This window comes from Actinoplanes sp. NPDC026670, from assembly GCF_040638175.1.
GTDB lineage: Bacteria > Actinomycetota > Actinomycetes > Mycobacteriales > Micromonosporaceae > Actinoplanes.
Genome location: NZ_JBEZXU010000036.1, coordinates 57,672 through 113,201 on the forward strand (window position 1 = coordinate 57,672; position 55,530 = coordinate 113,201).

Sequence of the window (55,530 nt, forward strand, 5' to 3'; positions counted from 1 at the left end):
GAAAACGATCGCGGACGACCCGCACGTCTGGCCGGCGGTCACCGCCGTCTTCGCCACCTATTTCCCCGGCATCCCGATCGACGGCTCCGCACCCGAGGCCGCCGCGATGTCGCTGGCCGATGTTCTGCAGTTCATCCCCGGTGTGCCCGAGGGCCTCGAAGACGCCCTGCGCGCCGCGATCACCCCCGAAAGAGCCGGCAGCCGATGAAGCGGGTCTTCCTGACCGGGGCGACCGGCAACTGGGGCCGCCACATCCTGCGCGAGTTCGCCGGCCGTGGTGACCGTTTCCAGGTGGTCGCACTGGTCCTGCCGGCCGAGCGGCACCATGCCGTCCTCGCGGAGTTCGCCGGCATGGCCAACCTCGAGGTCGTCCACGGCGACCTCACCGACTATCCGACCGTGGAGTCGTGCGTGCGTGGCGCCGACTACGTGCTGCACGTCGGCGCGATCGTGTCCCCTTTCGCCGACGACCACCCCACGCTGGCGCACAAGGTCAACGTCGGCAGCGCCCGCAACATCATCAACGCCGTCCGGGCCCAGCCCGATCCCGCGGCCGTCGGGGTGGTCATGGTCGGCTCGGTCGCCGAGACCGGCGACCGCAACCCGCCCGTACACTGGGGCCGCGTCGGCGACCCGCTGTGCGTCTCCCGCTACGACGAATACGGCCAGACCAAGGTCATCGCCGAGAAGCTACTCGTCGACGCGGGCCTGCCCCGGTGGGCGTGGGTGCGCCAGACCGGCATCTTCCACCCCGGCATGCTGGAGATCCGCGACGCGATCATGACGCACTCGCCGTTCGGCGGGGTGATGGAATGGGTGTCCGCCGAGGACGCCGCCCGTCTCATGGCCAACATCTGCGAGGACGACGTCCCCGAGCAGTTCTGGGGCGGTATCTACAACATCGGCGGGGGAGAGGGCTGGCGGCTGACGAACTGGCAGTTGCAGACCGCGATCAGCACCGCGCTCGGGGTCAAGGACGTGCGCACCTGGTACGACCGGAACTGGTTCGCCACCCGCAACTTCCACGGCCAGTGGTACACCGACTCCGACCGCCTCGAAGAATTGGTCCCGTTCCGGCAGGACACGTTCGAGCAGGCACTGGCCCGGGCGGTAGCCGCCAACCCGGCGCTGACCCGGGCCGGCCGGGTTCCCGGCTGGCTGGTCAAACACCTGGTGATGAAACCGCTCACCCGTCAACCGCGCGGCACCATGGCGTTCCTGCGCGCGGGTGACGAGGAGAAGATCGCCGCCTACTTCGGTTCCCGGCAGGAGTGGGAAGTCATCGGCGACTGGTCGACTTTCACCGCGCCCGAACCGGACCGCCATCCGGCCCTGCTCGATCACGGCTACGACGAGGCCAAGAACCCGGCCGAATGGACGGCCGAGGACATGCGCCAGGTGGCGGGCTTCCGGGGCGGACAGTTGCTGTCCGCGTCCATGGTCCGCGGCGCTGCCGGCACGCCATTGCAGTGGCGGTGCGCCGACGGCCATGTGTTCTCCGGGAGTCCGCGGCTCATCCTCACCGGCGGCCACTGGTGCCCCGAGTGCGTGCGTGACACCGCCGGATACAACCACCAGGCGAAGTCCAACCGATTCCTCGCCCAGGTGGTACACGCCGCCCGCACCCCGCCGGCAATCAAGCGATGAAGTCCGAGTCGCCGCGCCGAGGCCGGCATGGCGACGACCGAGACCTCCTGAGTAGCTGGGTGCCGCGGTCTCAGCCGGCCGGCGGAGCCGAGGACTCTCGCGCTACGAGATTGACCCGCACGTCGGCGACAGCCTGCGGGGCCGGGCGGCCCTCCGCCAGGTGCAGGGCCTGTTGCGCCACGAATCGGCCGAGCCCGGCACTGTTCATCCGCACGCTGGTCAGTGCCGGAACGAAGAGAGCGGCGAGTGGGCTGTCGTCGTGGCCCACGATCGAGATGTCGCCGGGAATCGCCAAGCCGGCGCGCAGGGCGGCGCCCGCCACTGCCGCCGCCACGTCATCGTTGTAGGCGACCACCCCCGTCACCCCGGCGTCATGCCAGGCCTCTACCGCCGCCACGGCACTACCGTCGCGATGATCGACGGTGCAGGCCCCGACCTCGCCGAGACCCAGCTGTTCGGCGGCCTGCCGGGCAGCCGTCAGCCGCTGCTCGTTGAGTGCCGCCAGCCGCGGATCGGGCACAGCGGCGAACGCCAGACGGCGATGACCGATCTCGAACAGGTGCTCCACCTGCAGCTTCGTGCCGGCCGTGATGCCCGGCAACGGTGCAGACCCGGACGGATCCGGGTAGATGTTGGTGACGCCGGCGGCACGCAGCGAGGCCACGGTGTCCGCGTCGAACGCGGGGAAGCCGACGGCGACATCCGCGTCCAACGACTCCCACAGCGGGCGGCTGCGGTCACCGGGATGCCGGGTGTAGGCGATCATCGAGTAGCCGGCCTCGTCGAGTACGTGCGCGGCCTCGTCGAGGTACCGGCGCATGTTGTGCTCCAAGGGCCAATCCGGCATGACGAACAGCACGATCCGGCTGTTGCCCCGCGCCAGTGTCTGCGCCGCACGATGCGGGCGATAACCCAGCCGGGCGGCCGCGGCCATGACACGTTCCCGCGTACCGTCGGAGATCTTCTGGCCCGGGGTGTTGTTGAGCACGAAGCCGACGGTCGCCCGGGAGACACCCACTGCTTGTGCGATGTCCGACGCCGTGACCCGCCGTTGTGTCGTGCCACTCATCGCCCCTGACCCCTCCTCGATCCGCCGTCACTATAGCTTTCGCGTGCTAGTAACTGTTGTCCCCGCGTACGGTGCCGACGGGAATGGGTGCAGCAGTGGACGCTGCGCCAGATGTCGCTGGCCGTCGCCGAGGGCTGACCCGCGGCCGGTCACTGGAGGTGGCGGCCGCCCTGGCCAAGGACCTTGGATCGCCGTGAGATGGGGCTGCGAGTACGCCGCACTCAGTCACCGCGTAGTCGAGGAAGAACTGCGCGAGGCCCGAGACCGTCAGAACCGCCGACGGGCCGAAGCAGCCCTGCGCACCAGCGAGGAACGATTCCGGCTCGTCGCCGAGAACCTCCAGGACGTTCTTCTCTTCCGATTCCGGCCCGGCCGGACACCAGCCCTCGAATACATCAGCCCCGCCATAGCCACAATGACCGGACTATCCCCGAACGAACTGTACGAACAGCAGCCCGTCGGTCTCCCCGCGCGGGCCACAGCCGACGAGAATCTGGGCGTAGGCGACGCCGATCCGCGTGCCCTGTCGTGGGCTGCGCATGCGAGCCCGGGTCCACTCCTGCCAGATACGGCTGGTGTCCCAGATCGCCTGACCGTAGCGTCCGCCGCGTTGGAGCCTGTTGGCCAGGCGCGGCCGCAGCCGGACCGTGAACGAGTTGTCGTCGTGCCCGGCGGCTTGCTGCTGATGCCAGATGCCAGCCAGCACGGCGTAGGCCAGCTCGAAGGCACCTTGGACAGGTGACGAACTCGTTCACGGTCAGCGCTGCTCACTGACAGTCCGCTTTCACCGGGCGGATCTCGTAGATGGCGGCGGTGCCCTCGCCGTTGTCGGCCGGGTCGAGCACGAGTTGGCTCGGCAAGGCCGGCCGCATCACCCCGGCACGGGAGCCGGTGTCGAACCACACTTCAACGGTCCCGGATTCCGGGAGCTGACGTGGTCCGACGACCTTCACCGGCCAGCTCACGACCGGGGCTGCCGGATAGTTCCCATCCCGGCCGGTGCAACCGCCGTGATCCGCTCAACGGCTGCCAGGTACGCAGCACGTTCGGCGTCGCGCCATCTGTGTGCCGCGTCAACCCTGCGGCGCCAGAGCAGGCTTCTTACGGCCTTGAACAGCATCTCCGCCTCCCGGACGAGTTCGGGGGCGGCGGGGTACATCACGGGCGCGCCCGCCGCCGATCTGGAGCGGCGACGGATGCGGGACTTTCTCGATGACCCGCCGCTGCTGCAGATGAAGCTAAAGGCGGGTGGCGGGCAGCGAGGGCACAGTTTGTGCCCCCTCGTTATGCGGCCAACAGGCCAATCTTCACAGCCAGAGCCGATGCACGCTGACGCCGGGCCGGCGCTTTGGAATCAGCCTCTTCGAGCACGATCCGCTTCGCGTAGCCGTTGTAGCGGATCGTCTCCGGTGCGGCCTCGTGCGCCTTTTCTAGGGTCGCCAGGGCAACATCGGGCTGCCCTGCGATCTGATATCCGCGCGCCTCCTCGATCCTGTGCCGGGCACGCCGAGGCCTCGACGGGATCGCCATAGCTTCGGCCGCCACCGCCTGCCGGACGGATTCGCCGCCGTGGCGTAGCTCGACAGCGATGGTCACCGCGTGGGCACTCATGATGGGCCGGGAAAACGAGGTAATGGGATCGTAGAAGCCGTCGGGCAAGCCATTGGCCATGGCGCCGGCGGTCTCCCAATGCCGCCAGGCCACGCCGGTCTCGCCGCGCCGGGCAGCGGTGTAACCGGCCTCGAACGTCAGCGCGCCTGCAATCGCCAGGACCTCGGGCGACGAGTCCTCCAGCAGAGGCTGCAGGTACTCCAGCGTCGCCAGGTTCACAGCGTCGGCGGCGTCGTAATGCGCCGGTCCGGTGTCGCGGTGGGCCTGGGTGGAAAGCCACGCGGCCACACCGATCGCGTAGGGGTCCTCGGATTCCTGTGCCGCGACCAGCCCGCGTTCTGCGACCCGCCACAGCAGGGCGGCGTCCGGCTGGTACGCCACAAAGAACTGCGTCAGCGAGTACACCTCGGCCAGCGAGGCCTGCGCCGCCCGGCGGTCCGCGCTGGTGTTGGCCTGCCGGACGGCGATCTGTGCGTCGCGGATCAGGTCGGGCAGGAGCGCTCCGATCGCCTCGCGGTGGTTGGGCGCCGAGTGCCGGGTTCGCCAGGCGCGCGTGAGCCGCGCTCGGATGTGAGTGGTCGACGGGACCTCCTGTGCAGTGGCGAGCGGCCAGGCGTCGACGGCCGCTTTCACGGCGGCGAGGCGGGGATGGCCGGGGCCGGCGAAAAGGTCGATGTGCAGGCCCTGGTCGCCGGTGAGTTCTGCGAGGTTACGGCCCCGAAGTACCTCGGCGAGAGCGAGAATGGTGTCCAACTTCGGCACCTTGAGGCGGCCGGTCTCCAGCCCTTTGACCCACGAACCGGACCGGCCGACCAGGCCGCCAAGCTGGTCCCGCGTTAGTCCTCGCCGTGTGCGGAGGATCTGCAGTCGCTGGCCGAATGCCAGCTGATCGGCTTGCGGGTCCATGGCGTTCTCCCCTGGTAGCGGTCAGGGTGCGGCGGCCGACCGCTACTCCGGCCGCCAATTTCGAAGGTACGTCATTGGCCGCAATCGGGAGGGCGCGGGTGAAGCCTATTCGGCCGGCCTTCGGTGTTGACCATCCGTCCACTCCGCCCTCATCAGCTGCGGCGATCCATGCTTTTGGACTGTTGCCTCACTCTGGCGGCACACCCGCCACGCCCGAGGACACCGTGTCCACCCTGCCCACCGACACCCGGCGTATCCGGCACAGGCCCGACCGCCTCCGCGACTGTGGATTGGAGCCACTGCCCTGACGCTCGGCGTTGGCGCGGGCCAGTCTGGCCGACCCGGTCACCCGCTTGGGATGACAGCCGGCGAAGCCGGGTTGTCCACCGGGCGGAAGGCCGGTTGCGCTGTGGTGGGGGCCCGCGGCATGGTGAGTGTGACGTCAGGCGAGGTCACTCCAACGTCAGATCGTCCTGGGAAACCGCCCACCGCAGCAGAAGGCCGACGTCTTTCTCGGAACCGGTCGGGCCACCATCTACCACACCGGCCGTGCAGCCGCCTGGACCGGATTCACGCCGTCCGGCAACCCTCGCTACCCGTGCGAGCATGGTCCTGTCGAGGACCACCCGGTCGGGACTGCTACTGCTATGGCGTTTCGGCCGGTCAGGCTGGAAGCACCGCTCCGAGGGAGGTGGTCCTGGCACCCACGCTCGCTCGACGAGGAGACACTGGCCGAGCTGGAAAGACGCTACCCCCGGCTTCTGCGCCCCGATTTCCCTGCGGTTACGCCCGGTCGGCCCACTGGTCCGTTGGTTTCTCCGGGCCACAGGTGGCGTTGCGCGACGAAGGCCGTCAGCGCCTGCGGAACCGGGCGGACACCGCCGAGGCGCTTGAGCCCGTGAAGCCGGCCCTCCCCGGAGACGGGTTTAGCTCACCGTAAGCGATCGGATCTCCGCTGTCACCCTGACCGTTCCCGTGTAAACCACACAGATGGACACCCCATGGCCATCCGGTGACGATCTCGGTGACCTCGACCATCCATTGATCGAACGGAGAAGCGTGTGGACTCTGCTATCGGCGGCACCCCACTTCCGCGGCCCGAGGCGAACAGGTACCTGAAACCTGTCACTGCCGCCCTGTTCGCCGGCGGGCTTCTAGTGGCCGCCCACGGGTTGTTCGCACCGGCGGCGCCCACCGCAGGGCCGGTGCGCCCGGCCACGGCGCGCAGCGTCATCCTCATCAACGGCGACGGCATGGGCCCGGCCCACCGGGAGGCAGCCCGGCTGTTCCTGGCCGGCTTCGACGGGCAGCTCGGCATGGACCGGCTCGCTGTTTCCGGGCAGCTGACCACCAGCCCGCGTGACCCGGCGACCGTGGTGAGCGACTCGGCGGCCGGGGCCAGCGCGTGGGCCACTGGGCAGCGTACTTACAACGGGGCGATCAGCGTCGATGTGGACGGGAGGCCACTGTCCACCCTGGGTGCCGAGGCCAAGGCGTCCGGGCGGGCCACGGGGCTGGTGACGACCGCGCAGGTGACCGATGCGACGCCGGCGGCGTTCTTCGCCAACGCCCGGGACCGCAGCGCCCAGAGCGCGCTCGCCCGGCAGTATCTGGACGTCACCCGGCCTGATGTCATCCTGGGCGGCGGCGAGGACTGGTGGCTGCCGGCCGGCGACCCGGGCGATCACCCGGACCATCCGCCGTCCGACCCGACGGAGGCGAGCGCCGGGACCGAGGGTGACCTGATCCGGCGCGCGGTCGACGCCGGCTACCAGTATGTCTCCACACCGGCCGGGCTGAGCCAGGCCCACGGCCGGAAGCTTCTCGGGCTCTTCGCCAACGAGGAGATGTTCGAGGCTCGGCCGGAGGGGGAGGGTGACCGGTACGAGCCGGCCGTGTCCCTGGCCACGATGACCCGGAAAGCCCTCGACGTGGTGGGCCGTGACCCCGACGGCTTCTTTCTTGTCGTCGAGGAGGAGGGCGTCGACGAGTTTGCGCACCGCAACAACGGGACCCGGATGCTGCAGTCCATGGCGGCGCTGGAGCAGGCGGTGGCGGTGGCCCGCGCCTACGTGGCGGAGCACCCGGACACACTGCTCATCGTGACCGGTGACCACGAGACCGGTGGCCTGGCCGTGGAGGACCCGTGGGACGACGACGAATCAGGTGACGGCATGTCCGCCGAGGACGGGCCGTTCCCGATCAAGGGCAGTGACCTGGTCTTCGCCGTCGACTGGACCACCTCGCACCACACCGGCGCGGACATCCCGGTGACCGCCGAGGGCCCGGGTGCCGGACGGTTCACCGGCAAACACCCGAACACCCATGTGTACGACGTGGTGAGCGGCATCTTCCGCCACCGGTGAGATCGGCATGACCGGCGTCGCGCAGGGCGCCGGTCATGCCGTGTCAGAGGCCGGTCACCAGGATCAGCGCCTGCTGTGGAGCGAGCCGTACCGTGCCGGTGCGCGGTTGTTGCGGGCTCACCCGCGGGTCGTCGGTGTCGTAAACCGCCGGTGCCGGCAGGTCGATGGGGTCCGTGGTGGTGTCGTCGAGGTTCGCCAGCACCCGGATCCGGCCGCGGCACAGCGCCCGGGCGCCGTCGTCGAGGACCACGACGTCGGTGTCGAACGGTGCGCCGGCGGCGATCCAGCGCCTGGTGTGCAGGAGACGGCGGATGGCGTTGAGATGCGAGCCCGGTTCGTCCAGCTGGACCGCGGCGGTGTCGGACGGATGCCGGCCGCCCTCAGACAGCCACGGCCGGCCGTCGGTGAACCCCCAGCCCTTTCCCGGGCTCCACGGCATGGGAGTTCGTGCCCGGTCCCGTCCCTGGTCGGGTTGCACGGCCGCGAGCGGATCGGCGGCCAGTTCGGCCGGCACGACCCCGTCACCGAGTCCCAGTTCCTCGCCCTGGTAAAGCCACATGACGCCGGGAAGCACGGACATGAGGGTGTGCAGTGCCAGTGATCGCCGTCGGCCCGCCAGCAGGTCGACTCCGCCAGGCGACCGGCCGTACCGAGTGGCGGCCCGGGACCTGTCGTGATTGCCCTGCGCCCAGGAGAAGCCGGGGCTGGCACCGGCGGCCGCGGTGAGGAGGGCGGCGATGTTCTTGGCATCCCACGGCACGTCCACCAGGCCGAACCAGAAGGTGGAGTGGAGTCGCTCCGCGCTCACGAACTCGGCGAGTGGCCCCGGATCGAGTTCGTATACCTCGCCGATGAGGAAGAGGTGATGCCGGTCGGCCACCTGCCGCCAGCGTTCGTGGATGGCGTGCACGTCGGGCTGGTGGATGTCGTAGCGGTGGTCCTGGCGGCGGAAGTCCAGCGTGGCGCCGCCGACCGGCAGGAGCGTGCCGTCCGGGAGTAGCGGGTTGTCCGGCAAGTCCGGATGTTTCAGCAGGTAGGCGGCGGTGTCGATCCGGAAGCCGTCGAGCCCTCGGCCGGCCCAGAATGCCAGCAGAGCGTCGACCTCGTCGGCCACCGCCGGGTTGCGCCAGTTGAGATCCGGCTGCTCCGGCCGGAACAGGTGAAGGTAGTACTGCCCGGTTCGCTCGTCGAACGCCCAGGCGGAGCCGCCGAACTGGGACACCCAGTTGTTGGGTGGGCCGCCGCTGGGCGCCGGATCGCGCCAGATGTAGTAGTCACGGTACGGGTCGTCACGTGAGGAGGCGGAGGCCCGGAACCATGGGTGTTGGTCGCTGGTGTGGTTGACCACCAGGTCACCGATCACCCGCAGCCCACGGGCGTGCGCCTGGGCGAGCAGTTCCTGTAGGGCCTCGTCGCCGCCGAACAGCGGATCGACAGTGCGGTAGTCGGCGACGTCGTATCCGTGGTCGACCATCGGGGACACGAAGAACGGCGTCAGCCAGAGCACGTCGACACCGAGATCGGTGAGGTGATCGAGCCGGGCGGTCACCCCGGCCAGATCACCCCAGCCGTCGCCGTCGGCGTCGGCGAACGAGGGCAGGTAGATCTGGTAGCCGACGGCGTCACGCCACCAGGGCGCCAGGACTCGCGCAGTCATCGGCGGCGTCGATCAGGAGGCCGTGGTGAACGCGTCCGGCCGGCCGTTCTGCAGCTGGTAGCGGTACTGCCAGTCGAGGATGGCGGCCTGCGCGTCGGTGGCCCAGCCGGCAGGCTGTTCCGCGGTGCTGACCCGCCGGAACCGGGGGCGCGGATCCGTCACGTCGATGTGACCGCTGCGGGTGGCGACGTGGGCAAGGAGTCGGGCGGCCTCGGTGCGCACGTCGTCGGTGACCTCGTGCCAGGCTCCCGAGGTGTGCATGATGACTCGGCGGTTGAGGTCCTCCAGGATGCCGGCCCGCCATTTGAAATGGTGCACGGGAATCGGTACCTCGTTGGCGGGTTTCTCGTCCTTGGCGAGGTGGCTGCCGAGGGTGAGCTGCACGTCCGAGGCCGCCAGCACGATCTTGCGGGGGTCGCCGAGCAGTACCGATCCGGTGAGGAATCCGCCGAGGGGAAAACTGGGGTCGAGGCCGGCCGATGGCGACCAGGAGGCGATCTCGCCAGTCTCGGAGACCCGGTCGAGCAACAGCCCGCGCACGGTACGGCTGCCTGCCGCCTCGGCTTCGGCGACGATCTGCGGTAGCGGAGCCGGGTATCCGTGGAACTCGTCGATGTCGGCAATTAGTTGCCAGCCCGGCGGAGCCATCGCCCGCAGGCGGTCGCGCAGCTCACCGTGCAGTGTCTCGTGCCAGGGGCCGTCGCTGACGATCCGGGGAGCGCCGACGAGTTCGTGACAGGCGGTCAACACCCGGTCCCGGTCGTCGGCGGTGGCGGCCTCGGGAAAGTGGAAGCCGAGCATCAGGTCGTCGATTCCCAGCCCACGGTAATGGGACACGAACGCCGACAACAGCTCCGGCTCGACCGGACCGATTACAGCTACCAGCGATGGCATCGTCATGCCGGCAAGTATTCGAGACGGTCCGTACTCCGATCAAGCGTGCAGTTCGGTGGGCGCGATATTGACGGCGGTCCGGGACGGCGTAAGGATTTGCCTGCCACATTTGCCGGAAAGTGGAGGACGGAAACGATGACGGGAAATCGGGAGATGAATCTCGCGGTGGTCACCGGTGGGGCCGGTTTCGTCGGTGGTCATCTGGTGTCGCACCTGCTGGCTCGCGGTGTCTCCGTGCGGAGTCTGGACCTTCGTCCGCACGACCTCGGTAAACTCGGTGACGGTGTGGACGCCCGAGCCGTCGATCTGTGCGACCCGGCCGCGCTGGCCGCGGCGCTGGACGGGGCGGACACCATATTCCATCTGGCCGGGAATCCGAGCGGTACGATCTCGGTGGAGAATCCGCGGCTGGATTTCAACGCCAATGCGCTGGCCGGTTTCAATGTGCTTGAAGTGGTGCGGTCCATGCCTGGGGTGCGCCTCGTCTACCTTTCCTCGGCAATGGTGTACGGCCGTCCTCCCGGCACCATTTGTAGAGAGCAGGATCCGTGCCGGCCGTTCTATCCGTACGGTGCCAGCAAGCTCGCCGTCGAGCATTGGCTGCGCGCCTATGTCGACGCGTACGGCATCGACGCCAGCCTGGGCCGGGCCTTCGTCGTCTACGGCGAGGGGGAGGACCCGGCCCGGGCGGGAGCCGAGATCGGCCAGTATCTGCGCTGGCACCTCAACGGGCTGCCGATTCGGGTGGTAGGTGACCCGCACGCGAAGATCCGTGACTTTGTGCACGTGTCCGATCTCGCCGACGGTCTCACCGCGATCGCCGGGCGCGGCGAGACGGGCGAGATCTACAACATCGGCAGCGGCACGGCGACCTCGCTGTACGAGCTCGTCCGGGCGATCGAGGAGGCGACCGCCGTACCGGCCCAGGTCGAGGTGGACAGTCGTGATCTTACGGACTCGTACCCTCTGGTGGCCGATATCGCACGGCTCGGTGAGCTGGGCTACCGGCCGGCGGTCGGCCTGAGCGACGGTCTTCGCCGGCTCGCCGCCGAGCTCGGACCGCATCCGGCGCTGCCGGCCCTGCCGACGGTGCTGTCGCGGGTGGAGAAGGACGTCGTCGGTGCCGTCGGCTGAACGCGCGCCGATCTCCTTGGTCACCGGAGGTGGCCGGGGAATCGGGTATGAGGTGGTGGCCCAGCTTGCCGGTGCCGGGCACCGGGTACTGCTCGGCGCCCGGGACCGGGATGCCGGGCGGAGGGCCGCCGCGAGGTTGCGCGCCGAAGGCGGTGACGTGGAGTGCGTGGAACTGGAGGTCACCGATGCCCGGTCGGTGGCCAGGGCCGCGAGGCACGTCGAGCAGCGTCACGGGGTGCTCGACGTGCTGGTCAACAATGCCGGGATCCTGTTGGAGAAAGACGAGCTGCCCAGCGAGACCCCGCTCGATCTGGTGCGCTCGACGTTCGAGACCAACGTGTTCGCGGTGATGTCGGTGACCAACGCGATGCTGCCGCTGCTGCGGCGCTCGCCAGCGGCCCGGGTGGTGAACCTGGCCAGCCAGCTCGGGTCGCTGACACTGACCGGTGACCCGTCGGGCATTTACTGCCGGGATCCGAAGCTCGGCTACTCGCCGTCCAAGAGCGCCCTGCATTCGCTGACCGTGATGTACGCCAACGAGTTCCGGCACACCACGATGAAATTCAACGGAGCCGATCCGGGGTGGTGCGCGACCGACATCAACGGCTATACCGGTTCGCGTACGCCGCGGCAGGGCGCGGCGGTGGTGGTCGCTCTCGCGACGCTCGGTGCGGACGGGCCGACCGGTGGCTGTTTCAGTGACGGCGGTGTGGTGCTGCCCTGGTGACCGTTTCAAGCACTCATCCCGCCGTCCACGGCGAGAACCTCCCCGGTGATGTGCCGGCCGTCGCGGCCGATCAGGAAGGCCACGCCGGCCGCGACCGCGCCGGCGTTCTGGAAGTCCCGCAGCGGGATCCGGCTCCGTGTCCGTTCTGCCACCTCGTCGATGCCGACCCCGTCCAGTCTGGCCTGTCGGGCGAAGTCCTCGGCGATCATGTCGGTCATCACGATGCCGGGTGCGACCGCGTTCACCCGGACCACCGGAGCCAGTTCGACGGCGAGTGCCCGAACCATGCCGTCGATCGCGGCTTTGGTGGCGGTATACGCGGCGATCAGTGACTGGCCGCGTCTGGCCGCCTGACTCGACAGGGCGACCGCGCAGCCGTGCCCCTGCTCGCGCCAGACCGGGAGCGCGGCACGCACCGCCAGCCCAAAGCCGCGGACGTTGACCTCGAAAGCCTCGGTCCACGCCGCGGCCGGGGTGTCGGCCAGCGGCCCGACGTGCGCCACGCCGGGGCAGTAGACGAGGGCGTCCAGGCCGCCGAGCCGGTCCACTGCCTCGCTCACCATCCGGTCGATGTCGGCGGCTTCGCGCACGTCGCCGGCCGACCAGGTGCAGTCCGGTTCGGCGGGGGCTGCGGTGGCTGCGGTGGCGGCCGGCCGGCGGGTGGCGTGGCACCGGCCGCCGTCGGCGACGATCCGGGCGGCGACCGCGGTGCCGATGCCGCGGCCCGCCCCGATGACCAGGCAGCGTACGTCGGTAAGGGGCGTGGTCACGCGGCCTCCAGTGGTTCGGCGGTTGTCTCCGTGCTGAGCAGGGCGTCGCAGACGTCGTCGGTGTCCCAGACGTCGAATTCCAGGCACACCTCGTTCCAGCCCGAGTCGCGGGTGCGTTCGGCGATTTCCGCGACCCGGCGGGGGTCGGGTGTGTCGACGGCTACCTTGAGGACGCCGTACAGGGGGCGGTTCATCTCGGCCCGCAGCGCGACCCAGCGTGTGCTCACCGCGGCCAGTTCGTCGTCGCGGTCGCCGCTGACCGCCAGCCAGCCGTCGCCGTGGTCGCGTACCCGTTGCAGGCTTTTCGGCGACATGCCACCGATCAGCACCGGCGGGGTGTGCCCGGGTCCGGGCCGGGGTTCGAAGATCGCATCGGGTGGCACCGGATAGTGGGGGCCGGCGGGCGGCTCGGCGCGCTGTCCCCAGGCGTACCGGATGACATCGATGCCCTCGTCCAGGCGTGCCCCGCGGGTGCGTGGATCCCAGCCCAGGGCGGTCATCTCCCGCTCCGACCAGCCAGCGCCGAGCCCGAGCCGGAACCGGCCACCGGAGAGGTCGTGCAGGGACGCGGTGGCTTTCGCCACCGCCAGGGGATGACGCTGAGGGAGTACGAGTACGGCGGTGCCGACCCGGGCTCGGTCGGAGACTGCGCTGACGAAGCCGCAGACGGTCAGCGCCTCGTACTGCGGAGCCCGGTCGCTCCAGTCGACAGCGCCGTCCGCGCTGTACGGGTACGTCTCACTGCCGGTGGGAAAGCCGGCAAGATGGTCGTTGACCCAGAACGACGTGCAGCCGGCCGCCTCCAGGGACAGGACGGTGTGCCGCAGGCCGGGGCCGGTCAGCGGGATCCGGTTGGTCGGCAGCGCCACGGACAGTTCGGGGCCATCGTGGACCGGTGTCCGGGCGCGGCCGTGTGACCACGGCCCAGGGTAGGGGCCGTAGCGCCGTTCGGGGGTGTGCTGCTCGTAAGGCAGGTGGGCGGGAAGCGAGATTATTTCGAGTTGCAGGCCCCACGGGGCGGTGAAGTACATCCACCTGTCGCCTTCCAGCGGGCCCTCGGTGATCAGCTTCGGCTCGCCGAGCATCGTCACTCCGGGCACGTCGCTGAGATAGCGGTGGGCGGCCTCGATGTCGTCGACGTAGACCGCGAGGTGGTGGCCACCGACGTCACTGTTCAGCGGTACCGCGCGGTTCTGGCCGGCCACCTCGTACTCGAAGAGTTCCAGGTTGGCGGTCGGCCCGAATCGGAGCATGGCGACCCGGCAGGACGCGTCGGCCGGTACGGCGAGGTTGGTGGTCATCCAGTCGCCACGGCGGATCGGTCCCTCGACGTAGAGCAGGGACGCGCCGAGGACCTCGACGAAGAACCGGACCGCCGCCCACAGGTCGGGCACCGTGATCGCCACGTGGTCCAGTCCGCGGGCGGTCGGAATCCCGGCGCCCCGCCGCCGGTTCACCTTTGCCGGATCCATCAGGCACCGCCCGGGTGGGCCGCGGCAGGGCGGGTGAGGGCGGGGTGGCGTGGCGGAAGCGCCGCGGTGGTGGCGGACGGCAGCAGACGTACCCGGATCACGGTGGCGCCGCTGGATCCGGCCGACAACTCCAGCGGCGGCTCGTTCGCGGCCTGCACGATGTACTGGCCTTCGAGGAGCCGGACGGCCGGCCCGTCGGTGTCCGGTTCGCTGATCTGCGCCGAGCCGGACGCGCAGAGGAAGACCTCGACATAGGCGGGGTCCGAGCTGGCCAGGTGGCCGTCCGGTTCGGCGGTGACCAGGTCGAACACCTGCACCTCGGACCAGAGCATGCCGCGCCGGGCGAGGGAGATCCAGCGTGGGTGGGACAGCGGTGTGCCGGCGGCCGCCGTGTTGGTGATGATCATGACGGGTGTTCCTCGACCCGTGACCGGACCCAGAACAGCCGGGCCGGTGCGGTCGCGGTGACGACTGTCCTCTCTCCGAGAGTCAGGGTGGCGCCGCAGCCGACGGTCAGGATGTGGTCCTGGCCCTCGGCCGTGGCGGTCGCCGACCCGGCGACGAGATAGCAGAAGATCTCGCTGTCGTCGGCCACCAGCTCGGCCTTTTCCCCGCTGTCCAGCCGGAGCAGCCCGACCGAGTCCAGCGGGGACACGCCGTGTCCGGCCAGGTCGAGCCGCGAGACGATGTTGAGGTCAACGGGTCCCAGGGTCGGCTTCATCGGTTCCTCCTTGGCTTCGCCCGCACCCGGGGGCTGCGTATCCGGCACTTCGACGACCAGCCAGGTCACCGGCCCGTCCACGGTTGCTCGGAGGCCGTGCCGGTCGCCGCGGGCGGTCACCGCGAGATGGCCGGCCGGCATCGAGAACTCGGTCTCGTTGATGACGAACCGGGCGTCACCCGACAGGACGAAGTAGAGCTCGTTGGTCCGGGTGTGGTGGTGGGTGCCGCTCACGCCGCCGGCGGGGATCCGGGCGAGTTCCACGGCCTCCCACGGGCCGTGTAGTGCGTGACCGTGCACGAGCTGCTTCCAGTTGCTGACGCCGGCCGCGCCGTGCACCCCGTGCACGTCGGACCAGGGGATGTGTTCGCTATGCGCCAGTCGCACACAGCACCTCCGGCTCGGTGACGGTACCCGCGCGGTGCAGTCCGGCGAGCCGGTACAGGGCACGGTCCAGTTCGTACGGTGCGACGTCGTCGACGAAGACGTGCCGGCCAGGGGCTACCGGGAGGGGCAGGAGCTGCCGTCCTCCGCGGTGCCGGACCGACTCGGCGAGCCCGGCGTGGACGAGCCGGGCCTCGCACGTCCGGTGCCAGATGGGCAGACCGAGGTCGGTCAGGGTACGCAGCACCCGGTGCAGGGCTGTCTCGGTGAGCAGGCCGCGGCCTTCGGCTATGCAGCAGCTCAGCGCGATGTCGACGGCGACCGCCTCGCCGTGCAGCAGGTCGGGCAGGCCGGCCATCTCGATCGCGGGCGAGAAGGTGTGGCCGAAGTCGACAGGCCGCTGGAGGTTCTTCTCCCAGAGGTTGGTGCGCAGTTCGCTGAGCATGCCGTCGATGGCCCGGCTCATCACTTCGGTGCCGATCTCGTGGACGGCGTGGTCCCGGCTGCCCAGGGCACTGTCCACCAGCTGCCCGGAATGTGCTTCGAGTAGCCGCCAGAGTCGCTCGTCGCGGATCAGCGCAAGCTTGGCGATCTCGGCGAGACCGTTGCTGACGTGCCGCCGCGGGAGGGTGGCTAGGAATTCGGTGTCCACCAGCGAGACCAGTGGCGGGTGGTAGGAGCCGAGCCGGTTCTTGTGGTTGTCGTGGTTCACCCCGGTCTTGATACCGACCGCGGCGTCGACCTGGGCGATCAGGGAGGTCGGGATCCGGATGTACGGGGTTCCCCGGCGGTAGATGCTGGCGACCCAGCCGACCACGTCCAGGATCACCCCACCACCGACGACGATCAGCGGTTCCTGTCGCCTGTCGATACCGAAGTCGTTGATCGCCCGGATCAGCCGCATGCTCAGATCGAGATCCTTGTCGGCCTCTTCGGCGTTCACGCACACCAGGTGGCCACGTAGGCGCCGGTGCCGCAGGTAGTCGAGCAGCCGGGCACCATACAGGTGATAGAGGCGTTGCTCAATGACGATCAGTCGGCGGTTGGACGGCCCGTTGAAGGCGTACCGCTCCAGTGCGTCGCTATCCGGGTTGAGTAGGTGAGGGGTCTGTCGTACCTGGTAGGAGATCGGAAGGGATGCCTCCACGGACCACGACTGGCCGGCATGGCCGGGTGGGCCGGCGCTCAGGGAGTCGGTCACGTCATGCCTCTCCGTTTCCGTGTTCGGGTGATGTCAGGTCCACAGCGGCTGCCGTGCCTCGATGGTCTGGCCCGTGACGAACCGGGCCGCGGGGGACAGCAGGAAGCGCGCGCAGGGCACGCTGTCGGCCACGTCCGGCAGAGCCGGATAGGGTTCGGTACGTCCGAGCACCCGCGCACGCAGTTCCAGGTGGCGGCGGGCCAGCTCGGTGTCGCCGGAGAAACCGATGGTGTTGATGCGGACGCCGCCGCTCTGGAGTTCCTCGGCGACACAGCGGACGTAGTGTTCGAGGGCGGCCTTGGCGGCGGCGTACCCGGCGAGGGTCGGTACCGGCACCCGTGCCGCCCGGGACCCGATCACCACGATGCTGCCGCCGCCGGCGGCGAGCATCCCGGGAGCCACCAGTCGGAGCACCCGGACGAACCCGATGAACGAGACGTCCACCACGTCGATCACCTCGGAGGCGTCGAGTTGCCAGGCGTGCCCGACGGCTGAGGTGTTCGACACGGAGTAGACCAGTCCGGTGATCGGGCCGAACCCGGCTGTCACACCGTCGGCCAGGGCGCGGATCGAGTCGTCGTCGCGGACGTCGGCGCGGCGGTAGGGAAACTCGCCTTTCGTCGGCCGGGCCGAGCGTGCCGCGCCCACCACGGGATGGCCGTTGGCGGCGAGGTCGTTGGCCAGCGCTAGACCGAATCCGCTGCTGGCGCCCAGGATCAGGGTCACGCCCGTCATGGCAGGCCCGCCGGTGTGGCCGGTCGTGTGGTGGCGGCCAGTTCGGCGTACAGGCGGTGGTGATCGCGGATCTCACGGTCGCTGGTGTAGTGGCGTACCGCGTGGGCCTGCCCGGCGGTGGCCAGTGCCGCCGCCTGCCGCGGCTGGTCGAGCAGGCGACCGATCAGGTCGGCGAAGCCCGGCAGATCGTCCGGGTCGTCGAGCAGCAGGCCGGTGCGGCCGTGCTCGATCTGCCGGGCGAGTCCGCCGACACGGCTGGCCACGACCGGGCGTCCCTTGGCCATGGCCTCGGTGACGGTCAGACCGAAACCCTCCTCCCGGGATTTCTGGACGACAACGGTCGCGCGCCGTTGCAGCGCGTTCACCGTTGAGGCGTTGCGTGCCTCGTCGCCGAGGTCGGGACAGGTCAGATGGACCCGGTTCCGGATTCCGGGTGGCAGCTGTTGGTGGAGCAGCCGCACCTCGGCGAACACGTCGGCGGCCTCGGGGTCGTCGACGATTCCGGCGGGCGACGGTCCGCACAGGACCAGCCGGGCCCGGCTGGGCAGCGCCGACTCCGCGTACGCGCGCAGCACGCCTGTCATGTCCTTGAGCGGGTCCCAGCGTGCGACCTGGAGGATCACCGGCTCGTCATCGGGTACGCCGGCGAGTCCCGCGTCGCGCAGGGCGTCGGCGGTGGCGGCGGGGCCGAGCGGTGTGTTCTTCGGTGCCGTGAGGTCGATCGATGGGGGGATGATCCGTACCGTCTCCGGCTGCGCCTCGGCGGGCACGAGCAACGGGTCGCTGAAGATCAGTACCGGGTGGCCGGTCCAGAACCGGCGCAGGTAGTGCCAGGTCTCCCGGCTCACCGTGTTCGGTGCGGCGGTGCCGATGTGGCACCGCCAGGCCACCGGTAGTCCTGCGGCGGCGAGCAGGGGCGCCATCGGCAGGGTCTGCGGGTCGTGCAGAACGACGATGCCAGGCTCCGGGGTGGCGGCGAAGAAGGCTTGGGCGCATCGATGTCCGTAGGCCGTGTAGGCCCGGTCCTCCGCGGCCGTCGGCAGCGGGCCGGCGTTACGTCCGTGCAGGCGGTGGTGCAGCCGTTTGGTGAGGTTGAACAGGCTCGGGTCGGACGGTGTGACGAACCGGTGATGCCGGATCTCGCCGGTGTCCGCCCTGCTCACGAGCATGGTGAGGATCTCTGCTACGCCGCCGCCGCGGGCCGTGCTGTTGACGTGCCAGATATCCACTTGTCCCCAATCTTGATCGATGGCTCAGGACCCGAGCGAAGTGAACCTTGGACCGTTCGAAGCTGTCCAGGCGTGCACGGTGGTCGATCGGCCCGGGGAGGGAGGGGGCACGACAAGATCGGCGGGTGCCGGTACGGTCGTTGGGGTTCGACCACGGCTATCCGTGCATAACGGGGCGAAGGGGTAGATGTGGCCATTCCTGTGCGGAGCTTTGCGCGGCCGGCCGGTGCGACAGCCGTACTGATGACGCTCACCGTGATGCAGTTCCTGCTGATCCTCGACTCGTCGATTCTGGGCGTTGCGCTGCCGGCGATTCAGGACGCGCTGGGGCTGCCTTCGGATCAGGCCGCCTGGGTCTACAACGCCTACATGCTGTCGTACGGGGGATGCCTGCTGATCGGTGGCAGGCTGGCCGATCTCACCGGTCCGGTGCGGATGCTGCGGATCGGCATGGTGCTGTTCGCCGCGGCTTCGCTGGCCGGTGGCGTGGCGCCGGGCAGTGGCACGCTGGTCTCCGCCCGCGCGGTGCAGGGCATCGCGGCCGCCCTGGTGGCACCGGCGGTGATCGCGGTGCTGACGGATCTCTTCCCGGACGGCGACGCCGAGGCCAAGAGCCGCCGCAACCGTGCGTTCGGCTCGATCGGTGCGGTCAGCGCCGTCGGCGGCTCGGCCGGGTTCTTCCTGGGCGGTGCCCTCACCGGGCTGTGGGGCTGGCGTTCGGTCTTCCTGTTCAACGTGCCGGTGGCGCTGGCCCTGGCGCTGGCGTGCTGGCGGATCCCCGCCACCGAGCGGCGGACCGGTGGCCTGCGCACGTTGCCGTGGTTCGAGGCCACCGCGCTGACCACCGCCGTCACCGTCGCGGTCTACGTGCTGCTGACCATCGGCACCGCACAGTTCTACTCATGGCACACCCTGGCTCTGGCCGGTCTGGCGATCGTGCTCGTCGTCGCGGCCCGCCGCTTCCGCTCCGGCGAGCCGCTCATCCCGCCCGGGCTGCTGAGCGACCGTGGCATCCGGAGCGCCGATCTGGTCTGTCTGCTGGTCAATGTCGTCAGCGGCCCCACCATCCTGGTGGTGAGCCTCTACATGCAGCGGGTGCTGGCCTATTCACCGATGGAGGCGGGGCTCGCCATCGTGGCGATCACCATGGCGATCACCGCCTCCTCGCTGCTGGCCAGCCGGCTCATCGGCCGGCTCGGCCTGCGCCGGATGACGATGACCGGACTGATCGTCTGGGCATGCGGGCTGCTCTGGCTGTCGAGGATCGACCTCGGCTCGTACGTCATGGAGATTCTCGGGCCGACGCTGGTGATCGGTTTCGGCAGTGGCCTGGTGTTCGTCGCCTTCACTGTCACCGCCACTGTTGGCGCGCCGGCGGGGGAGACCGGTGCTGCGGGCGGTCTGATGAACACCAGCCAGCAGATCGGCGCGTCGGTGGGTGCGGCGGTCGTGGTGGCCATCGCGGAGGCGGTCAGCCGCCGGGCCGACGGTTCCTGGGAAACCGTGCTGACAAGCGGATACTCCAATGCGCTGCTGGTGCTGCTCATCCCGCTGGCGGGCGCCGCGATGGCCGCCCGGGGGATGCCGGCCGGTCAGGGCGGCATCCGCTGATCCGTGGCCCAGTGTGTCGCCGCGCGCAGCACGTTGGCCATGATGGTGAGGGTGGGGTTCACGCCACCGCTGGTCGGTAGCAGCGACCCGTCGGCCACATGGACGTTGCGGGTGCCGTGCAGCAGGCCGAAGCGGTCGGTGGCGGAAAGTGCCGGATCATCACCCATTCGGGCGGTGCCCACCGAGTGTTCGGTGATCGGGGAGCCGGGTCCGGTCGGTGCGAAGATCGCGATGTTCTCCCGTACGTCCGTGCAACCGGCCTCGGACAGCCACGCCGACGCGGTCGAGGTGAGGTAGTCCTGGTTTGCCGCGGTCAGTGGATGGTCGGCCCGGTGCGACACGACAGCTGGGACACCGTTGCGGTCGGTGACCGACGGATGCAGTTCGATACGGGAGTGCGGGAGCGGCAGTTCCTGGCCCATCCCCATCACGCCGATCACGTACGCCGTTTCCGAGCGCATCCAGCGCTTGTGTTCCACTCCGAGCGGGGGGCCGCCGAGGGCGTGGGCCATCCGGGCGAATTGCAGCGGGTAGGGCGAGAACATGTCGTACATGACGCCGCCGCCGAGGGGCGCGAGGCCGTCATGTGCGGCCGCCAGGGTGGCGACGGAATGGCCGGGGCCACGGAACCGGGGAAGCGGCATCGGCGCCCGCGCGGTGACCAGGCTGAGCCGGTGTCCGTGCAGGTGGCGGCCGAGCTGGTCGTTGCCGAGGCCGCTGGCGAGCAACAGGCGGGGTGTTTCCACCGAACCGGCGGCGACGACCACCCGGCCGCACCGCACCGTGCGGCTTAGCCGGGTGCCGTTCTCCTCGACGACCAGGTCCACGGCGTCGGCCTCGCCACGGGAGTGCCGGATCCGGACCGCCTGCGCCGACCGGATCAGGTCACAGTTGCCGGTGGCGAGCGCGCGGGGGGTGTAGGTATTGTGCGTGCCGTTCTTGGCGCCGGACGGGCAGCTGTGGCCCAGGCACTGCGGGCAGCCCGTGCAGGCGGGACGTCCGTGCCGTTCGGTGCTGTTGACGGCGAAGGGGATCGGCCCGGCGGACCAGCCGAGACGGCCGGCGGCCGCGGCGAGCAGGCGGCGTACATCGTCGGTGGGCAGGGCGGGCATCGGGTATCCGGCGGACCGGGGCATCCGTTCCGAGAAGGACATCGCATCGCCCGCCACGCCTAGTTCGTGTTCGACCCGGAGGTACCACGGTTCGAGGTCGGCGTATCCGAACGGCCAGTCGGTGAGGCTGCTGGTGCCGGGTCGGCCGTACCGGCTCGCCATCCGGAAGTCGTCGGGCAGGAAACGCCAGGCCATCGCCTGCCAGACGCGTGTTCCGCCGCCCAGGCACATCGCGTTGAGGCCCCAGCTCTCGCCACTGCCGTCGGCGTCCGCGGACCAGAGGGTCCCGTCGGGTTCGCGGACGAGGCGCGGGTTGCCGGGGCCCGGCCCAGCCACCGGGTGGTAGAGCGCGAGTCGTTTGCCGTGCAGGTGGTCGCCGCTGAGTTCGGCGTCGGACATCGGCCGGGACCGTTCGACAAGCAGTACCCGGGCTCCGGCCGAGGCCAGCACGCTCGCAGCGACGGCGCCACCGGCGCCAGCGCCGAGCACCAGCACGTCGTAGGAGTCGCGTAGGGCCGATGCGGTGATGCCCGCGCTCTCGGCCGCGGTCATTTCCGGGCCGGTGGCCGGCGGGTCGAAGGCGAGCATCTTCCAGCCGGCGGGCGGGCGGTCCCGGGCCCCGCCGTAGTAGCCCTCCATACAGACCCGGACCAGGGTGGCGAAAGCGGCGGCCAGGGCCGGGTCGTTGCTCAACCTGGCCACGACGGGTTTCTGACCGGTCGGCGGCAGGGCACTGAAGTCGTTGCCGGGCGCGAGCCGGTCGGCCTCCCGGCACAGCCGGTTCAGCTGCGGCATCGCCCAGGCGAGGTCACGGTCGGCCTCGAAACCGACGTAGTCGGCGACGCCGCCGTCCCAGGCCGCCGGCCAGCCGTCGGCAGGTATGACGTGGTCGGCGAGTGCCGCGAGGGTGGGAACGGTGCGCATGATCGTCGCCTCTGTCACTTGTACTCGGCCAGTTGTTGTTCCAGCTCGTCGGCGAAGGATGCCCAGGCCCGGGCGCAGGCTTGAGCGATTTTGCTGACCATCGGGACGCAGTGGGGTGGCACCCTCGTCGCGGCCTCGTCGAGCTCGTGTACGACGGCCGCCCGGGAGCCGAGCCAGCGCAGCAGTTCGCGGCCGGATTCGGTGTAACGCAGGGCGGGATCCTTGCGCATGACCTCCAGGACGGTTCGCGATGCCGCCACCGGATCGGGCCGATTGGCTGCCGGGTCGGGGGAGGTGTCGCCGCGGTCGCTGACGGCGACGGGCTGGCAGCCGTTCGGTACCGGGTCCTGTCCCGCGCTCATCCGGCGGCGGACGTCGCGGGCGGTGCCGACTGAGATCCCGGCTTCCCGGGCGATCTCGCGCAGGGACGCCTCCGGCCGGGCGGCCACGATGAGCCCGGCCGCCCGGCGGCCGTCGGCGTAGTTCGTGGGTCGTATCCGGCCGTCGCGGCCGACCCGGGTGCTCGACTGGGCCGCCGCACCGAGGGTGCGCCGGATCGCCGACACGGTTTTCGGGGTGAGTCCGGCGATGGTGGCGATCGACCGGTCGGACATGGCGGGGAAGCCGCGGATGATCTGTTCGACGGCAGCGCGCCGGTCGGCGCGGGTCAGCGGCAGCCCGTGCGCCACGTTGAGTTCCACGGACAGCAGGAACGACTCGTCGTCGCCGGCGCTGTCGACGAGTACCGCGCTGATCGCCTCCTGCCCGTTGCGCAGGGCCGCGGTGAGCCGGTGCATGCCGTCGATGACGCGCATGGTGGTTCTGTCGACGATGATTGGCGGCAGCGGTGCCCCGGTGTCGGACAGGGCCAGGACGTGGTCCTGGTCAAGGCCTCTGGTGCGCGGGGAGTTGGCCATGCGGAGTGCCGCGATGGGGATGCGCCTGACCGGTCCGGTCAGCCGCCCGGCGAGCTTTCCGGGCTCGGCGTGCCGCGCGCTCTCGATCGGCGGCAGTCGGGGAATATCGGTGACTACGCTGGAATTCGGCATGCTTTCCTTCGTCGTCGTGGGTGGCCGCACCGATGTGACGTGCTTGCCAGGTGTGGTCGAACCACTCGGCCGACGATAGGAAGACCGGCAATCTGAGTAAATAGAAATCCAGCTCTTTGGTGTGAACTCCGATCTTTTGGCGTGATGTCATAGTCTTTGCCGGACAGGGCGGCAACCGGCGGTCCGGGCGGGGTGTTCAACCGGGGAAATCGGGTCCTTTGCCGGACGACGGGATCGGCTTAGGCCGACTCGCGGATGACCAGCTCGACCGGCATCGTGACGCTCGACGGGCCGTCGCCGTACATGCGCCGCAGGAGTTGCTGCACCAGTTCGTAGGGGTAGCGCCGCCACGGGATCCGGACCGTGGTCAGGCGTGGATGGGTGTGGGTCGCCGCGGGGGAGTCGTCGAAGCCGGCGACCGCGACGTCGTCAGGCACCCTCCGGCCGGCTTGTTGGAGGGCGGCTAGTGCACCCCTGGCCATTAGGTCGGAGGCCACGAAGATCGCGTCCAGGTCCGGTGCGCGGCGAAGTAGTTCGGCGGTGGCCAGCAGCCCGCCGTCGTAGGAGAAGTCGCCGTGGACGACGAGTGCCGGATCTTGGACGCCGATCACATCCTGATAGCCGGCCAGCCGCTGGATGCCCCCGGGCAGGTCGGCCGGTCCGGCGATCATCGCGATGCGCCGCCGGCGCCGACGCAGGTAGGCCACCATCTCGCGGGCGCCCAGCCGGTCGTCGGTGGTCACGTAGGAGACGTCGTGCTCGTGCCCGATGGGGGTCCCGCAGGCGACTAGCGGCAGACGGCGTTTGATCAGGTCGGCGACCGCTTGGGAGTCCGACGGCGCGCAGAAGAGGACGGCCGGGTCCACGATCCTCGAAGCGAGGTGGCGGGTCGCCGCACGCGCGGGACCGTTGGAGGTCACCGGGATGACGGTCATGATCCCGTGGTCGCTGAAGACCCGATTGCAGTCCAGCATGAGGTGGTTGATGTTGGGGTCGGTGAAGAATTTCGAGTTGTCGACGCAGTGGAACAGGGCGACGACCTTCGACCGGCCTCCGGCGAGGCGGCGGGCGTGGTGGTTGGGTACGAACCCGGTCTCGGTGATGGCCCTCTCGATTGCCGTGCGCGCGGCCGGGCTGACGTCCTTGCCGCCGTTGAGGTGCCGGGAGACCGTCGCGTGGGACAGCCCGGCCGCGTGAGCCACGTCGTAGATGGTGACCCGCGACTTCCCTTTCGGCTCGTTGGCGCTCGGTTTGTCGGGGAACATCGCGTGATCCTATCCCGGTGACGCGACCGGGGCCACGCGCTCTACCTGCGGCGAATTCGGATCGCAGGGCCTTCTGCGCCGGTTACATGTTCATGCCGGAGGACCGGCCTTGTCGAGGTGGGCGAGGGCTGTCCGGGGTGCTCTTCCGTGTGGTGGCCGCCGGCCGTATGGCGGCTGACGTCAGGTTTAACGTACCGGAAACTTCTGTTCGCTTCGGGGAGCCCTGTGGAATGGCCTCCGGGATGTCTGAATGGTTTCCGCGAAGCTGTGTATTAGCTGTGACCGGTCGGCCGGAAACCGTCAATGGCCGAACCTGTGAGTAATGGCCCCGTCGTGTCACGGTGTGTGTCCGCCCTGGTCTGGATGACGGGAATCTGCTCTGAGATTCGATGGTCTGAGCGCGCTCGAACCTGCTCCCCACCTCGGTATTCTCCCGCCGGCTCTGGTTCAGGATGTCGCCGATGTCCACACTCGATGCCCGATGTGCCATCGATTGTGGTAACTTGGCTTCGCTGTTAGCGCTACCGGTCGGTCAGCGAAACTCTTCGTGCAGTCAGCCTTGTAAACCACATTTAATGGGCTGGTGAATGGGTTATTGCAGGTCGGCCGCGCGATCATGTGGGCGGATTGACGGGGGTTGGCAGAGGATGAAGGTGAGCCGTAGGAAATCGACGCCGATGCTATTCTTCATAGTCGGCCGTGTTGGTTGTGGGGCCGTTCTCGCGCCCTCGAAGGCGGCCGTATAGATGATGTCTGATGATGAAGTGATCGCGGCTATCATCGACATCCTCGTGCGAAACGAGCCAGACATCATATCGGCGGCCTTGCGGGGTGGCCTGAGTGGTGAGCGGCTTGGGCGGGTTGCTCCGAATGCCTTCGGCTACATCGTTGAAACCTTACAAAGCGATCTCGACGCGTCTTCCGGCACGGGCGAAATCCACCTTCCGGACGAGGCCTACGCCAATGGCGACATCGCCACTGCCGTCCCGGTGCTGGGGGCCGGTGCCTGGCGCTTCCTGGTCGCCCATGTCAAGGGCGAGCAGCGGATCGCGATGTCGCGGGTGGCGGACCGGTTCTTCGCGGCCGTCTATCGTCTCGAGCGCGCCATCGTCGCGGGACTCATGGACGAGTCGAGGCAGTCGTCTCCCGGCCTCGACCGGCGCGGTGCCATCGCCGAGGCGCTCATCGCCGGCCGGCCCCTCCCCGAGGCCGGACTCGTGGACGGCTCCGCGACCGACGGGTATGTGACCATCTGCATCGGCTTCTCGTCCGGGGTGGACCGGCGGGCCTGTCTGCACCGCCTTGCCGTCGCCCCACGCTGGCAGCACGTGCTGCCAGCGTTCCAGGAGCAGGATCTCGTGCTCATCGTCCCGCTGGACGTTCCCACCGCCGCCCAGGAGATCACCGCCATCGCCAGGGAGACGCTCGCCGAAATGAAAATCGGCCCGATGCCGGCGGGAGTCGCCTACGCCCTCACCGACGACGGTGTTTCGGAAGCGGTCGAGGAGGCCCGGATGATCATGCAGGTGGCGCGGTCCCTCGACTATCCCCATCCGTATGTGCTGGAGGACGTGTGCGTCGAGGCTCTGCTCGTGCGATCACCCGACCTGGCGGCCCGGCTCGGTCAGCGACTGGAGCCGCTTGCCGCCCGCGGCGGCTATCTGCTCGACACCCTGCGCGCCTACATCGCCAGCGGCCGGCGCCGGGTCGAGACGGCGACCCGGCTGCACATCCATCCGAACACGCTCGACTACCGGCTGCGGAAGGTGAAGACGCTGACCGGGCTCTCCATCACCTCGGTCCGCGACGTGCAGACCTTGAGTGTCGGTCTGGTGGCGTGGCAGCTGTACGACCAGTCCGGTGACGACTGAGTGCACGCCATTGGGCTGCATCGGCATCATTCAACTACTTCGCCTCAACGATGTCCAAGCGTGAAGACAGCCAGCAATTGACGACGTTAAAGCAGAGTTGCATCGTGGTTGTGCACTGGGAGCACTCTCGATAGGTTGATCGTTGTACGCGGGAGCCATGCTTGCAGGAATCAGAGAATTCGCACCCGAACGCAGCGAAACTGCTGACGCTCATCTGTGATGCCAATTCATCAGGGTGCAGACCTCGTGGCGGAGAAGGCCTCCTCGTGGCCCTTTTCGCGCCGTATTCCGTGAGGTGAACTCCGCCGTTCCCCGCCGGAAAGTTCCTCGAAGGCGTCCTCGACCTTTGTCGCACCCGACACCCTGGTAAGGAGTCGTACATGCCGAACGCGCATCCTCGGACTGTCCTTGTGCTCGGCGGAGACGGATTCTGCGGCTGGCCCACCGCTCTGGATCAGTCCGACCGTGGCCGCAAGGTGGTCATCGTGGACAACCTCAGCCGCCGTAAGATCGACGCCGAACTCGGAACCGCCTCGCTGACCCCGATCCAGAGCCCGGAGCGGCGCCTGGAAGCCTGGCGGGAGACCTCGGGCCGGAGCATCGACTTCGTCGATCTGGACGTCTCGTCCGACGTCGAGGCCCTGAGTGCGGTCCTGGAGGAGCACCGGCCGGACGCGGTCGTGCACTTCGCGGAGCAGCGCTCGGCGCCCTACTCGATGCTGTCGACCACGCACCGGAACTACACGGTACGCAACAACCTGATGGCCACCCAGAACCTGCTCGAAGCGATCCGCCTGACCAGGCTGCCCACGCATATCGTGCACCTCGGCTCGGTGGGCGTCTACGGCTACTCCTCTAAGGACTGGACGATGCCGGAGGGCTATCTCGCGGTCACCGTTCCGTCGTCGGAGCATCCGGACCGTCAGGTGGAGATTCTGCATCCGTTCGAACCGGTCTCCATCTACCACCTCAGCAAATGCATGGACGCGCAATTGTTCGAGTTCTACGCGCGATATGACCGTCTGCGGATCACCGACCTGCACCAGGGTGTCGTCTGGGGCACACAGACCCGGCTGACGAAACAGAACGACCTTCTGATAAACCGTTTCGACTACGACTCCATCTGGGGCACCGTGGTGAATCGTTTCCTAATGCAGGCGGCACTTGGTCATCCCTTGACCGTTTATGGCGAAGGCGAACAGACTCGCGCTTTCATCCACCTCGAAGACGCTGTGACCTGTGTCAATCTCGCCTTGGAGAATCCGCCGGCCGCGCGGGAGCGGGTACGGATCAGAAACCAGGTTGCGGAGTGCCTGAGGGTGGTGGACGTAGCCGGCGTGATCTCCGATTCGACCGGAGCGGCGATCACCTATGTGGACAATCCGCGAATCGAGGAGGCACAGAACACCCTCCAGGTGACCAACGACAGCTTCTCGGAACTCGGCTTCATCCCGACCTTTCTTCGGGACGGGATCTGGCGTGAGTCGGTGGATATCGCGCAACGGTTCCGCGACTGCGCCGACCTCGATCGGATCATGCCGCACCGCTCCGGCGAGCACGTGCGGGCGGTCGGCGCGTGAGCCTGGAGGTTGTGGCGGAGCTGCCCGCGATCGACGCGGACTTCCTCGAACGTGCCCGGCTGGCTGCCGGTGACCTGGCCGAACATGAACGGCTGTGCGGCGAGGCCGGGATCTTCAAGCAGGTCGAGGTACGCCAGCCGGCCGGTGCCGTCGCGCACCACCACGGGCCGGTGCGGATCGGCACCTGGAACGCGGAGCGGTGCAAGTACGTTGGGGCGAGTGTGCGGCTCATCAGGGATTCGGGCTGTGACGTCGTCCTTCTGTCGGAGATGGACGTGGGCATGTCCCGCTCCGCCAACCTGCACACCCTGCGTGCCCTGGCCGGGGAGCTCGGCTTCGGCTACGCCTACTGCGTGGAGTTCCTCGAACTGGGCTCCGGCAATCAGTCCGAGCAGGTGGAGTACGCGGACGAGCCCAATCTGGCCGGGCTGCACGGCAACGGGATCCTGTCCCGGTTTCCACTATCCGACCCCCTGATCGTAACGTCTCCCGCGCAGGGCTCGTGGTATTCGCTGGATTGGCATCACCGTCGGCTCGGTGGCCGGCGGGCGCTGTTCGCCACCGTCGACACCGGTCCGGCGCGGATCCGGGTGGGCAGCGTCCATCTGGAGAGCCTGTCGGATTCCGGGACCAGAGCCAAGGAGCTTTCGGCGCTCATCGAGCCGGCGGATTCGATGCTCCCGACGGTCATCGGCGGCGACTTCAACACGACTGACGTACCGGACGAGCATGCACCGGACGCCTGGTTCGCCGACCCCGGCCGTCACGAGCCGCTGTTCGACGTCTTCGCGTCGGCCGGTTTCGACTGGCTGGACTGCAACTCGCCGGTCCCGACCCGGCGCACCCTGGGCAACGGCCTGCCGCGTCCCCCGCACCGCAGGATGGACTGGCTCTTCCGGCGTGGTCTGGTAGCCAGGGACCCCCGGTGCTGGCCAGCGGTGAATTCGGCTGGCCATCCCATCTCCGACCACGACCTTGTCAGCGCCGACATGCTGCCCGCCTGAGAGCAAGCCGGACGAGAGGGACCCCGTGCACCGATATCAAGTGCATCGATATCCGTGGGCGGGGCCCCTCGTGACTCGGCTCAGGACCCGCCGAGGCCGGCCTCCAGCGACTTCCGGTGGCAGGTCACCCAGGCGTGTGCGGCCCGGATCTCCTCCGGGATACCGGCGTCCCGCAAACCGATCATGGCGGGATCGCCGCCGGCGGCGCCTCTCTCGATGCCCCGCCAGCAGCGGTCCTGCCACCAGGCCACGGTGGCGACCAGCTCCGCGCGGTCGACCGGGGCCAGACCGTAGGCGTCGGCGGCCTCGCGCATGCGGCCCGCCGCCCACGACGGTTGCGTGTCCGGGCCCAGATACAGGTACTGCCAGCACAGATGGGCCACGTCATGGACACGGCGCCCCGGAGCCGCCAGGTCCCAGTCGATGAGAGCGATCGGCGTCAACGACTCGTCGGCGGCGCGGTACACCGTGTTCTTCGGCGACAGGTCGTTGTGGCAGACCACCTCCTGCTCGCCCGCCAGTGGATGGCCCGCGGTGAGGTCGTGGGCTGCCCGGACGAGGCGGGCGACCGCTGCCAGCGCCTCGGAGGAGGCGACCGCGAGGTTGCGGCCCTCCCACGGCACATACCCCTCCACGTAGCTGAGGGTGTCGCGGCCGTGTGCGTCCCTCCCGAGGTAGCGGGGGGCGCCGTTCCAGGATTTCGCCTCAAAATGCCGCAGCAGACGGTTGACGAAATCAGAGTTCGCGGTCGGGCTGCGTCGGACCGTGCCGTCCTCCAGAACCGTGCCGCTGACGAAACCGCCGGGAAGGTGCTCGGACTTCGTACTCAATTCTCGATTCCATTCATCTGCGGCCCGGTCATGGTCCGGAGGGCCCGGCGGCTTACGCCTCCGGTGTGTCGGGCAGGCTTCGCAGCCTGTCGGAGAGCATGTGGGTGGGCACCAGCACCTGTGACGCCGATTCGAGGCTGAACGGAACGGCGGGCACCTGCCGGGGGTCCCTGGTCCGGGTCACCTCGGCGTGCGTGGCGCTGCTCACGATCATCTTCGCCCGTTCGGGATGCACCAGGTACTCGAAATCGATGTAGCGCTGCGCGTAGGTGTAGCGGCACGGCGCGAACCGGTCGGGTATCTCGCCGTGCAGGTGGGCGCGCCGCAACGACTGCCATGCCTCGCCGTTCCAGATCTCCTCGAAGGTGTTTTCCCGCAGGGAGCCGAGCGTGAACTCGTCGTCGCCGATCAGGTGGTCGCAGAACCCCACTCCGCCATTGTGCCGGATGTAGGCGTAGCTCCACGGGTGCATGCAGGCCGGCTTGCGGATCATCTCCGGCAGCGCCAGCGAGGGATCGGGGGCGGCACCGAGCTGCACCACGACACCGATCTCCCGGCCGGCCTCGGCCGCCTCGGCGTACGCCTCACGCGTCCGGCCGAGGTCCTGGCGCAGGTGGGAGGGGTCGTTGACGTTGGCGACTAGCGGGTGGATGACCACCAGCGGGATGTCCAGCTGTCCGGCGAGCCGCACGATGCCGGCAAGCTCGTCCAGGTTGTCGATGCTGGAGACCACGTTGAAGTTGACATGATCGCGGGGGACCTGATGGCGGTCGCGTGCCTCCACCAGGTTCCGGCAGGTGACTTCCAGCCGTTCCAGGGTGCCGCCGGTCCGCAGCTTCTCGAAAAGCTCCGGCGAGGCTGCGTCACAGGAGACGGTGACGATGCCCTGCCCTCTCATGATCGCGTCCCAGATGGCCGGCCGGTTGATCTGGCCGTTGGTCACCACCCGGACTCGGACCCGGTGATCGAGGGCGCGCAGCACCATCTTGCCGAAGCCCTTCAGCATGGTCGATTCGCCCCAGCCGCGGACGTCCACCAGATGCGCGTACGGGAACAGTTCGTCGGCGAGGCGGTCGAACATCTCCTCGTCCATGTTCAGGGCCGGATCGTACTTCTCGCCGAAGCGGCACATCGGGCAGCTCAGATTGCAGTTCTGGGTGAGCTCGATGAACAGCGACAGCGGACGGCTGCGCAGTTCGACGCTGCCGTTCTCGTACTCCTCGATGTTCAGGGCCTGGTTCTCGCGGCGTTGCTGCGTGAGTTCGAATGGATGCACCGGTGCGCTCAAGAGCCAGTCGTCGTGCAGCATGACAATCTCCTCACTGGGCTTGGGAAGGCGGTTCGTCGCGTCAGCGATGGGGCGGTGCGGTGAGTAGCGTCAGCGCCTGCTGCACGTCCACGGATTCGTCGAGAGTGATGTGGGGTTCGCCGCGCCCGGACACCGCGTGAGCGAACCGGTCGACCATCCGCTCGTACATGTCGACGCCGGGGAAGGTGGTCGTCTCCCGCTGCCCGTCCACCGTCAGCAGGGTCAGACGGCCGTCGCTGGTACCCGGGTTGAAGCAGTGGTCGATGGTGAGGCTGCCCTTGTCGCCGCGGACCACCAGCTGTGAGTCGTGCCAGGGGAGCAGGAAACTGGCCGAGAGCTGGGCGGTCCGGCCCTGGCCGTAGTCGAGGACACCGCAGGTGTGCAGGTCCACGCCGGTCTCACCGCGGTGCCTGATGCTCGTGCCGGCGACCGGCGGGCCGCCGTACACGAGGTTGGCCGCGTCGGCGATATAGCACCCGAGGTCGAGCAGCGCACCACCGCCCAGGTCGCCCGACATGCGGATGTCGGCGGGATCGTCCAGCACGAAGGACAGCGCCGCCTCCACACTGTGGACCTCACCGATGGCGCCGTCCCTGATCTGCCGGACGAGTGTCGCGAGCTGGGGGTGGGTGCGGTACATGAACGCCTCCGCGGCCACGCGTCCCGCCTCCCGGGCTGCGGAGCGGATGGCCTCGGCGTCGTGCAGCGTGGTGGTGAGCGGTTTCTCGCACAGCACGTGCTTGCCCGCTGCCAGCGCGGCGAGCGTCCATTCCGTGTGCATCGCGTTGGGCAGCGCGATGTAGACCGCGTCGACGTCCGGATCGGCCAGCAGAGCCCGGTAGTCCGGGTAGGTTTGCGGTGCGCCCACCGCGCCGGCGATCCGCTGCGCAGCCTCGTGACGGCGGGAGGCGACGGCATGCACGTTGCAGTGGGGTGAACGGGACAGGGCCGGGCCGACGAAGTTCTCCGCGATGCGGGCGGCGCCGAGGATGCCCCAGCGCAGGACGTCATCGGGGGCAGGGGCGTTCACGGCTACGATCGGTTCCTCTCGGTAGGCGGATCGGTTCAGGGCGCGGTCGTCCGGGAGGGGACGCCGGCGAGGGATCCGTACGCCCATGCGAGGATGTCCCCGAGCTCGTGGAGCCCGCTGGTGTTGCTGACCCGGAAGTTGCCGAGATACGTGGCGAGCAGGCGTGCCGCGTGGTCGTCGCCACGCAGGGCGTGGTAGCCGAGTGCCTCCACGTTTCCGCGTACGTAGCATCGTTGTTTGTGGTCGGCCGTGGCCGTCTCCAGCCAGGAGTTGTGCAGCGCCCTGGCGCTCGGGAGGTAGGCGACGGTGCGGCCTTCGCGCATCAGTGCGTAGCCGAGTTCGGTGTCCTCACCCGAAGCGGGACCGGTTCCGGGGCCTAGATGGGGCAGGAACACCGGGCGCCCGGGCAGCATCTTGCTCCTGCGCAGGGCCATGTTGTTGGAGGAACCGACGACGGACACCGGGATGGTCGGCTCCCCGGTGTACGGGCCCGGCTGCCAGTTGGACGCCGACACCGCCGGGCACCACAGCTCACCGTCGGGTGTCTCGGCCGTCGCCCAGGCGTTCTCCCCGAGCAGGGGTACGACCTCGGATTCCAGCCGCCAGTTGGGCAGGGGTACCGGTTCGACCCGGCCGAACGCCGCCGCGACCTCGGGCTCGGCGGACATGTAGGTGGCCATCTCCTTGACCCAGCCGGGTTCGGGCAGGCAGTCGTCGTCGAAGAAGAGCACCACGTCGGTCCGGGCGCTGGCCAGGGCCAGGTTGCGCCCGTCGGAGGCGGTGCCGGAGCCGTCGAGCACCCGTACCGGGACGTTCGCGGAGGCGTCGGCGACGGCTGTACGGTCCAGGGAACCGCCGGTGTTGTCGACGACGATCACCTCGGCGATGGAGCTGACGTCGTCCGCGGCGATCAGCCGGAGGGACTGGAACAGGTCGGCGCGGCCGATGCTGCAGACGGCCACGGTCAGGGCAGTGTCGAGGGGCACTGAGTTCGACATACGGCAACCGGCTCCTATGCGGGTCGGGGCAGGGGAGTGGGAGGGGGCGCACCGGGGGAGGTGGCAATGGCTGTTTCGACCGGGACGGTCCGGCCCTGGCGTGCGGACTGTGTGGCGGCCCGCAGCACGGTGAGCACGCCGACGCAGGCGTCGGCGGGTGCAGCGAAGGGCTGCCCGGCGCGGACCGCGGCGAACACCTCCCGGAACATCGCGGCGTACGAGGGTTCGACCGGCTCCGACCGGGCTGGGCCGGGGTCCGGGTAGACCTGGCAGGCCCCGCAGTCGCCTTCGAGGCGCAGTGATCCGTGTTGGGCGTGTACTTCCAGCACGGGCTGGGCGCGAGGAGCGCACCAGGCCGTTTGGACGCTGGTGAGGGTGCCGCTCTCATGGTCCAGCAGAACCATGGCGACGTCCTCGGCGGAGGTGACGTCGGGCCGGGAGAGCCGCGCGGTGACCCGTACGACGGGGGAGTTTGCGAGTTCCGCGGCGACGTACATCCAGTGGTAGGCGTTGTCGGTCAGGCAGCCGCCACCGGCGTGCCGGCGCCGCCAGTACGGGCTCACACCGGCACCGGGGAAGTGCCCGGGGTCGGGCTGTTCCAGGCGCAGGAAGCGGATGCGGCCGAGTGTTCCGGCGCGCACCTGTCGTATCGCCTGGCGTACGTCGCTGCGGTAGAGGTAGTTGTGCACGATGCCGAGCCGGTCGGGCGGGGCGAGCCCGGCCAGCCGGGCGGCCACGCCGACGTCGACGGACATCGGTTTCTCGCACAGGACCCGGATGTCGGCGGCGAGGAGCCGTTCCACGACGGGTGGAGTGCGGTCCGGTGGTAGCACGACCACCGCGAGATCGATCGGTTCGGGGTCGTCGAGCAGGGTGTCGACGTTGTCGTAGCGGCGGCCCGGGTGAACCGACAGCATGTCGCCGAGCAGTTGGCGCCGGGCCGGGGCGAGGTCCACGACGGCGGTGACGGTGGCGTCGCCGCCCAGCGTCAGGAACGCGGGGGCGTGGCCGAGTTCGGCGATCGCCCCGCAGCCGATGAGTGCGATCCGTAGCGGTGGACGGCTCACCGGGTGGCCCCCTGCCCCAGGGCGCCGACGTGCCAGAGCCGCCTGGTGAACTCGGCGTCGTGCCGGAGCGCGGCGGGCAGGTCGGGAGCCGGCATCGCCCGTTCCACGGTAGCGACTGTGATCGTCCCGGTGCTGCGTGCAGTGGACCAGCCGCGCACCAGGTCGACCTCTCCGGTGCCTAGGTCGAACGAGTGGGGTGCCTGTGGGTCGTCGATCAGGCCGTCCTTGATGTGCAGGTAGTCGCATCGCCCCGCGGTGGCCTCGAGGGTGCGGTCGAGTGCCCCTGCCACCGCGGCCCAGTGCAGGTCGACTACGAATCCGAGCTCGTCGGGGGTGGTCTCGGCGCAGAGGATCTCCAGCGGTGTGCGGCCGTTGGGCAGGGGCCTGGCCTCTTCCTCGTGGTTGTGCACGGCCACTCGCGCTCCCGCGTCCGCGGCGCGTGCGGTGAGCTCACGCAGTGCGGGCAGGCTGCCGGAGATGCTGTCGGCCGACTCGACGGGCAGTCCGGACAGGATCAGCCGGTCGCAGGCGAGCGCCTTGAGCGTCGCCCAGTGCAGGTCGTCGAGTTCGTGCCAGAACAGGTGCAGGGCCACGATGTCGAGGTCACGTTCGGCGCAGGCGTCGCGGAGCCTGGCCGGATCGTCCAGGAGCGGGGACATGATCTCCAGGCCGTCGTATTCGGCGGCGCGGATGGCGTCGAGGGTCCCTTCCAGGTCGGTCTCGGCTCGCCGCCCGAGTATTCCGTAGCCGTAGATGCCGGTCTGCAGCACGAGTCGTGGATTCATGTCGGCTCCTCGTCTTGTCCTTGCGGCGGTGTCCCGGGACCCGCCGGCGTGAAGCGTTCCGCCCGGAAGTAGTCGAAGCGCTTCATGGCCAATGCCGGCCTGCCGCGCCGCAGGGCCTCGAGGGTGATCCCGAGGTGGTAGCTCCAGTCGACGGAGGTGGTCGCGGCGGCCGAGACGGCGGAGACACCGGTCCGGCGGGCGATCCGCCGTGTGTCGTTGCCGAACCACAGGGCGGTGCCGGCCGCGGCGGTCAGCAGCAGTGGCAGGCGGTGCCGTGGCAGGAGTGCCGCGACCGCGCCGGCGGCCAGGGCGATGGTGGTGGGATTCGGCCGCCAGCGGGTGTATTCGGGTTGCCGGGCGCAGTTATAGACGCAGGCTCGGCCGTACAGGAACAGCTTGCGCCGGAACTGGTGCAGCCGCGTTATGCCGTCGGTGGCGTGGACCACCACGGGGGCGGGGTGCCCGGCTGTGCCGTAACCCGCGGCGTCCAGGCGTACGCCGAGGTCTACGTCCTCACCGCCGACCACGGTGTAGGTGTTCTCGTCGAAGCCGCCGATCGCCTGGAAGGCGGTCTTACGTACCGAGAGGTTGGAGGTGGCCGCCCACCACAGCTGATCGAACTGCAGGGGCCAGTTCCACGGCGCGTTGGCGACGAGCGAGTGCCGGACGGTGCGCCACGGGCCGGTGGTTGCGTCGCCTTCGACCACGGTGGGCCCGGCCACGGCACCGATGTCCGGTCTGCCGCGCAACGCGTTGTGGATCTTCAGGTGTTCGCAGACCAGATTCGGTGTGGCGATGCAGTCGGAGTCGATGAACAGCACGAGCGGGTGGTGGGAACGGGCGACACCGAGGTTGCGTTTGGCCCCGACCCGGCGGGGTCCGCGGAGGTAGCGCACGCCGGAGTCCGCGCAGCTGCTGCGGATGCGCTCGGCGTCGCCGTCATCCGAGTCGTCCACGACGATGATCTCGGCGTGGACGCCGGTGGGCAGCTGCGTGACGGCGACCCGCAGGGATGCGATGAGGCGTTCGACCGAGGCGGGGTTTCCCCTGGTCGGGATGACGACGGAGATGCCGCTGAACTCCTGCGGCGTGGTGCCGCCCGCGGTGGCTGATGATCGGGTCGAAGCGGTCATCGGACCGGCTCCGAGGCTGCGGCGCGGGATTCGGCGAACCAGCGGATCGTTCGCCGCAGGCCCTCGTCGAGTGTGATCCGGGGCTGCCAGCCGAGGCGCTGCGCGGCGAGTGTGGTGTCCGGGCAGCGCAGCGAGGGATCGTCCTCGGGGCGGGGCACGAAGACGATGCCGGACGACGATCCGGCGGCCCCGATCACCAGGCGGGCCGTCTGCAGGACGCTGAGTTCCGCGCCGCCGCCGATGTTCACCGGTCCTTCAACGTCGAAGCTGGTCAGCAGGGCGAGCAGGCCGTCGACGGTGTCGTCGACGTAGCACAGTGAGCGGGTCTGCCCTCCGTCGCCGGCGACGGTGAGAGGCGCGTCGGCGAGAGCCTGGGTGATGAAGGTGGGGATCATCCGGCCGTCGTCGCCGCGCATCCGCGGGCCGTACGTGTTGAAGATCCGTGCGATCCGGGTGTCGAGGCCGTGCTGCTGGCGATAGGTGACGGTGAGTGCCTCGCTGAATCGTTTGGCCTCGTCGTACACCGAGCGGGGACCGACCGGATTGACGTTGCCCCAGTAGGACTCCGGCTGTGGGTGGACCAGTGGGTCGCCGTAAACCTCACTGGTCGACGTGAGCAGGAACCGGGCCCGGTGCCGGGCGGCCAGGTCCAGGGCGTGCTGGGTGCCGATCGAGGCGACTCGCAGGGTTTCCAGAGGAAGCCGCAGATAGTCACGTGGTGAGGCTGGGCAGGCCAGATGCAGGACCTCGGTCACCGGGCCGGTGACGTCCAGGCCCGCGCACACGTCGGCCTGGATGAACTCGAAAGCCGGGAATCGCGACAGTGCGCGGATGTTGTCCGGGGCTCCGGTGCTCAGATCGTCGACGCAGACGACCGAGTAGCCGAGCGCCAGCAGCCGTTCGCACATGTGCGAACCGAGGAAGCCGGCGCCGCCGGTCACCACTGCCCGGTGGTCGGCCCGGGTCATCGTCCCTCCCCGCTGCTGCAGTGCGGTGCTTCGGTTGCCGGGATCGGGAAAGGTCGTGCCGGGAACGCCATTATCTCAATGCCTTCCTGGAAATGAGATCGACCATTTTGCCGGCAGAGGGATGCGTGCTGGGCCGGCGATGGCTATTGTGCCGGCCTGGCGGTCCGGTGGGTGCGGATGACGAGCGCCGGTCGAGCCACTCGGCCGACGATAGGAAAACCGGCAAGCTGAGTAAATAGGAATTCGAGTCTTTGGTGGGAGCCACGATGTTTTGGCGGAGGGTCACAGTGGTCTTCGTGAGACTCGAGCTTTCCGGTATCTGATATCAGGACATAGGTGCATATAAACCTGGTCTCTTGGTGTTCAACTGGGGAGAGTGAACCCTTGCGCCGGGCCCGCCGAAGCGTTTATCAACCCAATTTCAATCGAGGTTGACAAATCTTTGTGAGTCGAGGACGGTGCTCATTGCACCGAGATCCGTTCCCATGAGGCACGTGAGCGAGGAGATCAGGTTGCACTCGGCGCCCCGTTTTCCCCATACGGACACGATGATCTTCGGGGCTGACTATTACCCGGAGCAATGGCCACCCGGGACATGGCACGAGGACGTCGTCCTGATGCGGCAGGCCGGCGTCAACCTGGTGAATGTCAATACATTCTCATGGGCCTCGTTGGAGCCCGAGCCGGGCAGGTTCGAGTTCGCCGAACTCGACAAGGTGATGGACCTGCTGTCCGGCGCCGGCATCGGCGCCAGCCTGGCGACACCCACCGCCGCGCCTCCGGCATGGTTTCTCCGGCGCCACCCGCGGGTGCTGCCCGTCACCTCCGACGGTGTCACCCTCGGGACCGGGGCACGCGAGTCCTTCTGCCCGAGCGCCCCGGAGTACCGGCGGGCGGCCGCCGGGATCACCCGGGCACTCGCCGAACGCTATCGGGAACACCCGGCGCTGCGGACCTGGCACGTCAACAACGAGTACGGCGCACATGCCCCGTTGTGCTACTGCGATCGTAGCGCGGCAGCCTTCCGCAGCTGGCTCGCCCGCGCCTACGGATCGGTCACCGCACTGAACGATGCCTGGGGGACGGTCTTCTGGGGCCAGACCTACACCCAGTGGGAGGAGATCAACCCGCCCCGCCGGGCGCCGATGCCGGTCAACACCACCCAGCGTCTCGACTTCCTGCGCTTCTCCAACGACGAGTACATCGCCTGCTTCCGCACCGAGGCCGACATCCTGCGGGCCGTCACACCGGGCATCCCGGTGTCCACGAACTTCATGGTCGGTGAGGCGAGGTGCGAGGACTACTGGACATGGGCCGGGCACGTCGACTACGTCGGCACCAGCAGCTATCTCCAGACGGCCGAATCCGACAGTCATGTTCTGCTCGCCATGTACGCTGACCTGGCCCGCGGGGTGGCCGGCGGGCACCCGTGGCTGCTCATGGAACACGCCACGGGCGCCGTCAACTGGCGGCCCCGCAACCCGGCCAAGATGCCGGGCCAGATGCGCCGCAACACCCTCGCCCACATCGCGCGCGGCTCGGACGGGGCGATGTTCTTTCAATGGCGCGCGTCGCGCTTCGGTACCGAAAAGTTCCACTCCGCGATGCTGCCTCAGGCCCACACCGATACGGCTGTGTGGCGTGACGTGGTCGCTCTCGGCGCCGACGTGCGTGCCCTGTCGGAGATCCGCAGTTCACGCGTGCTCGCCGAGGTGGCCATCGCGTGGGACTGGCAGTCGTGGTGGGCGATGGAGTTCGAGGACAAACCGAGCTGCGACCTGCGCTACGTGGAACGCATGCGGGCCTACTACCGGGCGCTGTGGGGCCGCAAGGTCACCATCGACATCGTGCATCCGGGTGCTGCGCTTGACGCGTACCGGCTGCTGGTGCTGCCGAGTCTCTACCTGCTCGACGAGGCCTGCTCCGCCAACCTGCGCGACTACGTCGCCGCGGGCGGCTGTGTTCTCGTCTCCTACTTCAGCGGCATCGTTGACCGGAACGATCACGTGTACCCGGGCCCGTATCCCGGTGCTTTGCGCGAGGTTCTCGGTCTGTACACCGAGGAATTCCACCCCCTGGGCCTGGGCGAACAGGTGCTGCTGTCGGACGGAACGACGGCCGGGGTCTGGTCGGAGCGGGTCGTCACGGCCGGTGCCGAACCGGAACTCACCTTCGCGAGCGGGCCGGACGCAGGCGAGCCGGCCGTCACCCGCCACACCTTCGGTGCGGGCAGCGCCTGGTACGTCGCCGCACGCCTCGAAGCCGATGCGCTGTCCGCCTTGCTCGCGAAGGTCCTCACCGACGCCGGCGTGCGGGTCGCCGACTGGCCCGAGCCGGTCGAGGCGGTGGTCCGCCGGGGCGAGCACGCGGAGTACCTGTTCCTGATCAACCATGACCGGACCGGGGCGCACCGGGTCACCGCGTCGGGGACCGATCTGCTGAGCGGCACCGTCCACGACGGGAGCATCGAACTGCAGCCGTCGCAGGTCGCCGTACTGCGCCGCCGGCGCGGAGACCGCCGATGAGCGACAGCCCGCGGCAGATGATCGTCGCCCGCGGGCTGCGGCGCACGTTCAAGGTCCCGCGCCGCGAACCGGGTCTGGCCGGTGGCCTGCGCTACCTCGTTCGTCCGTCGTACGAGACGAAGGTCGCCGTCGAGGAGGCCAGCCTCACCGTCATGGAGGGCGAGCTGGTGGCGCTGCTCGGTCCCAACGGCGCCGGCAAGTCGACGCTGATCAAGATGCTCACCGGCATTCTCGAGCCCACCGCCGGCAGTCTCACCGTGGCCGGGCTGGTGCCCCACCGCGACCGGCTGGCCAACGCCATGGCCATCGGTGCTGTCTTCGGCCAGCGCAGCCAGCTGTGGTGGGACCTGCCGGCGAGGGACAGTTTCCAGATCCTGCGTGAGGTCTTCGGCATAGACGAGCATGACTATCAGGTGCGGCTCCGCGAATTCGACAGACTTTTGGAGCTGTCCGCCTTCTGGCAGACCCGGGTACGCCACCTGTCGATGGGCCAGCGGGTGCGCTGCGACCTCGCCGCGGCACTGCTGCACGATCCACCCGTCGTGTTCCTGGACGAACCGACGATCGGCCTGGACGCGCTCGCGAAGGAAGGCGTCCGGGAGTTCCTCCGCCACCAGGTCGAGTCACGCGGCCGGACGGTAGTGCTGACGACACACGACATGACGGAGGTGGACCGGCTCGCCCGTCGGGTGGTCCTGGTCAACCGCGGCCGGACGGTCTTCGACGGCGAAATCGAGGACCTCCGTTCCCGGTACGGAGCTGGCTCCCACGATCTGGAGGACGTGATGAACGTTGCCTACCGCGAAACTCGATGACCGGCGGGTACGGCTGAGCCCGGCCCGGGGACGGCCGGCGCGCCGCTGGGCCACCATCGCTGGCGTCTCCTGGCGTGCCGAACTCGGACAGCGGTCCCGGCCGGTCAACACCGCCATCCGCCTGACCATGCAGCTGTTCGTCGTGGCGTGCTTCTGGCGGGGCTTCTACCAGGCGTCCGGGGGTGCGCAAAGCGCGGCTGCCACTCAGACGGTCAGTTACGCGGTCCTCGCGGTCCTGGTGACGCAGACTGGCGGCATCGACCGGATGTTCTCCCGCGACAGCATCGTCCAGCACCTGCAGCGGGGAACCATCCTCTACTGGCTGGTGCGGCCGATCCCTCCGCGGCGGTACTACCTCATGCGTGCCATCGGAGACCGGGCCTACGGTCTGGCCTGGGGAACCCTCGGCTATGTCGTCTGCCTGCAGATCGGTGTCGTCGCCGTGCCTGCGGGCCCGGCCGCCGCGGTCGTCGGGTTCGGGTCGTTCGTGCTCGGCTGCGTCACACTCGTCTACCTCAATCAGGTACTGGACCTCGTCTGCTTCTGGACGATGCTGAACACCAACGCGCTGAACATCTACCAGTTCGTCATGAACCTGATGTCCGGCGCCATCGCGCCGCTCTGGTTCTTCCCGGACTGGTTCCGTGCGATCAGTGCGGTGCTGCCGTTTCAGAACATCCTCAACACCCCGCTGTCGGTGTATGTGGGCCGGATCCCGGTGCGCGCGGCGGTGCCGCTCATCGGCATACAACTGTTGTGGATCCTGCTGCTGGTCCTGCTGACCCGGTTGATGTGGCGCCGGGCAGCGTCGAGCACAGCGATCGAGGGCGGATGAATATACCCGGAGACCTGGCACGGACATCCCCGGACGAGGACCGGCACGCCGGGCGCCCACCGGGGACCGTGGCGCTGGCGCGGCTGCGCAGGCGCAGATTCCACGCCCTGCGGCTCACCTGGTGTGTGACCAAAGTGAACTTCCGGGCCAGCCTGGAGTACCGCGGCGACTTCCTGCTCGCGATCGTCTCCGGCATCATCTGGCAGGCCTCGGTCCTGGTGCTGGCCACGGTGCTGGTCAACCGTTTCCCGAATCTGGCGGGCTGGACAAAGGGCGAGATCCTCCTGGTCGCCGCACTGCGGCTGCTCAGCCACGGCCTGTACGTCGCCGGATTCGCCTCGCTCGCGGCACTGCCCCGCATCGTGCAGGAAGGCAAGGTCGAGACCTTCATGCTGCGCCCGCTCTCCGTCTACCGGCAGGTTCTGTTCGACAAGCTGTTCCTCAACGCCATCGGTGACCTGGCCGTCGCGGTCACTCTGTTCACGATCGCCGTGCCGGAGATGGACGTGGACTGGACCGCCCAGCACGTCGGCTACCTGATCCTGGCCGTCGCCGGCGGGGTTTTCCTGGAGGCGTCGCTGCACACCGTCATAGCCTGCTTCGCACTGCGCTCCATCTCGACTATCCCGTGGTCACAGTGGATCGACGAGCTGCTGGCGACGTTCGGGAGCTATCCACTCAAGATCTTCCCGCTCAACGTGCAGGTGCTGTTCACCTTCGTCATCCCGATCGCCTTCATCGGCTACGTCCCGGCCGCGCAGATCGCCGGCAAGACGGCGGACCTGCCGTTCCCGCCCTGGCTGGCGCTGGCCGCACCGTTCGTCGGGATCCTGGCCTTCACGGCGGCCAGACTCCTGTTCGCCGCGGGCCTGCGCAAATACACCGGAGTCGGAGGTGTCTGAGGCCTGCTGAACTCACCGGTGTGAACGCCTCGGTCGCGGGCCGAAACGCCGTCCGGACCAAGCTTCCAGACTCGGAGGAACATAATCGATGACCAGTCCTCGATCGCCTTTGCCGCTGATCGCCGTGGTGGGGCCAGTACCGCCGAAGATGTTCGCCGCGTTCGTGGACCACTACCGGTCCCACGGCGTCGACGACGTCCTGGTCGCCTTCCACTTCACCGAACACGCGTCACCGGACCGGCGGGCGGAACTGCTCGAATGCTGCGAGCAACTGGTCGGCCGGCCGGTCCTGGTCAGTACCGGACCATGGCACGAACACATCCACGGCGACCTTCGGGACCACCTGCGCCGGCGGGCCGGCACCGGCTGGCACGTCCTGGCCGACGTGGACGAGTTCCACGGGTATCCACGCCCGCCCGAGGAACTCGTCGCCGAGGCGGAGGCGCGAGGGAGCCGGCAGGTCGGGGGAGTCCTATTCGACCGGGTCTCCGCGGACGGTGCGCTTGCCGACTGGGCCCCAGAGAAGGGCCTGGACGCCAGTTACCCGCTCGGTGGCTTCCTCACCTCACGCCTGCTCGGCGGCAACCCGCGCAAGGTGGTCCTCGCGCACAGTTCCCTGCCGTTGGTGCTGGGCAGCCACTACAGCCCGGACGGGCTGCCCGACGACGACCTGCTGGTGCCGGTGCATCATTTCAAGTGGACCGAGCGGGTCCTGCCCGACCTGCGCCGGCGCGTCGCCGAGCACAGCAGCGGCGCCTGGTGGGAGGTGACCCCGGCGATCCGGACCGAGGCCGCCGCACTGCTGGAACACATCGAGAACCACGACGGGCGGATCGATGTGACGGACCCCGGCATGTCCTTCCAGCCGGCCTCGGTCGAGCACCTGCCGGACCGATGGGCGGAAGAGTCCAGGGATGTGGCGGAGCGCTACCGCGAATACCGGCGCTGGAGCGCCACGTGAAACTGTCCGTCGTCATACCGCTGTTCGACCTGGCGGCGGAACTCGACCGCACCCTGGCCGGGCTGGCCGCCCAACCGGACGTCATGGACGACTTCGAAGTCATCGTCGTCGACCTCAACTCTCGCATCGACTCCCTCGAACCCGTGCACCGCCGGTATCGTGATCGGCTCCCCGTCTTCCTGGTGCACCTGCCCCGGCTGCGGACCCGGTATTCGCTGAGCCTGGGACGAAATACCGGGATCCGGTTCTCGCGCAACGAGTGGGTGTTGTGCCTCGACGCTGACTGCATCCCCGGTCCGTCGTACTTTCCCTGCCTGCGCAAGCACCTGGAGGCGTACCCCGAATCGCCGGTGATCCTCTCCGCGGAGCGGATATTCGTCGACGCCCGGGAGGTGCCCGCCGACACGATAGCCGCCGACGCCCACTCGCTCAGCCAGGCACCACTGACAGCCAGCGCCTCCAACCACGGCCTCGTCGAGGACCGGCGGATGACGCGGCTACGGCAGCTCGGCGACAGAATCCCGATCAGTCATCCCTGGGACGTCATGCACGGGTGCAATGTCATCTTCCGCCGCGAGGACGCACTCACGATCGGCGGCTACGACGAGTCCTTCGACGGCTACTGGGGTTACGAGGACATCGATTTCGCCCATCGGATGATCACCGATCGTGGCTGCGTCCCCGTGTACGCCGAGGGGTGTCACGTCTACCACCAGGAACGCTCCGGTCCGGACATGTGGCGCGACGTCCGCAGCCAGCGGGACGGAAACCCCAACTGGGGCCGAATCCGCGACCGCATCGACGGCTACGCGGATCACAAGGCCTCGCTGCACCGCCCCGACCACCCCGCCAGCACATGGCCTCCGCCGAAGGGACCCCACCGTTCATGAAAATCACTGTCATCGGCTGCGGATACCTCGGCGCCACCCATGCCGCCTGCATGGCCGAACTCGGTCACGAGGTCCTCGGCATGGACTCCGACGTGGGCAAGGTCCACGTCCTGAACACGGGACAGGCGCCCTTCCACGAACGTGGCCTCGACGACCTGCTGGCCAGGCACACCGCCGACGGCCGCCTGCGGTTCACGGCCTCCTACGCGGAGGCCGCCGCCTTCGCCGACCTGCACTTCATCGGGGTCGGTACGCCACAACGGCCGGACTCCCACGCGTACGACCTCGGCCACCTGTTCACCGCGGTCGGTCAACTCGCGTCCCATCTGTCCCGCCCGGCCGTCGTCGCGGGAAAGTCCACAGTCCCTGCCGGCACCGCCGCCCGCCTCCGTGACCTGCTGCACCAGCACGCGCCAGCCGGGGAAGCCGTCGAGGTGGCCTGGAACCCGGAGTTCCTGCGCGAGTCCTTCGCCGTCGACGACACGCTGCGGCCCGACCGGCTCGTCATCGGCGTACAAACCCCGAAGTCGTGGGCCGAAACCCTGCTCAAGCAGTGCTTCCACAAGATCATCAAGTCGGGTACGCCGACCATCGTCACCGACTGGGCCACCGCCGAGCTGGCCAAGGTGTCGGCGAACGCCTTCCTCGCCACGAAGATCTCCTTCATCAACGCCATGGCCGAGGTCTGTGAAGCCACCGGCGCCGACGTCGGCCTGCTCGCCGACATCCTCGGCCACGACACCCGCATCGGGCACCGGGGCATGCGGCCCGGCCTCGGCTTCGGCGGCGGCTGCCTGCCCAAGGACCTCCGCGGATTCATGGCCTGCGCCGAAGAACACGGCGCCGGCCCCGCCCTGGCCATCCTGGGCGAGGTCGACGCGATCAACAACAGGCGGCGCGAACGCGTGATCGACCTCGCCTGCGAACTCCTCGACGGCAGCGTCCGGGGCAGATGTGTCACCGTCTGGGGTGCCGCCTTCAAACCGGACACCGACGACATCCGTGACTCGCCCGCGCTGGCCGTCGCCCAGCGACTCCACGAGCTCGGCGCGACGGTCGTCGTCACCGACCCCAAGGGGCTCGACAACGCCCGCAAGGCGCACTCCGACCTCGACTACGCCGAGGATCCGGAGGCCGCCGTCGAGAACGCCGACCTGCTCCTGCACCTGACCGAGTGGTCCCAGTACTCCCGGATCGACCCGCGCCTGCTCGCCTGCCGCATGACGGCTCCGAAGGTCGTCGACGGGCGCGGCACCCTCGACGCGCGCAGTTGGCGCGAGGCAGGGTGGACCTTCCGCGCTCTCGGCCGTCCCTGACCGTGCCTGCCGTACGAAGATCGGATCACTCGCATGTCCGCACCTGAGATCCTTGAACGATTCGGCCGCAGGCTTCGTGTCGGGTTTGTCGGCGGAGGCGCCGGCTCGGTCATCGGGCGCACGCATCTGCTCGCTCTGCGGGCGGACGGCCTGGCCGAGCTCGTCGCCGGCTGCCTGAGCAGCGACCCCGACCGGGCTGACGCGTCGGCACGAGCTCTGCTCCTGCCACCCGAACGCAGCTACCCGGACTGGCGCACCATGATCGAGCGAGAGAGAGACCGGGCCGACGGGATCGACGTCGCCGTCATCATCACGCCACCGCTGTACCACGCGGAGATCGCCGAAGGCTTTCTGGCCGCGGGCATGAGCGTGCTCTGTGAGAAGCCGATGACCGCGACGCTCGCCGAGGCGGAAGCCCTCACCAAGGCGGTGGAGTCGAGTACCGGCCTGTTCGCGGTCACCCACTGCTATACCGGTTACCCGATGGTGCGTGAGGCCAGGCACTTGGTCCGCTCCGGTGCGCTGGGTGAGATCCGCCTGGTCGAGGGCCAGTTCGCCGGGGGCGAGCCCAGCCTGCTGCGGGAACCCGGGGACCCGTCCACCCGGCACTGGAGGTTCCGGGCGTCCGCGATGGGCCGGGCGAGTCTGCTCGGCGAGATCGGCAGTCATGTGCACAACATCGTCGAGTATGTGACCGGGCACCGGGTCACCGAGGTGTCCGCGCATCTGAGTACCGTCGCCGCCCGCCGCGAGGTCTACGACAACGCGTACCTCACCGTCGGCTTCGGCAACGGAGCGGCAGGGCGCCTCTGGTCGAGCTTCGTGGCCGCTGGCGCCGAACACGGCCTGGAGTTCCGCATCTTCGGCGACGACGGCTCACTGCACTGGCGCCAGGATGATCCGGAATACCTGTGGCTGCTGCGCCCGGGCCGCGGCATGACCCGGGTGTCCCGCGGCATGGCCACCACCAGTGGGTTCTCCCAGGCGGCCACCCGCATCCGACCCGGGCACCCGGAGGGTTACCTGATGGCGTTCGCCAACATCTACCGGGACTGCGCGCATGCTGTCATGCGGACCCGGCTCGGCGAGGACGCCTCGAGGGAGCTCGCGGCACTGCCCGACGTCCGGGACGGCCTGAGTACTATGCGCCTGCTTGAAGCGGCGGTCGCCGCCCACGAATCCGGCCGGACGGTACCTGTCGGCGGGTGACGCCGCGCCGACGGTGGACCGGCGGCGACCGGTGATCGGTTGGCTTTCTGTTCGCCGCCGGACGAAAGCAATGGGAAAGTGCGGCATGCTCCTGCTGGCCCTTACCTATTGAGTGCCTCGAACGACCCGCCGTAGCCGCGGGATGCCTGCCCACTACCTGACCTCTGTAGGTCTCCAAAGATCGGCAGTTTGGGCTAGGCAGAGCCGTTCGTGTGGTGGTCCGGCTTGCCAAGGACAGGCCCGCACATCTCTGGACCGTGGCAGCCTTGTGCAAGACCGGCGAACTGATTGGCCATTGACCGGTTCCGGACCACCTTGTGACCTTGGGCTAAATATTGATCGTGGTTGCAGCCCGCCCGCACGGCGAACACCTCGCATACCGGGAGCCGACAACCTCTGACCGCGAAGACAGGGGCCGCGAGCCGCTGGGGTTACTGTGAAGTCAAGAAGTGCCTGGACGACAGTTGGAGCTGGAAGAGGGTCAGTGCCGCCAGCGATGGCGCATCCACAACCTGCCCCGAGCAAATCATCCCGGCGATTTCCTGATCGGTAAACGCTCGATGGATCATATCCTGCTCACCTGCCTCCCGATCAGGCTCGCCTTCAGCGAGCCCTTCCGCGAGATAGACGTCGAAGCCCTGGGTCGAGAAGCCATAAGCCTCGAACAGATGGCCCAGATGAGTGAGGGACGCAGCCCGCAGGCCGGTTTCCTCGACGAGCTCTTGGCGGGCGAGTGCCGCTTGGTCCCCGCTAGCGCCACCCTCCCCCCAACTGCCCTGGGGGAACTCCCACCCACGCCGCCCAACCGGGTATCGGAACTGTTCAACCAGCCAGAAGCCATCCCGCCAGCGGGGCATCACCAACGCGAAGTCAGGCTTCTCTACCACGCCGAAGATGCCAGGACTTCCGTCCGGGCGACGAATCTCATCCTCCCGGACGACCATCCAGGGGTTTCGATACACAACGCGACTACTGACCCGTTCCATCACGCGATCATCTCAGCATGTGCAATAACCCGAACCACGCCGCCGATTGCACCTGACGAGGACCACCCGGTCGGGACTGCTACTGCTATGGCGTTTCGGCCGGTCAGGCGGGAAGCACCGCTCCCGACACCATGATCGGTACGCCTGCCGGGGGTCGCATCGGCCGTCGGGGCCCGCCTGGGACCAGAGCCCGATCATGCCGGGACGGGTGGCGAGCCAGAGAAAACCCTTCGAGCGCAGTACGCCGTACTCAGTCACCGCGTAGTCGAGGAAGTCCCACAGCCGTTGCGGGTGGAACGGCCCAGCGGTGAGGTCGGCGACCTCGCCGAGCAGGTCGTCGCGCAGCGTGTAGCAGATGCAGCCGGATCGGCGGCCGCCGTGCCGCTCGTCGTCAGCCTTCGCCGGTTCCGGCGGTCGTGAACTCGGCCAGCAGTGGGGCCTTGCCGGTGAGCGCCTGACGTCCGAGTGACAGGATTTGCTCAACGGCGGGCGTGGCCAGGGCATACATAACGACGCCCTTGTCTCGGTAGGTTTTCACCAGACAAGCGCGGCGTAGCACCGCCAGTTGTTGGGAGAGGTGTGCCGGCTCCACGTCCACCTCAGCCAGGAGCTCACGGACTGCTCGGGGATCGTTCTGAAGGAGCTCCAGAATGTGAACCCGTATCGGATTGCCGAGCGTGCGATAGAGCTCGGCTTGCGCCTGGTAGAGAGGAGCCGACATGAGTGCTCCTGTCGAACGTACCGAGAACTTGATCTTTCATCAGGTTCTACACGGCTCCACGTCTTGACGAGCCTGGTTCTCCCGATCTCATCGTCCCGGGTTTCGGCGCGAACGCCAGCCGTACCGTCGGTCAAGCTCCTGGCTCGGGTGGGTGCGGCGCCGTGCCGATGCCTTGCTGCTGATCGTCGGTGGGCGGGCTCGCTGTCCTCCGATCGGGTGCCTTCTCAGCCGGAGCGCCCCGGGTTTCGCGTTGGTGGCGCAGCTCCCAATAGATGGCGAGTAGAGCGTTGGCCTTGGCCAGTTCCGCGGCGTGGGCGGTGTCGATGACGTCCAAGCTGGCCTCGGTCAGCAGCGACTCGGCGACGATCGCGAGTTCGGCTCCGCGGCTGGCCGCATCGGCGACAGCGTCGTTGTCGGTAGAGATGGTTGTGGCCTCTCTCGTCGGCGGGGATCTCAGCCTCCACCGGCTGCCGGGGGTTGGGTACCGTGACACTACGGAGAGGGATACGTAGACACGGTCTGCTAGGTATGCGGCGTGGTGAGCCGCTGGGGCCCGGGTGAAGGTGAGGTCGAGGGCGAGCCGATGAGGTCCGGGACCTATGGGCGACATGCGGGCCGTGCCTTGCCGGTGGACGCCACGAGCTTCGTCGGCCGACGCCACGAACTCGCCCAGCTGAGGGACCGCCTGACAGCCGCACGGGCAGTGACGGTCACCGGTCTCGGCGGTCTCGGTAAGACCCGGCTCGCGGTGCAGACCGCCCGGGAGAACGCCCGCCGGTTTGCTGACGGAGTCGTTCTGGTGGCATTGACCGGTACGGACGTGTCGATGCCGGTGGCCGATCTCGTCGCGCAGGCGCTGGGGATCCGGGAAATGTCGGCGCGAGCGAGCCGGGACGCGTTGACCGAGTTTCTGTGTTCCAAGCGCATGCTGGTGATTCTCGACGCCTGTGAGACCCAGCTCGAACGGTGCGCGGACCTGGTCGAGCACCTGTTGTCCGCCGCGCCCGACGTCAGGATCATCGCGACCAGCCGGCTGCCCTTGCAGGTCGCCGGTGAAGAGGTGTTCCCGCTACGGCCGTTGACAGTCGAGCAGCCGCGGGCCGGGTCGTCGGACGCCTACGAACTGCTCAAAGCCCGTGCTGCGGTGATCCCCGGTGCCGCTCTCACCGAGCAGGATGTGGCCAGCGGCGTCGCGCTCTGCCGACGGCTGGACGGGATTCCGCTGGCCATCGAGTTGGCAGCGGCCTGCCTGCTGACACTGTCGGTGACACAGGTCATCGACCGCCTCGACCAGCGCTTCAGGCTGCTCGCGACCCGTCGCCCCGGACGAGGGCAACAGCAGGTGCTACGCGCCGCGCTCGACGGCAGTTTCGAGTTGTGTCATCCGAGCGTGCGCCTGCTCTGGCAGCGTCTGAGCGTGTTCGCCGGAGAGTTCGACCTCGCCGCGGTGGAGGAGGTGTGCTGCGGCGACGACTTACCGGCCCCCGACCTGCCGCACCATCTCGGCGCTCTGCTGGAACAATCTGTGGTGATGCGCCTGCCGGGCGTCACCCCGCGTTTCCTGCTTCTCGACACCATCCGCGAGTACGGGGCGCTGAGACTCGGCGAGTCGCTGGAAACGGCGACATACAGAGATCGGCATCGCCGGTTCTACGCGAAGCAGGCCGCTCACGCCGAGCAGGCCTGGAACGGCGCCGATCAACGTAGCTGGCTCGACGAGATCCGTCACAGCCAGGCCGACATCTGGGCCGCGCTCGACTCGTACCTCGACGACGAGGACCCCGAGGCGGTGTGCGCCGGCGTGATCATGGCTTCGCAACTGTGGTTCTTCTGGATAGCCGGCGGACGGTTACGAGAGGGCCGCCGCTACCTGCAACGCGCGTTGAGCCGAAATACCCCACCCGGCCAGGCGCGCCGCCGTGCCCTGTGGGCCTGCGCTTTCGTCGCGGGCACTCAAGGCGACCTGTCATCGGCGACAGCGATGGCGCAGGAATGTCTCGCCGACGCCACCGACGCCGGCGACGACGACCTGAAGGCGTGCGCCCAGGAGACCCTCGGCATGATCGCGGCGATCAGTGGCGATCTCGGCGCTGCCATCAGGCTGTTGACACTGGCCCTGGACCAGCACGGCGCGCCCGGGCGTTCGCCCGCCGGTCTGCTGCGGACACTGCCGTGCCTGGGAATCACTCACATCATGAACGGCGACCTAGACGATGCGATCACCATCGCCGGACGAGCCGAGGACCTGTGCCGTCATCTGGGGGAACGGTGGCAGATGTCCTACGTCCACTACCTGCTGGCCCTCGGGTTGCGTGTCAAAGGCGAACCCGAGCAGGCCCTCGCCCACGTGCATGAGGCCATCGACATCAAAGCCGAGTTCCACGACGTAGTGGGCCTGGTCATGTGCATCGAACTGCTTGCCGGGCTGCTGGCCGACCGCGGCGACGGCGACCGCGCAACACGTCTGCTCGGCGCTGCCGAGACGCTCTGGCAGACCTTCGGGCTGCCGTCCTTCGGATCGCCCTTCCACTCCGCGGAACATGCCCAGACAGAGAAGACGATCCGGCAGTCGCTCAATGCCGACTCGTATCGGAGAGCTCTTGGGGCGGGCCAGAGACTCGACATGGATACGGCGGTGGCGCTCGCCTTGAACCGTGAGCCCGGGCCGGGGCTCCCGTCGGCTGCTGTCAGCCGCGGACCACACCTGACACCGCGGGAGACGCAGGTCGCCGAGTTGGCTGCCGCCGGGTTGTCCAACCAGGAGATCGCCGACAGGCTGGGCATCGGGCGCCGGACCGTCGAGTCCCATGTCGAGAACCTGCTGCGCAAGCTTGGCTTCCGGACCCGTACTCAGATCGCGGCATGGCTGGCCACCTGACTCACACTCGGACGGCCTGCCGGCGTGCCCGACCGGCTCCCGGCGGAAACCGGCAAACCGCCTTCGCAGTAATGTGAAATTGCTACAGTTTGCAACTGCGACCTCGAGATCGGTCCCGCTGATGCGTGGATGGGGTTCCGGATACTTGGCCAGGCCCCCCGTGCCGCCCCGTTCAGCGGCATCACCAGAGCCTAGCGTCGGCAGGCGTCCCCGCCCGCGCCGGTGAACGACCGCCTGGGCGAGGCCGGCCACGACAAACATGAGCGTTGCCGGGGGACGTACGCGGATCAGCTGGTGAGGACACAACAGATGGCACTCCTGGATGAACCTGAAGGCCGGGCCTTGGCCGAGCTCTATGTCAAGACCGTCGACCACAACTACGAACTGCTGCGCGCCCTGGCGGAATACCTCGCCGACCACGGCACCGGAACGGACGTCGTCCGGCTTCGGGCACAACTCGATCAGTACGAGGCAGCTCTCGCCGCCTTGCGGTCATGTACCAAAACCTTCACCGTGTAGCCCACCTCCGTGCTGCTTCGGTCAGGCCCGAGCTGGCGCAGGCACTGGATGCCTCGGCGAGCGCGATCGGCACCATGGTGCGGTAGGTCGGTGAGAACGCCGATCAGGTGGCTGCTGCCTCGGAGCAGTCGCCTTACAGGCCAGCCACCAGCGCGATACGAATCAACGAGATCGTGCCAACGAGATCGTGGTCAGGCTCGGCCGGTCGTCGATAGAGATCAGCAGCCGTCGTACAGGTGATCAACTCGATTGATGAGCAGACCAACCTGCTCGCGCCCGCCGCGACCGAGACCCGGACAGCGAGCCGGGTGATCGAGGTCAACACGCCGCCAGTAGGCCTGCCGAGTGTGATGGCTCGCCGGTTGTTCGGATGGCTACGGTGTCCGGTTGTCGTCTGGCGGGTATGTAGCCCGTTAGGAAGGGCCGAAAGACTCTTTCTTGCTGTCCCGCGAACAGGAATCGTGAAGTTGGAAACTGTGGACCTGTGAAGGACTGCAACTGCAGGGCTGGGATCCTTCGGGTGTTCTGTCATGCTGGTGTAGTTATGGTGATTTTTATACCGAAATTAACCCATATAGGTAGTGCAGTGCCGCCGTGTAGCCTGACAAGGATCCGTACGGCGGAAGCGGGGATATCGGCTGCGTTGAACACATCCCATCGACGCGGTAGCAACCATCATGGGGGAATGTTCGTGTCCGTGCCGTTGTACCAAGCCAAGGCCGAGATGTTCCGCACGCTGGGGCATCCGATCCGGATCCGTGTCTTGGAGCTCCTGCAATCGGGGCCACGGTCGGTACGGGAACTTCTGGCGGAAATCGATATCGAGGCGTCGGGCCTCTCTCAGCAGCTGGCGGTACTACGCCGGGCCGGCATCGTGGTCTCCTTCCGTGATGGCGGGTCGGTCATGTACCAACTCGGCTCGCCAGCCGTACTGGACCTACTGGCCGCCGGACGGCGCATTCTCGGTGACCTGCTGACTGACCGAGACGGGCTGCTGAGCGAACTGAAAGCCAAGGCCAACGACGAGAGCAGTATCCAGCAGGACCTGACCGGCTCGCGCTGAACGGCGCCGACTCAACCGATGTCCGGCCAGTCGATGCCCTCGCCACCGGCGACGCGGACGGACGGCTACGGCGGTCACCGCCGCCATAGCCGTCCCTGGTGTGCAGCAGGCAAAACCCAGCCGCCGTGCACCGTCGGGGTTCATCGCCGTGTAGGCCTGCACGGCAGGCCCGGGTCACATCGCCTACGGCGGCCTATGCCCTCGACCAGACTTCGCCCACGGGCGAGACTGCGTGACCGCCGGAGTCCGTTGAATCCGGATCGGATCATGCTGTGTCCGGTGGCGCCGGTCTAATCCGTTCGCCGTGTCGTCCTTGGCTCGTCAACATCCCCGGCCGGTGGAGGGTGAACGCATCGCCCGTATCCAGGTCGTGCGGCGTCGGCGGATCGAAGACGCGGGAAATGCGCCGGCGCGGCAATGGCGGCAATGAGCGGGGCTTAGGTCTCACCACTGCCCATCGAGGTGGGCGCGTCAGCGCTGCCACGTACGAAGCGTCAATTTGCAACCCCAAGCGATGGGTGCCGTTTCAGCCGCTCGTGGACATCCGGTGGGTGGGTGTGCCGTCGGATTTCGGCTGCTCCAGCGGTCGTGGGCGCGGTCCTGTCGGACCTACATGTCCACCCTTCGTTCGATGTCGCGCAGGCGGTGTCGTGCCATGGCCAGGTTGGCCCGCTCCTTGTCCAGCACGAGATAGAGGAACAGGCCTTTGCCGGATCGGCTGGTCAACGGGCGGATCAGGTGATACTGAGTCTCCAGCGTGATCAGGATGTCGTCTACCTTCTCGGCAATGCTGAGCATCTCCATCGCCCTGAGCTTGGCTCGTACGACGTCCGTGTTGCCGGCAGCAGCGACCGTGAGGTCGAGGTGCTTCCCGCCGCCGGCGGTTCCCAGGGCCATACCGCTGGTCTGATCGACCAGAGCGGCGCCGACGGCACCTTCGATCTGCATCGTGTCCTTGAGCGCTACATCCATCTCGGCCATCTCTAGATCCTCCGGGTCGTCGTGTTGTCCGCCGAGGATGGCCCGCATGACGCTGTTGATATCGGACACGATGTCCGCCTCGGGATTCTGATCAGGAGCCAGACTGAAGATGTTCGACCAGCGACTTGAAGATTTTTGCAACTTCATACATGCATAAAGTGTCGTATTCGACAGCTTCCCGTGTTTCGGCGAGTCGCGCGCGCCGCGCCATCTGGCCGTGATCGGTTCGGCTGCGGCTGGACCTCGGAGTGCAGCCGCAGCAGCACGTTCGGCGCGCTGACTCGTTTCACCGCCTATCGGCCGGCCGTGCTGCGGTGATCGCCGCCCGCTGCTGAGCCACGCGGATGTCAGCTCTGGCTCTCGTGACCAAGCCCGAACCCGCCGAGCAGCTCCATGAAACCGAGCACTCGCCTGACCGTGGAGCTGGCGGCGATGACGGCAAACCTGCCGTCCATGGTGTCGCGTGCTTCGATCAGGACTTCCAGCCCGGAGCGCGAGAGGAGGGTGACGTCGACAAGGTCAATCTCGACGGTCGCGATGATCTGTGTTGTGGCGAGCTTGATGATCTCCCTGAGCCAGGCGGCATTGGAGGCGTCGATTTCGCCGGCAACCGTTATCACCACCGCGCCCATGGGTGCCCGTTCCAATATGGTGACGCTCAGATCGCCGGTTGGCATGAGTGCCGCCTCAACATGAAGGGGAATTCGTTCGGATGGTCCGGTGCTACGCGAGCAAGCTGTTGATTGACACGTAGACCCGACCGTCGTCATGGGTGGTCTGTGGTTGTTCAGCGCTCAATTGACCGTTCAATCCGGCGCAACTGGCCGCGAGCGTCCTCCAGATCGTCGGGAGCGGGCAGCTGCATGACGATATAGGCGAGCATGTGTTTGCCGGGACCTGCATCCAACGGCCGGATCAGGTGACATCGAGCCTCCACCGTCGCCACGACGTCCTCAATCAGCCCGCTGATGCCCACTCGTTCCATGTGCTGCCATCTGGCCAACAGGATCTCGGCGCTGACCGCGGCGGCTTTCACCGGATCGAAGCTCGTGCCGTTGACGGCGACCCCCAGTGTCGCGCCGCTGAGGTAGTCGACGACGCCAACTGCGATTGCGCCGTCCACCTGTAGCGCTTCTCTGAGGGTTGCGTGCAGTTCCGGCATCGAGGGTCCTCCCTTCAACTCTGCCGCAGCACGGTCCGTCGTTCGCTTGGACGACGATGTGCCGAAGCGGGGAGCACGAATCGGACACTATGTGCGACGAGATTGGAGCTTTTCCTGAAGACTAGTCACCAGCGCCCTATCAGTTGCAAGTTTTTGAAACTCTAAAGATTCAAATTTCAATCGTGGAGCCTGCTGGGGGCTGCCGGTCTGTGCAGGCGCGTTTCAGGGGCGACCCATTGCCTTCTTCTCGCACGGCATGGCAGCCGGAAAGCAGTCCGGTGGCCGACGCTGCCGACGATGGGCATCACGCGGGGGAGAGCGAACATGCCGGTGCCGCTGGACCGCGCGAAGGCCAACATGTTCCGCGCACTGGGCCATCCCGCACGGATTCGTGCACTAGACGGAACCTGTCAAGTCAACTGAGACAGTTTGTTGATTTTGTTTAGCTTTGTGCTGCCGGAAGGCTGGTCGCTGCTGTGGCGGCGGCCTGTTCAAGGTCGTCGTCCGGTTTGTTGATCCACGCCCGGTCCGGAAGGCGCGGTGGTTGCGGCCGGCGGCGTCCGAACCGTTGCGGATGCGCTTCCCAGGCGGCGTCGAGGGTGCGCTGCCGCTGCTCACGGATCTGACCGGCGGTGCCGTGATGCACTGAGGCCGGAGTATGCAGGCCGATCCCGGAATGCCGGTGCTCATGGTTGTAGTACGTGTAGA

50 protein-coding genes and 2 pseudogenes (1 of these 52 cut by a window edge) are annotated in these 55,530 nt (G+C 68.3%); 20 read left to right on the forward strand and 32 right to left on the reverse strand.

What is annotated here, in order from left to right; translation table 11 throughout:
* On the forward strand, positions 1-208 hold the 3' portion of the coding sequence (locus tag AB0E94_RS30940; protein WP_360333318.1) for a glycoside hydrolase family 78 protein. Its footprint begins 2,273 nt before the window's first position; only the last 208 of its 2,481 coding nucleotides appear in the window; the start codon falls outside the window, past its left edge; its stop codon occupies positions 206-208.
* On the forward strand, positions 205-1,647 hold the full coding sequence (locus AB0E94_RS30945; protein WP_360333321.1) for an NAD(P)-dependent oxidoreductase: 1,443 nt from the start codon (positions 205-207) through the stop codon (positions 1,645-1,647). Before AB0E94_RS30940 ends, AB0E94_RS30945 begins: the two co-directional genes overlap by 4 nt.
* Before the next feature lie 70 nt (positions 1,648-1,717).
* Here AB0E94_RS30945 and AB0E94_RS30950 read toward each other — a convergent pair whose 3' ends face one another.
* From AB0E94_RS30950 to AB0E94_RS30965, 4 genes are all read right to left on the reverse strand, one after another.
* Positions 1,718-2,716 (reverse strand): LacI family DNA-binding transcriptional regulator, encoded by a 999-nt coding sequence (locus AB0E94_RS30950; protein ID WP_360333324.1) that lies wholly within the window; start codon positions 2,714-2,716, stop codon positions 1,718-1,720.
* A 424-nt stretch (positions 2,717-3,140) separates the two neighbouring features.
* The gene (locus tag AB0E94_RS30955) at positions 3,141-3,422 is read right to left on the reverse strand and encodes a hypothetical protein (RefSeq protein WP_360333327.1); all 282 of its coding nucleotides are present in this window, start codon (positions 3,420-3,422) and stop codon (positions 3,141-3,143) included.
* A gap of 61 nt (positions 3,423-3,483) precedes the next feature.
* Positions 3,484-3,681, reverse strand: a complete 198-nt coding sequence (locus tag AB0E94_RS30960) for a hypothetical protein (protein ID WP_360333330.1) — start codon at positions 3,679-3,681, stop codon at positions 3,484-3,486.
* Between the two features lie 319 nt (positions 3,682-4,000).
* Positions 4,001-5,233, reverse strand: coding sequence for a helix-turn-helix transcriptional regulator (locus tag AB0E94_RS30965; RefSeq protein ID WP_360333333.1), 1,233 nt, complete (start codon positions 5,231-5,233; stop codon positions 4,001-4,003).
* A 1,061-nt stretch (positions 5,234-6,294) separates the two neighbouring features.
* On the opposite strand from AB0E94_RS30965, the gene AB0E94_RS30970 reads away from it, so the two are divergent.
* Positions 6,295-7,599 (forward strand): alkaline phosphatase, encoded by a 1,305-nt coding sequence (locus AB0E94_RS30970; RefSeq protein ID WP_360333336.1) that lies wholly within the window; start codon positions 6,295-6,297, stop codon positions 7,597-7,599.
* 43 nt (positions 7,600-7,642) lie between these two features.
* Here AB0E94_RS30970 and AB0E94_RS30975 read toward each other — a convergent pair whose 3' ends face one another.
* Complete coding sequence (locus AB0E94_RS30975; protein ID WP_360333339.1) at positions 7,643-9,256, reverse strand: alpha-amylase family glycosyl hydrolase; 1,614 nt, start codon at positions 9,254-9,256, stop codon at positions 7,643-7,645.
* Between the two features lie 12 nt (positions 9,257-9,268).
* The gene (locus AB0E94_RS30980; protein ID WP_360333342.1) at positions 9,269-10,156 is read right to left on the reverse strand and encodes a hypothetical protein; all 888 of its coding nucleotides are present in this window, start codon (positions 10,154-10,156) and stop codon (positions 9,269-9,271) included.
* 39 nt (positions 10,157-10,195) lie between these two features.
* Between AB0E94_RS30980 and AB0E94_RS30985 the strand changes: the two genes are divergently transcribed.
* Together AB0E94_RS30985 and AB0E94_RS30990 are read left to right on the forward strand one after the other, a co-directional pair.
* Positions 10,196-11,284: an NAD-dependent epimerase/dehydratase family protein gene (locus tag AB0E94_RS30985; RefSeq protein ID WP_360333345.1), complete on the forward strand. Its 1,089-nt coding sequence runs from the start codon at positions 10,196-10,198 to the stop codon at positions 11,282-11,284.
* Positions 11,271-12,011 carry an SDR family NAD(P)-dependent oxidoreductase gene (locus AB0E94_RS30990; RefSeq protein ID WP_360333348.1) on the forward strand — a complete coding sequence of 247 codons (741 nt, stop codon included), beginning with the start codon at positions 11,271-11,273 and terminating at the stop codon, positions 12,009-12,011. Before AB0E94_RS30985 ends, AB0E94_RS30990 begins: the two co-directional genes overlap by 14 nt.
* A gap of 5 nt (positions 12,012-12,016) precedes the next feature.
* Here AB0E94_RS30990 and AB0E94_RS30995 read toward each other — a convergent pair whose 3' ends face one another.
* From AB0E94_RS30995 to AB0E94_RS31025, 7 genes are read right to left on the reverse strand one after another with little or no spacing between them, the layout of a single operon-like run.
* Positions 12,017-12,781, reverse strand: a complete 765-nt coding sequence (locus AB0E94_RS30995; protein ID WP_360333351.1) for an SDR family oxidoreductase — start codon at positions 12,779-12,781, stop codon at positions 12,017-12,019.
* Positions 12,778-14,253, reverse strand: coding sequence for a TIGR03619 family F420-dependent LLM class oxidoreductase (locus AB0E94_RS31000; RefSeq protein WP_360333354.1), 1,476 nt, complete (start codon positions 14,251-14,253; stop codon positions 12,778-12,780). The genes AB0E94_RS30995 and AB0E94_RS31000 overlap by 4 nt, the downstream gene beginning before the upstream one ends.
* Positions 14,253-14,660, reverse strand: coding sequence for a hypothetical protein (locus AB0E94_RS31005; protein WP_360333357.1), 408 nt, complete (start codon positions 14,658-14,660; stop codon positions 14,253-14,255). Before AB0E94_RS31005 ends, AB0E94_RS31000 begins: the two co-directional genes overlap by 1 nt.
* A complete protein-coding gene (locus AB0E94_RS31010; RefSeq protein ID WP_360333360.1) occupies positions 14,657-15,361 on the reverse strand; it encodes a cupin domain-containing protein in 705 nt (234 codons plus the stop codon). The genes AB0E94_RS31005 and AB0E94_RS31010 overlap by 4 nt, the downstream gene beginning before the upstream one ends.
* Entirely contained in the window at positions 15,345-16,559 is a 1,215-nt protein-coding gene (locus AB0E94_RS31015) for a sedoheptulose 7-phosphate cyclase (protein WP_360333363.1), read from the reverse strand. The genes AB0E94_RS31010 and AB0E94_RS31015 overlap by 17 nt, the downstream gene beginning before the upstream one ends.
* 33 nt (positions 16,560-16,592) lie before the next feature.
* Entirely contained in the window at positions 16,593-17,285 is a 693-nt protein-coding gene (locus tag AB0E94_RS31020; RefSeq protein WP_360333366.1) for an SDR family oxidoreductase, read from the reverse strand.
* A 5-nt stretch (positions 17,286-17,290) separates the two neighbouring features.
* Positions 17,291-18,523 carry a glycosyltransferase gene (locus AB0E94_RS31025; RefSeq protein WP_360333368.1) on the reverse strand — a complete coding sequence of 411 codons (1,233 nt, stop codon included), beginning with the start codon at positions 18,521-18,523 and terminating at the stop codon, positions 17,291-17,293.
* Positions 18,524-18,766: 243 nt separating this feature from the next.
* Between AB0E94_RS31025 and AB0E94_RS31030 the strand changes: the two genes are divergently transcribed.
* Complete coding sequence (locus tag AB0E94_RS31030) at positions 18,767-20,134, forward strand: MFS transporter (RefSeq protein WP_360333371.1); 1,368 nt, start codon at positions 18,767-18,769, stop codon at positions 20,132-20,134.
* On the opposite strand, the gene AB0E94_RS31035 is transcribed toward AB0E94_RS31030, so the two are convergent.
* The 3 genes from AB0E94_RS31035 to AB0E94_RS31045 form a co-directional block, all read right to left on the reverse strand.
* A complete protein-coding gene (locus tag AB0E94_RS31035) occupies positions 20,116-22,170 on the reverse strand; it encodes a GMC family oxidoreductase N-terminal domain-containing protein (protein WP_360333374.1) in 2,055 nt (684 codons plus the stop codon). The two genes, AB0E94_RS31030 and AB0E94_RS31035, sit on opposite strands and share 19 nt — an antisense overlap.
* Positions 22,171-22,184: 14 nt before the next feature.
* Positions 22,185-23,219: a ParB/RepB/Spo0J family partition protein gene (locus AB0E94_RS31040; RefSeq protein ID WP_360333377.1), complete on the reverse strand. Its 1,035-nt coding sequence runs from the start codon at positions 23,217-23,219 to the stop codon at positions 22,185-22,187.
* 239 nt (positions 23,220-23,458) lie between these two features.
* Entirely contained in the window at positions 23,459-24,484 is a 1,026-nt protein-coding gene (locus AB0E94_RS31045; RefSeq protein ID WP_360333380.1) for a LacI family DNA-binding transcriptional regulator, read from the reverse strand.
* A 749-nt stretch (positions 24,485-25,233) separates the two neighbouring features.
* On the opposite strand from AB0E94_RS31045, the gene AB0E94_RS31050 reads away from it, so the two are divergent.
* From AB0E94_RS31050 to AB0E94_RS31060, 3 genes are all read left to right on the forward strand, one after another.
* On the forward strand, positions 25,234-26,355 hold the full coding sequence (locus AB0E94_RS31050) for a helix-turn-helix domain-containing protein (protein ID WP_360333383.1): 1,122 nt from the start codon (positions 25,234-25,236) through the stop codon (positions 26,353-26,355).
* 380 nt (positions 26,356-26,735) lie between these two features.
* On the forward strand, positions 26,736-27,935 hold the full coding sequence (locus tag AB0E94_RS31055) for an NAD-dependent epimerase/dehydratase family protein (RefSeq protein WP_360333386.1): 1,200 nt from the start codon (positions 26,736-26,738) through the stop codon (positions 27,933-27,935).
* A complete protein-coding gene (locus AB0E94_RS31060) occupies positions 27,932-28,939 on the forward strand; it encodes an endonuclease/exonuclease/phosphatase family protein (protein WP_360333388.1) in 1,008 nt (335 codons plus the stop codon). Before AB0E94_RS31055 ends, AB0E94_RS31060 begins: the two co-directional genes overlap by 4 nt.
* Before the next feature lie 80 nt (positions 28,940-29,019).
* Here AB0E94_RS31060 and AB0E94_RS31065 read toward each other — a convergent pair whose 3' ends face one another.
* Genes AB0E94_RS31065 through AB0E94_RS31100 form a run of 8 tightly spaced genes read right to left on the reverse strand, consistent with a single transcriptional unit; the run spans position 29,020 to position 37,059 of the window.
* Positions 29,020-29,769 (reverse strand): phosphotransferase, encoded by a 750-nt coding sequence (locus tag AB0E94_RS31065; RefSeq protein ID WP_360333391.1) that lies wholly within the window; start codon positions 29,767-29,769, stop codon positions 29,020-29,022.
* Between the two features lie 52 nt (positions 29,770-29,821).
* On the reverse strand, positions 29,822-31,078 hold the full coding sequence (locus AB0E94_RS31070) for a radical SAM protein (RefSeq protein WP_360333394.1): 1,257 nt from the start codon (positions 31,076-31,078) through the stop codon (positions 29,822-29,824).
* Positions 31,079-31,118: 40 nt separating this feature from the next.
* The gene (locus AB0E94_RS31075) at positions 31,119-32,108 is read right to left on the reverse strand and encodes a Gfo/Idh/MocA family oxidoreductase (RefSeq protein WP_360333397.1); all 990 of its coding nucleotides are present in this window, start codon (positions 32,106-32,108) and stop codon (positions 31,119-31,121) included.
* Between the two features lie 35 nt (positions 32,109-32,143).
* On the reverse strand, positions 32,144-33,106 hold the full coding sequence (locus AB0E94_RS31080) for a glycosyltransferase (protein WP_360333399.1): 963 nt from the start codon (positions 33,104-33,106) through the stop codon (positions 32,144-32,146).
* Positions 33,107-33,120: 14 nt separating this feature from the next.
* Positions 33,121-34,173: a Gfo/Idh/MocA family oxidoreductase gene (locus AB0E94_RS31085; protein WP_360333402.1), complete on the reverse strand. Its 1,053-nt coding sequence runs from the start codon at positions 34,171-34,173 to the stop codon at positions 33,121-33,123.
* A complete protein-coding gene (locus AB0E94_RS31090) occupies positions 34,170-34,958 on the reverse strand; it encodes a sugar phosphate isomerase/epimerase (protein ID WP_360333405.1) in 789 nt (262 codons plus the stop codon). Before AB0E94_RS31090 ends, AB0E94_RS31085 begins: the two co-directional genes overlap by 4 nt.
* Positions 34,955-36,091, reverse strand: coding sequence for a glycosyltransferase (locus AB0E94_RS31095; RefSeq protein WP_360333408.1), 1,137 nt, complete (start codon positions 36,089-36,091; stop codon positions 34,955-34,957). Before AB0E94_RS31095 ends, AB0E94_RS31090 begins: the two co-directional genes overlap by 4 nt.
* On the reverse strand, positions 36,088-37,059 hold the full coding sequence (locus tag AB0E94_RS31100) for a UDP-glucuronic acid decarboxylase family protein (protein WP_360333410.1): 972 nt from the start codon (positions 37,057-37,059) through the stop codon (positions 36,088-36,090). Before AB0E94_RS31100 ends, AB0E94_RS31095 begins: the two co-directional genes overlap by 4 nt.
* Positions 37,060-37,607: 548 nt before the next feature.
* On the opposite strand from AB0E94_RS31100, the gene AB0E94_RS31105 reads away from it, so the two are divergent.
* From AB0E94_RS31105 to AB0E94_RS31140, 8 genes are all read left to right on the forward strand, one after another.
* Positions 37,608-39,584 (forward strand): beta-galactosidase, encoded by a 1,977-nt coding sequence (locus tag AB0E94_RS31105; RefSeq protein WP_360333413.1) that lies wholly within the window; start codon positions 37,608-37,610, stop codon positions 39,582-39,584.
* Positions 39,581-40,399, forward strand: a complete 819-nt coding sequence (locus tag AB0E94_RS31110) for an ATP-binding cassette domain-containing protein (protein WP_360333416.1) — start codon at positions 39,581-39,583, stop codon at positions 40,397-40,399. Before AB0E94_RS31105 ends, AB0E94_RS31110 begins: the two co-directional genes overlap by 4 nt.
* Positions 40,377-41,234, forward strand: coding sequence for an ABC-2 family transporter protein (locus AB0E94_RS31115; RefSeq protein ID WP_360333419.1), 858 nt, complete (start codon positions 40,377-40,379; stop codon positions 41,232-41,234). Before AB0E94_RS31110 ends, AB0E94_RS31115 begins: the two co-directional genes overlap by 23 nt.
* Positions 41,231-42,136, forward strand: a complete 906-nt coding sequence (locus AB0E94_RS31120; RefSeq protein ID WP_360333422.1) for an ABC-2 family transporter protein — start codon at positions 41,231-41,233, stop codon at positions 42,134-42,136. The genes AB0E94_RS31115 and AB0E94_RS31120 overlap by 4 nt, the downstream gene beginning before the upstream one ends.
* 88 nt (positions 42,137-42,224) lie before the next feature.
* Positions 42,225-43,097, forward strand: coding sequence for a hypothetical protein (locus AB0E94_RS31125; protein ID WP_360333425.1), 873 nt, complete (start codon positions 42,225-42,227; stop codon positions 43,095-43,097).
* Positions 43,094-43,987, forward strand: a complete 894-nt coding sequence (locus tag AB0E94_RS31130) for a glycosyltransferase (protein WP_360333427.1) — start codon at positions 43,094-43,096, stop codon at positions 43,985-43,987. Before AB0E94_RS31125 ends, AB0E94_RS31130 begins: the two co-directional genes overlap by 4 nt.
* A gap of 2 nt (positions 43,988-43,989) precedes the next feature.
* Positions 43,990-45,303, forward strand: coding sequence for a UDP-glucose/GDP-mannose dehydrogenase family protein (locus AB0E94_RS31135; RefSeq protein WP_360333455.1), 1,314 nt, complete (start codon positions 43,990-43,992; stop codon positions 45,301-45,303).
* Positions 45,304-45,336: 33 nt separating this feature from the next.
* Positions 45,337-46,512, forward strand: a complete 1,176-nt coding sequence (locus tag AB0E94_RS31140; protein WP_360333430.1) for a Gfo/Idh/MocA family oxidoreductase — start codon at positions 45,337-45,339, stop codon at positions 46,510-46,512.
* Positions 46,513-46,943: 431 nt separating this feature from the next.
* Here AB0E94_RS31140 and AB0E94_RS31145 read toward each other — a convergent pair whose 3' ends face one another.
* The 3 genes and pseudogenes from AB0E94_RS31145 to AB0E94_RS31155 all read right to left on the reverse strand — a co-directional run bounded on the left by AB0E94_RS31145 (position 46,944) and on the right by AB0E94_RS31155 (position 48,219).
* Positions 46,944-47,498 carry an NUDIX hydrolase gene (locus AB0E94_RS31145; protein WP_360333433.1) on the reverse strand — a complete coding sequence of 185 codons (555 nt, stop codon included), beginning with the start codon at positions 47,496-47,498 and terminating at the stop codon, positions 46,944-46,946.
* Positions 47,499-47,619: 121 nt separating this feature from the next.
* Positions 47,620-47,798, reverse strand: a pseudogene (locus AB0E94_RS31150) (GTP-binding protein); the annotation flags it as partial.
* A gap of 91 nt (positions 47,799-47,889) precedes the next feature.
* Positions 47,890-48,219 carry a metalloregulator ArsR/SmtB family transcription factor gene (locus AB0E94_RS31155; RefSeq protein WP_360333435.1) on the reverse strand — a complete coding sequence of 110 codons (330 nt, stop codon included), beginning with the start codon at positions 48,217-48,219 and terminating at the stop codon, positions 47,890-47,892.
* A gap of 628 nt (positions 48,220-48,847) precedes the next feature.
* Here AB0E94_RS31155 and AB0E94_RS31160 point away from each other — a divergent pair.
* Both AB0E94_RS31160 and AB0E94_RS31165 read left to right on the forward strand, forming a co-directional pair.
* Positions 48,848-51,097: a LuxR C-terminal-related transcriptional regulator gene (locus AB0E94_RS31160; protein WP_360333437.1), complete on the forward strand. Its 2,250-nt coding sequence runs from the start codon at positions 48,848-48,850 to the stop codon at positions 51,095-51,097.
* A 309-nt stretch (positions 51,098-51,406) separates the two neighbouring features.
* Entirely contained in the window at positions 51,407-51,616 is a 210-nt protein-coding gene (locus AB0E94_RS31165; protein WP_360333440.1) for a hypothetical protein, read from the forward strand.
* Positions 51,617-51,749: 133 nt separating this feature from the next.
* On the opposite strand, the gene AB0E94_RS31170 is transcribed toward AB0E94_RS31165, so the two are convergent.
* Positions 51,750-51,941 carry a hypothetical protein gene (locus AB0E94_RS31170; RefSeq protein ID WP_360333443.1) on the reverse strand — a complete coding sequence of 64 codons (192 nt, stop codon included), beginning with the start codon at positions 51,939-51,941 and terminating at the stop codon, positions 51,750-51,752.
* 366 nt (positions 51,942-52,307) lie between these two features.
* On the opposite strand from AB0E94_RS31170, the gene AB0E94_RS31175 reads away from it, so the two are divergent.
* Positions 52,308-52,679 (forward strand): metalloregulator ArsR/SmtB family transcription factor, encoded by a 372-nt coding sequence (locus tag AB0E94_RS31175; RefSeq protein WP_360333458.1) that lies wholly within the window; start codon positions 52,308-52,310, stop codon positions 52,677-52,679.
* Positions 52,680-53,288: 609 nt separating this feature from the next.
* Here AB0E94_RS31175 and AB0E94_RS31180 read toward each other — a convergent pair.
* The 4 genes and pseudogenes from AB0E94_RS31180 to AB0E94_RS31195 form a co-directional block, all read right to left on the reverse strand.
* Positions 53,289-53,660, reverse strand: a complete 372-nt coding sequence (locus AB0E94_RS31180; RefSeq protein WP_360333461.1) for a hypothetical protein — start codon at positions 53,658-53,660, stop codon at positions 53,289-53,291.
* A gap of 347 nt (positions 53,661-54,007) precedes the next feature.
* Positions 54,008-54,292: an STAS domain-containing protein gene (locus tag AB0E94_RS31185; RefSeq protein WP_360333446.1), complete on the reverse strand. Its 285-nt coding sequence runs from the start codon at positions 54,290-54,292 to the stop codon at positions 54,008-54,010.
* Between the two features lie 155 nt (positions 54,293-54,447).
* Positions 54,448-54,822 carry a hypothetical protein gene (locus AB0E94_RS31190; protein WP_360333449.1) on the reverse strand — a complete coding sequence of 125 codons (375 nt, stop codon included), beginning with the start codon at positions 54,820-54,822 and terminating at the stop codon, positions 54,448-54,450.
* A gap of 442 nt (positions 54,823-55,264) precedes the next feature.
* Positions 55,265-55,530: pseudogene (locus AB0E94_RS31195) on the reverse strand (hypothetical protein); the annotation flags it as partial.

Excerpts from the sequence above, each read along its gene's own strand:
- AB0E94_RS30945 (WP_360333321.1), top strand. The coding sequence starts at position 205 with ATGAAGCGGGTCTTCCTGACCGGGGCGACCGGCAACTGGGGCCGCCAC.
- AB0E94_RS30950 (WP_360333324.1), bottom strand. The coding sequence starts at position 2,716 with ATGAGTGGCACGACACAACGGCGGGTCACGGCGTCGGACATCGCACAA.
- AB0E94_RS30965 (WP_360333333.1), bottom strand. The coding sequence starts at position 5,233 with ATGGACCCGCAAGCCGATCAGCTGGCATTCGGCCAGCGACTGCAGATC.
- AB0E94_RS30975 (WP_360333339.1), bottom strand. The coding sequence starts at position 9,256 with ATGACTGCGCGAGTCCTGGCGCCCTGGTGGCGTGACGCCGTCGGCTAC.
- AB0E94_RS30980 (WP_360333342.1), bottom strand. The coding sequence starts at position 10,156 with ATGACGATGCCATCGCTGGTAGCTGTAATCGGTCCGGTCGAGCCGGAG.
- AB0E94_RS31000 (WP_360333354.1), bottom strand. The coding sequence starts at position 14,253 with ATGGATCCGGCAAAGGTGAACCGGCGGCGGGGCGCCGGGATTCCGACC.
- AB0E94_RS31005 (WP_360333357.1), bottom strand. The coding sequence starts at position 14,660 with ATGATCATCACCAACACGGCGGCCGCCGGCACACCGCTGTCCCACCCA.
- AB0E94_RS31030 (WP_360333371.1), top strand. The coding sequence starts at position 18,767 with ATGACGCTCACCGTGATGCAGTTCCTGCTGATCCTCGACTCGTCGATT.
- AB0E94_RS31035 (WP_360333374.1), bottom strand. The coding sequence starts at position 22,170 with ATGCGCACCGTTCCCACCCTCGCGGCACTCGCCGACCACGTCATACCT.
- AB0E94_RS31040 (WP_360333377.1), bottom strand. The coding sequence starts at position 23,219 with ATGCCGAATTCCAGCGTAGTCACCGATATTCCCCGACTGCCGCCGATC.
- AB0E94_RS31045 (WP_360333380.1), bottom strand. The coding sequence starts at position 24,484 with ATGTTCCCCGACAAACCGAGCGCCAACGAGCCGAAAGGGAAGTCGCGG.
- AB0E94_RS31050 (WP_360333383.1), top strand. The coding sequence starts at position 25,234 with ATGTCTGATGATGAAGTGATCGCGGCTATCATCGACATCCTCGTGCGA.
- AB0E94_RS31055 (WP_360333386.1), top strand. The coding sequence starts at position 26,736 with ATGCCGAACGCGCATCCTCGGACTGTCCTTGTGCTCGGCGGAGACGGA.
- AB0E94_RS31070 (WP_360333394.1), bottom strand. The coding sequence starts at position 31,078 with ATGCTGCACGACGACTGGCTCTTGAGCGCACCGGTGCATCCATTCGAA.
- AB0E94_RS31080 (WP_360333399.1), bottom strand. The coding sequence starts at position 33,106 with ATGTCGAACTCAGTGCCCCTCGACACTGCCCTGACCGTGGCCGTCTGC.
- AB0E94_RS31090 (WP_360333405.1), bottom strand. The coding sequence starts at position 34,958 with ATGAATCCACGACTCGTGCTGCAGACCGGCATCTACGGCTACGGAATA.
- AB0E94_RS31095 (WP_360333408.1), bottom strand. The coding sequence starts at position 36,091 with ATGACCGCTTCGACCCGATCATCAGCCACCGCGGGCGGCACCACGCCG.
- AB0E94_RS31100 (WP_360333410.1), bottom strand. The coding sequence starts at position 37,059 with ATGACCCGGGCCGACCACCGGGCAGTGGTGACCGGCGGCGCCGGCTTC.
- AB0E94_RS31105 (WP_360333413.1), top strand. The coding sequence starts at position 37,608 with ATGATCTTCGGGGCTGACTATTACCCGGAGCAATGGCCACCCGGGACA.
- AB0E94_RS31110 (WP_360333416.1), top strand. The coding sequence starts at position 39,581 with ATGAGCGACAGCCCGCGGCAGATGATCGTCGCCCGCGGGCTGCGGCGC.
- AB0E94_RS31120 (WP_360333422.1), top strand. The coding sequence starts at position 41,231 with ATGAATATACCCGGAGACCTGGCACGGACATCCCCGGACGAGGACCGG.
- AB0E94_RS31125 (WP_360333425.1), top strand. The coding sequence starts at position 42,225 with ATGACCAGTCCTCGATCGCCTTTGCCGCTGATCGCCGTGGTGGGGCCA.
- AB0E94_RS31140 (WP_360333430.1), top strand. The coding sequence starts at position 45,337 with ATGTCCGCACCTGAGATCCTTGAACGATTCGGCCGCAGGCTTCGTGTC.
- AB0E94_RS31145 (WP_360333433.1), bottom strand. The coding sequence starts at position 47,498 with ATGGAACGGGTCAGTAGTCGCGTTGTGTATCGAAACCCCTGGATGGTC.
- AB0E94_RS31155 (WP_360333435.1), bottom strand. The coding sequence starts at position 48,219 with ATGTCGGCTCCTCTCTACCAGGCGCAAGCCGAGCTCTATCGCACGCTC.
- AB0E94_RS31165 (WP_360333440.1), top strand. The coding sequence starts at position 51,407 with ATGGCACTCCTGGATGAACCTGAAGGCCGGGCCTTGGCCGAGCTCTAT.
- AB0E94_RS31180 (WP_360333461.1), bottom strand. The coding sequence starts at position 53,660 with ATGGCCGAGATGGATGTAGCGCTCAAGGACACGATGCAGATCGAAGGT.
- AB0E94_RS31185 (WP_360333446.1), bottom strand. The coding sequence starts at position 54,292 with ATGGGCGCGGTGGTGATAACGGTTGCCGGCGAAATCGACGCCTCCAAT.
- AB0E94_RS31190 (WP_360333449.1), bottom strand. The coding sequence starts at position 54,822 with ATGCCGGAACTGCACGCAACCCTCAGAGAAGCGCTACAGGTGGACGGC.